54 protein-coding genes (2 of these 54 cut by a window edge) are annotated in these 57,671 nt (G+C 33.4%); 21 read left to right on the top strand and 33 right to left on the bottom strand.

Features of this window, described 5'->3' with window-relative positions; all coding sequences use genetic code 11:
* From trpB to HNP99_RS13620, 9 genes are all read right to left on the bottom strand, one after another.
* Positions 1-462: the 5' portion of a tryptophan synthase subunit beta gene (trpB, locus tag HNP99_RS13660; RefSeq protein WP_173838697.1), read on the bottom strand. Its footprint begins 720 nt before the window's first position; only the first 462 of its 1,182 coding nucleotides appear in the window; it begins with the start codon at positions 460-462; the stop codon falls past the left edge of the window.
* A gap of 11 nt (positions 463-473) precedes the next feature.
* Complete coding sequence (locus HNP99_RS13655) at positions 474-1,169, bottom strand: phosphoribosylanthranilate isomerase (RefSeq protein ID WP_463671061.1); 696 nt, start codon at positions 1,167-1,169, stop codon at positions 474-476.
* Between the two features lie 155 nt (positions 1,170-1,324).
* A complete protein-coding gene (trpC, locus tag HNP99_RS13650) occupies positions 1,325-2,110 on the bottom strand; it encodes an indole-3-glycerol phosphate synthase TrpC (protein ID WP_173853935.1) in 786 nt (261 codons plus the stop codon).
* A gap of 88 nt (positions 2,111-2,198) precedes the next feature.
* Positions 2,199-3,194, bottom strand: coding sequence for an anthranilate phosphoribosyltransferase (gene trpD / locus HNP99_RS13645; RefSeq protein ID WP_173853934.1), 996 nt, complete (start codon positions 3,192-3,194; stop codon positions 2,199-2,201).
* A gap of 184 nt (positions 3,195-3,378) precedes the next feature.
* Complete coding sequence (locus HNP99_RS13640) at positions 3,379-4,044, bottom strand: anthranilate synthase component II (RefSeq protein WP_173853933.1); 666 nt, start codon at positions 4,042-4,044, stop codon at positions 3,379-3,381.
* A gap of 48 nt (positions 4,045-4,092) precedes the next feature.
* A complete protein-coding gene (locus tag HNP99_RS13635) occupies positions 4,093-5,496 on the bottom strand; it encodes an anthranilate synthase component I family protein (RefSeq protein WP_173853932.1) in 1,404 nt (467 codons plus the stop codon).
* A 320-nt stretch (positions 5,497-5,816) separates the two neighbouring features.
* Entirely contained in the window at positions 5,817-6,383 is a 567-nt protein-coding gene (locus HNP99_RS13630) for a YceI family protein (protein ID WP_173853931.1), read from the bottom strand.
* Positions 6,384-6,410: 27 nt separating this feature from the next.
* Positions 6,411-7,043, bottom strand: coding sequence for an NAD(P)H-dependent oxidoreductase (locus tag HNP99_RS13625; RefSeq protein ID WP_173853930.1), 633 nt, complete (start codon positions 7,041-7,043; stop codon positions 6,411-6,413).
* A gap of 11 nt (positions 7,044-7,054) precedes the next feature.
* The gene (locus HNP99_RS13620) at positions 7,055-7,510 is read right to left on the bottom strand and encodes a MarR family winged helix-turn-helix transcriptional regulator (protein ID WP_173853929.1); all 456 of its coding nucleotides are present in this window, start codon (positions 7,508-7,510) and stop codon (positions 7,055-7,057) included.
* A 383-nt stretch (positions 7,511-7,893) separates the two neighbouring features.
* Between HNP99_RS13620 and HNP99_RS13615 the strand changes: the two genes are divergently transcribed.
* On the top strand, positions 7,894-8,652 hold the full coding sequence (locus HNP99_RS13615) for a hypothetical protein (RefSeq protein ID WP_173853928.1): 759 nt from the start codon (positions 7,894-7,896) through the stop codon (positions 8,650-8,652).
* 216 nt (positions 8,653-8,868) lie between these two features.
* On the opposite strand, the gene HNP99_RS13610 is transcribed toward HNP99_RS13615, so the two are convergent.
* The 6 genes from HNP99_RS13610 to HNP99_RS13585 all read right to left on the bottom strand — a co-directional run bounded on the left by HNP99_RS13610 (position 8,869) and on the right by HNP99_RS13585 (position 16,814).
* Positions 8,869-9,837, bottom strand: a complete 969-nt coding sequence (locus HNP99_RS13610) for an IS110 family RNA-guided transposase (protein ID WP_173853927.1) — start codon at positions 9,835-9,837, stop codon at positions 8,869-8,871.
* Positions 9,838-10,244: 407 nt separating this feature from the next.
* Positions 10,245-10,430 carry a YgaP family membrane protein gene (locus tag HNP99_RS13605; protein ID WP_091087227.1) on the bottom strand — a complete coding sequence of 62 codons (186 nt, stop codon included), beginning with the start codon at positions 10,428-10,430 and terminating at the stop codon, positions 10,245-10,247.
* A gap of 45 nt (positions 10,431-10,475) precedes the next feature.
* On the bottom strand, positions 10,476-10,781 hold the full coding sequence (locus HNP99_RS13600) for a hypothetical protein (protein WP_173853926.1): 306 nt from the start codon (positions 10,779-10,781) through the stop codon (positions 10,476-10,478).
* A gap of 57 nt (positions 10,782-10,838) precedes the next feature.
* On the bottom strand, positions 10,839-14,084 hold the full coding sequence (locus tag HNP99_RS13595) for an efflux RND transporter permease subunit (protein ID WP_173853925.1): 3,246 nt from the start codon (positions 14,082-14,084) through the stop codon (positions 10,839-10,841).
* 146 nt (positions 14,085-14,230) lie between these two features.
* On the bottom strand, positions 14,231-15,313 hold the full coding sequence (locus HNP99_RS13590) for an efflux RND transporter periplasmic adaptor subunit (protein ID WP_173853924.1): 1,083 nt from the start codon (positions 15,311-15,313) through the stop codon (positions 14,231-14,233).
* Positions 15,314-15,500: 187 nt separating this feature from the next.
* Complete coding sequence (locus HNP99_RS13585; protein ID WP_173853958.1) at positions 15,501-16,814, bottom strand: TolC family protein; 1,314 nt, start codon at positions 16,812-16,814, stop codon at positions 15,501-15,503.
* A gap of 383 nt (positions 16,815-17,197) precedes the next feature.
* Here HNP99_RS13585 and HNP99_RS13580 point away from each other — a divergent pair, with 383 nt between their 5' ends.
* Positions 17,198-22,813 carry a PAS domain S-box protein gene (locus tag HNP99_RS13580; RefSeq protein ID WP_173853923.1) on the top strand — a complete coding sequence of 1,872 codons (5,616 nt, stop codon included), beginning with the start codon at positions 17,198-17,200 and terminating at the stop codon, positions 22,811-22,813.
* Between the two features lie 136 nt (positions 22,814-22,949).
* Here HNP99_RS13580 and HNP99_RS13575 read toward each other — a convergent pair whose 3' ends face one another.
* From HNP99_RS13575 to HNP99_RS13525, 11 genes are all read right to left on the bottom strand, one after another.
* Entirely contained in the window at positions 22,950-24,074 is a 1,125-nt protein-coding gene (locus tag HNP99_RS13575) for an ABC transporter permease (RefSeq protein WP_173853922.1), read from the bottom strand.
* Positions 24,075-24,199: 125 nt separating this feature from the next.
* Positions 24,200-25,306, bottom strand: a complete 1,107-nt coding sequence (locus HNP99_RS13570; protein WP_173853921.1) for an ABC transporter permease — start codon at positions 25,304-25,306, stop codon at positions 24,200-24,202.
* A 73-nt stretch (positions 25,307-25,379) separates the two neighbouring features.
* Positions 25,380-26,114 carry an ABC transporter ATP-binding protein gene (locus HNP99_RS13565; RefSeq protein ID WP_173853920.1) on the bottom strand — a complete coding sequence of 245 codons (735 nt, stop codon included), beginning with the start codon at positions 26,112-26,114 and terminating at the stop codon, positions 25,380-25,382.
* Positions 26,111-27,028, bottom strand: a complete 918-nt coding sequence (locus HNP99_RS13560) for an ABC transporter ATP-binding protein (RefSeq protein ID WP_173853919.1) — start codon at positions 27,026-27,028, stop codon at positions 26,111-26,113. The genes HNP99_RS13565 and HNP99_RS13560 overlap by 4 nt, the downstream gene beginning before the upstream one ends.
* A gap of 21 nt (positions 27,029-27,049) precedes the next feature.
* The gene (locus HNP99_RS13555) at positions 27,050-27,937 is read right to left on the bottom strand and encodes an HlyD family secretion protein (RefSeq protein WP_173853918.1); all 888 of its coding nucleotides are present in this window, start codon (positions 27,935-27,937) and stop codon (positions 27,050-27,052) included.
* Between the two features lie 63 nt (positions 27,938-28,000).
* Entirely contained in the window at positions 28,001-29,257 is a 1,257-nt protein-coding gene (locus HNP99_RS13550) for a TolC family protein (RefSeq protein WP_173853917.1), read from the bottom strand.
* Positions 29,254-29,847, bottom strand: coding sequence for a TetR/AcrR family transcriptional regulator (locus HNP99_RS13545; RefSeq protein WP_173853916.1), 594 nt, complete (start codon positions 29,845-29,847; stop codon positions 29,254-29,256). The genes HNP99_RS13550 and HNP99_RS13545 overlap by 4 nt, the downstream gene beginning before the upstream one ends.
* A gap of 249 nt (positions 29,848-30,096) precedes the next feature.
* A complete protein-coding gene (gene trxA / locus HNP99_RS13540; protein WP_173853915.1) occupies positions 30,097-30,399 on the bottom strand; it encodes a thioredoxin in 303 nt (100 codons plus the stop codon).
* Positions 30,392-30,598, bottom strand: a complete 207-nt coding sequence (locus tag HNP99_RS13535; protein ID WP_173853914.1) for a hypothetical protein — start codon at positions 30,596-30,598, stop codon at positions 30,392-30,394. The genes trxA and HNP99_RS13535 overlap by 8 nt, the downstream gene beginning before the upstream one ends.
* Position 30,599: 1 nt before the next feature.
* Complete coding sequence (locus HNP99_RS13530; protein WP_173853913.1) at positions 30,600-31,430, bottom strand: methyltransferase domain-containing protein; 831 nt, start codon at positions 31,428-31,430, stop codon at positions 30,600-30,602.
* Between the two features lie 144 nt (positions 31,431-31,574).
* A complete protein-coding gene (locus tag HNP99_RS13525) occupies positions 31,575-32,990 on the bottom strand; it encodes an MBL fold metallo-hydrolase (protein WP_173853912.1) in 1,416 nt (471 codons plus the stop codon).
* A gap of 227 nt (positions 32,991-33,217) precedes the next feature.
* Between HNP99_RS13525 and HNP99_RS13520 the strand changes: the two genes are divergently transcribed.
* Together HNP99_RS13520 and cydB are read left to right on the top strand one after the other, a co-directional pair.
* On the top strand, positions 33,218-34,549 hold the full coding sequence (locus HNP99_RS13520) for a cytochrome ubiquinol oxidase subunit I (protein ID WP_173853911.1): 1,332 nt from the start codon (positions 33,218-33,220) through the stop codon (positions 34,547-34,549).
* A gap of 5 nt (positions 34,550-34,554) precedes the next feature.
* Positions 34,555-35,631: a cytochrome d ubiquinol oxidase subunit II gene (gene cydB / locus HNP99_RS13515; RefSeq protein WP_173853910.1), complete on the top strand. Its 1,077-nt coding sequence runs from the start codon at positions 34,555-34,557 to the stop codon at positions 35,629-35,631.
* A 552-nt stretch (positions 35,632-36,183) separates the two neighbouring features.
* Here the strand turns inward: cydB and HNP99_RS13510 are convergent.
* Complete coding sequence (locus HNP99_RS13510) at positions 36,184-36,972, bottom strand: sulfite exporter TauE/SafE family protein (protein WP_173853909.1); 789 nt, start codon at positions 36,970-36,972, stop codon at positions 36,184-36,186.
* Between the two features lie 74 nt (positions 36,973-37,046).
* The gene (locus HNP99_RS13505) at positions 37,047-37,673 is read right to left on the bottom strand and encodes a Crp/Fnr family transcriptional regulator (protein ID WP_173853908.1); all 627 of its coding nucleotides are present in this window, start codon (positions 37,671-37,673) and stop codon (positions 37,047-37,049) included.
* A gap of 294 nt (positions 37,674-37,967) precedes the next feature.
* On the opposite strand from HNP99_RS13505, the gene HNP99_RS13500 reads away from it, so the two are divergent.
* The 4 genes from HNP99_RS13500 (at position 37,968) to HNP99_RS13485 (ending at position 42,805) form a co-directional block, all read left to right on the top strand.
* Positions 37,968-38,279 (top strand): rhodanese-like domain-containing protein, encoded by a 312-nt coding sequence (locus HNP99_RS13500; RefSeq protein WP_173853907.1) that lies wholly within the window; start codon positions 37,968-37,970, stop codon positions 38,277-38,279.
* 57 nt (positions 38,280-38,336) lie between these two features.
* On the top strand, positions 38,337-39,917 hold the full coding sequence (locus HNP99_RS13495) for an NADP-dependent glyceraldehyde-3-phosphate dehydrogenase (protein ID WP_173853906.1): 1,581 nt from the start codon (positions 38,337-38,339) through the stop codon (positions 39,915-39,917).
* A gap of 153 nt (positions 39,918-40,070) precedes the next feature.
* The gene (locus tag HNP99_RS13490) at positions 40,071-41,645 is read left to right on the top strand and encodes an FAD-dependent oxidoreductase (protein ID WP_173853957.1); all 1,575 of its coding nucleotides are present in this window, start codon (positions 40,071-40,073) and stop codon (positions 41,643-41,645) included.
* 584 nt (positions 41,646-42,229) lie between these two features.
* A complete protein-coding gene (locus HNP99_RS13485; RefSeq protein ID WP_173853905.1) occupies positions 42,230-42,805 on the top strand; it encodes a DJ-1/PfpI family protein in 576 nt (191 codons plus the stop codon).
* 197 nt (positions 42,806-43,002) lie between these two features.
* Here HNP99_RS13485 and HNP99_RS13480 read toward each other — a convergent pair whose 3' ends face one another.
* A complete protein-coding gene (locus tag HNP99_RS13480) occupies positions 43,003-43,854 on the bottom strand; it encodes an EamA family transporter (RefSeq protein WP_173853904.1) in 852 nt (283 codons plus the stop codon).
* 156 nt (positions 43,855-44,010) lie between these two features.
* On the opposite strand from HNP99_RS13480, the gene HNP99_RS13475 reads away from it, so the two are divergent.
* The 13 genes from HNP99_RS13475 (at position 44,011) to HNP99_RS13415 (ending at position 55,310) form a co-directional block, all read left to right on the top strand.
* Complete coding sequence (locus HNP99_RS13475) at positions 44,011-44,481, top strand: OsmC family protein (RefSeq protein WP_173853903.1); 471 nt, start codon at positions 44,011-44,013, stop codon at positions 44,479-44,481.
* A 106-nt stretch (positions 44,482-44,587) separates the two neighbouring features.
* On the top strand, positions 44,588-44,974 hold the full coding sequence (locus HNP99_RS13470) for a hypothetical protein (protein ID WP_026977326.1): 387 nt from the start codon (positions 44,588-44,590) through the stop codon (positions 44,972-44,974).
* Between the two features lie 455 nt (positions 44,975-45,429).
* Positions 45,430-47,028, top strand: coding sequence for an oleate hydratase (locus HNP99_RS13465; protein WP_173853902.1), 1,599 nt, complete (start codon positions 45,430-45,432; stop codon positions 47,026-47,028).
* Positions 47,029-47,062: 34 nt separating this feature from the next.
* Positions 47,063-47,881 (top strand): DUF1269 domain-containing protein, encoded by an 819-nt coding sequence (locus tag HNP99_RS13460; protein ID WP_173853901.1) that lies wholly within the window; start codon positions 47,063-47,065, stop codon positions 47,879-47,881.
* Positions 47,882-47,903: 22 nt separating this feature from the next.
* Positions 47,904-48,614 carry a 2,3-bisphosphoglycerate-dependent phosphoglycerate mutase gene (locus HNP99_RS13455; protein ID WP_173853900.1) on the top strand — a complete coding sequence of 237 codons (711 nt, stop codon included), beginning with the start codon at positions 47,904-47,906 and terminating at the stop codon, positions 48,612-48,614.
* Positions 48,615-48,625: 11 nt separating this feature from the next.
* Complete coding sequence (locus HNP99_RS13450) at positions 48,626-49,126, top strand: hypothetical protein (protein ID WP_173853899.1); 501 nt, start codon at positions 48,626-48,628, stop codon at positions 49,124-49,126.
* A 17-nt stretch (positions 49,127-49,143) separates the two neighbouring features.
* Positions 49,144-49,719 carry an HdeD family acid-resistance protein gene (locus HNP99_RS13445; protein WP_173853898.1) on the top strand — a complete coding sequence of 192 codons (576 nt, stop codon included), beginning with the start codon at positions 49,144-49,146 and terminating at the stop codon, positions 49,717-49,719.
* Positions 49,720-49,750: 31 nt separating this feature from the next.
* On the top strand, positions 49,751-51,343 hold the full coding sequence (locus HNP99_RS13440; RefSeq protein WP_173853897.1) for an oleate hydratase: 1,593 nt from the start codon (positions 49,751-49,753) through the stop codon (positions 51,341-51,343).
* Positions 51,344-51,620: 277 nt separating this feature from the next.
* Positions 51,621-52,079 (top strand): redoxin domain-containing protein, encoded by a 459-nt coding sequence (locus HNP99_RS13435; protein WP_173853896.1) that lies wholly within the window; start codon positions 51,621-51,623, stop codon positions 52,077-52,079.
* A 10-nt stretch (positions 52,080-52,089) separates the two neighbouring features.
* Positions 52,090-52,605, top strand: a complete 516-nt coding sequence (locus HNP99_RS13430; protein WP_173853895.1) for a DsbA family protein — start codon at positions 52,090-52,092, stop codon at positions 52,603-52,605.
* 175 nt (positions 52,606-52,780) lie between these two features.
* Entirely contained in the window at positions 52,781-53,257 is a 477-nt protein-coding gene (locus HNP99_RS13425) for a Dps family protein (RefSeq protein ID WP_173853894.1), read from the top strand.
* A 239-nt stretch (positions 53,258-53,496) separates the two neighbouring features.
* Positions 53,497-54,150 carry a BON domain-containing protein gene (locus HNP99_RS13420; RefSeq protein ID WP_173853893.1) on the top strand — a complete coding sequence of 218 codons (654 nt, stop codon included), beginning with the start codon at positions 53,497-53,499 and terminating at the stop codon, positions 54,148-54,150.
* 263 nt (positions 54,151-54,413) lie between these two features.
* On the top strand, positions 54,414-55,310 hold the full coding sequence (locus HNP99_RS13415) for a 3-hydroxyacyl-CoA dehydrogenase (protein ID WP_173853892.1): 897 nt from the start codon (positions 54,414-54,416) through the stop codon (positions 55,308-55,310).
* 85 nt (positions 55,311-55,395) lie between these two features.
* On the opposite strand, the gene HNP99_RS13410 is transcribed toward HNP99_RS13415, so the two are convergent.
* The 4 genes from HNP99_RS13410 to HNP99_RS13395 form a co-directional block, all read right to left on the bottom strand.
* Positions 55,396-55,755, bottom strand: coding sequence for a hypothetical protein (locus HNP99_RS13410; protein WP_173853891.1), 360 nt, complete (start codon positions 55,753-55,755; stop codon positions 55,396-55,398).
* 54 nt (positions 55,756-55,809) lie between these two features.
* Positions 55,810-56,217, bottom strand: a complete 408-nt coding sequence (locus HNP99_RS13405) for a hypothetical protein (protein WP_173853890.1) — start codon at positions 56,215-56,217, stop codon at positions 55,810-55,812.
* Positions 56,218-56,281: 64 nt separating this feature from the next.
* Positions 56,282-57,052 carry a sigma-70 family RNA polymerase sigma factor gene (locus HNP99_RS13400; protein WP_173853889.1) on the bottom strand — a complete coding sequence of 257 codons (771 nt, stop codon included), beginning with the start codon at positions 57,050-57,052 and terminating at the stop codon, positions 56,282-56,284.
* A gap of 519 nt (positions 57,053-57,571) precedes the next feature.
* Positions 57,572-57,671 carry the end of a response regulator gene (locus HNP99_RS13395; protein ID WP_173853888.1) on the bottom strand. 971 nt of this gene lie beyond the right edge of the window, so 100 of the gene's 1,071 nt are visible here — the last part of the coding sequence; its start codon lies off the right edge, out of view; it ends in the stop codon at positions 57,572-57,574.

The raw sequence follows: 57,671 nt of genomic DNA, 5'->3' as shown, positions 1-57,671 counted from the left end.
TAGCATTTTCATACGAGCCACGTTTGGCGCCTGACGTTTAATATCAATTTCCCCCATGTACACAATACATTCCATTCCCATAAGTGCACAAACAGTAGCCGTAGCCACACCGTGTTGTCCAGCTCCAGTCTCGGCAATGATGCGTTTTTTACCCAATCTTTTAGCGAGTAATATTTGTCCAATAGTGTTGTTGACTTTGTGCGCACCAGTATGACATAAATCTTCTCTTTTTAAATACACCTTAGTATTGTACATCGCAGACAAACGTTCTGCAAAATACAATGGAGTAGGGCGACCCACATAATCTTTAAGCAAGGCATCAAATTCAGCTTGAAACTCAGGTTCAGCTGTGATTTTTAAATAATTCTGACGCAGTTCTTCTACATTTGGATATAACATTTCTGGAATGTAGGCTCCTCCAAATTCACCGTAATAGCCTTTTTCGTTTACGTTGTATGACATTGTTTTATTTTTTATTGTGGATGATTAAACGTGGAGATACATTGCACTGCATCCCTACTTAATGATATGTTCTTTAATCCAGGTTCTATTTCAAATTTGCTGTTGACGTCTATGGCATGAACGGGCAAATTAGTTTTCAAAATTTCATTTACAGCATCCATTTCGTCAAGACCTATTCCTCCGCTTAAAAAGAAGGGTTTTGATGATGGGTATTGCTGTAGTACTTTCCAATCAAATGTACTTCCGTTACCTCCTGGTAGCTTTCCTTTAGTATCGAATAAAAAGTAATCACAAACCATTTCAAAAGGTTTAAGTACCGCAAAGTCAAAGGTATCTAAAATTGAAAATACTTTTATGATTTCGATCTCCTTTAACAAGGATTTACGTAATTCACCACAAAATTCAACCGACTCCTTACCGTGTAACTGTACTGCTTGTAAATCGTATTGTGCTACTTTTTGAACAATATTTTCAAAAGATTCATTCACAAAAACCCCCGTTTTTTTAATAGACTGAGGTAATTTAGGAATGACACCATCAAAATAACGAGCCGATTTCTCCCAGAAAATAAAGCCCATATAATCGGGTAGGAGTGCTCCCAGCTCGAGGATATTTTCAGGGTATTTCATACCACAGATTTTTATCCCCACCCCGGCTCTCCCCGAAGGGGAGGGAGACTTTGTGCCGTCCATGTTTGGATTTTTCATATCTATTTATTTATCTTAAAAAACTTCGGTAGAAGTTTTTTACTCCTTACTCCTTACTCCTTACTCCTTACTCCTTACTCCTTACTCCTTACTCCTTACTCTTGCCTCTTTCTTCTTTTACATGTCCACAAAAAGAGGAGTTCCCCCTTCGGGGGCTAGGGGGCTAGTTGCTTTATGAATTCCGTTGCTGCTTTTCCAGCATCATCTGTTTTCATAAAGTTTTCCCCTATTAAAAATCCCTTGTAACCATAAGGTTTTAATTCAGTTATCGCTTCGATTGAGCTAATGCCGCTTTCGGATACTTTTACGAATTCATTCGGAATCATGTCTGCTAATTGCTTGCTGAAATCCAAACTCACTTCAAAGGTTTTCAAATTTCTATTATTCACGCCAATCATGTCTAGCGTGGGCATAATCGATTTTTCTAACTCTTCTTGATTGTGCACTTCTAGTAAAACCTCTAACCCTAAACTTTTAGCAAATTCAGATAATGATTTGATTTCGTCTCGCGTTAGTACCGCAGCGATTAGCAAAATCAAATCTGCTCCATGTGCCTTTGCTTCTAGTATTTGGTATTCGTCTACAATAAATTCTTTTCGCAATAGCGGAATATTTACCGAAGCTCTAGCCAATAGTAAATCGTCTAATGATCCACCAAAGTATTTTCCATCTGTTAAAACTGAAATTCCGCAAGCTCCAGCGCTCTCATATCCTTTGACAACTTCTTCCACTGTAAAGCTATGATTGATAACCGACTTAGAAGGAGAACGGCGCTTGTGCTCCGCAATGATTCCAGTGTTGCTGTTTCTTAAACTAGTGCTTAATGAAATAGTCTCTTTCGAAAAAAACACCGAAGCCTCTAATTGCGAAACCGGAATAATGCTTTTTTTGAGAATGACTTCTCTTTTTTTATCTACTATTATTTTATCGAGTATGTTCATGATCTTATTATTTGTTTAAAGTTTAAAGTTTAAAGTTTCAGGTTCCCAGTTTGTGTAACTTGAAACTTGAAACAAAAAAAACTTGAAACTAACTTTTGCTCAACTCCTGTAATTTTGTCAATGCTTTCATTCCTTTTCCTGATAGCAAACTTTCCTTTGCTTGAGCAAAACCATCTAATGGAGTACATCCTGTTACTGTGGCAATTGCCATAGCAGCATTTGCACATACAACATTGTTTTGTGCTTCGGTTCCTTTGCCTGAAAGGATGTCTGTAAACATTTTTGCTGATGCTGCTATTGTTTTTCCACCTTCGATTTCACTTTGCTTTAACTGATTTACATTAAAAGTCTCGTGAGAAAGCATTCCTTCCATACTGTTAGTGATAATCTTCGTTGGGCTTGTTAACGAAATTTCGTCGTATCCATCAAGAGAATGTAAAATGGTAAAATTCACATTGGTATTTTGATATAAGTACGCATACATTCTCGCTAACTCTAGGTTAAAAACCCCTACTAACTGATTCTGTGGGAATGAAGGATTCACCATAGGACCTAGCATGTTGAAGAACGTTTTTACGGCTAGTTCTTTTCGAATAGGACCCACATTTTTCATTGCAGGATGAAACAAAGGAGCGTGTAAAATACAAATTCCAGCTTGATCGATAGATTTTTCAAGGAAGTCAGCATCATTACTGAATTTGATTCCTAAACTTTCCATCACATTACTTGAACCTGAGATTGACGATAGTCCGTAGTTACCATGTTTGGCTACCTTGACACCTGCACCTGCAGTAATAAATGAAGCTAGCGTCGAGATATTGAAAGTATCTTTACCGTCACCACCTGTCCCGCACAAATCGATTGTATCGTAAGCAGATAAATCTACTCGAATGCAAAGCTCTAATAGCGCCTCACGAAAACCGGCCAGTTCCTCAATACTTATGCTACGCATCATGTAAACAGTCACAAAAGCGGCTATTTGACTTGGATTGTAATTTCCATTTGAAATATTAACCAACACGCTTTTTGCTTCTTCTTTTGAAAGCGTTTCGTGATTGATTAGTCTGTTTAATATGTTTTTCATTTTGTTTTTTTGTTATCCTCCCCCGGCCCCCTCTAAAGGAGGGGGTGACTGGATGATTAAACTTTGTCTTTAAGCATTGTTCTTAGACTTTGTCTTTATACTTTATGTTGAAACTTTAACTGCGAACATTTTTTGTAAACTTTGCTTGCAATGTTTTTTAGCAAACTATGACGGTAAATAAGTATCAATTATCTAGTTCCGTTTTGGCTCCCACTCCTTCGGAGGGGGTCGGGGGGAGGATATTTACCCAGTTCTCTAACATTCTTTTTCCGTTTGGTGTTAACACACTTTCTGGGTGAAATTGTACCCCACGTACATCATAGGTTTTATGGCGTAGTGACATTACTTGACCATTCTCATCAAATGAGGTTGCCTCTAGAACATCAGGTAGATTAGCATCTACTACCCATGAGTGGTAACGTCCCACTTCAAATTCGTTACCCAATCCTTCGAATAAAAGTTCGTCATCTACTACTGTTTTAACATTAGTAGCGATGCCGTGGTATACTTTATCTAAGTTAGATAGTGTTCCGCCATATACTTCTCCTATGGCTTGTTGTCCTAAACAAACCCCGAAGATACTTTTTGTAGGTCCGTATTTTTCAATCACAGCTTTCAACAAGCCAGCTTCATCTGGAATTCCTGGGCCTGGAGAAAGTAGTATTTTATCAAAATCAGCAATATCATCTATTGCAAACTCATTGTTTCTATAAACGGTCACTTGGCAGTCTAAATCTTCTAAGTAGTGCACTAGATTGTAAGTGAAACTATCGTAATTGTCTATAACTAGTATTTTCCCCCTAGCCCCCGAAGGGGAAACTGATGCAGAGGATGTATTTGCTTTTGTCATTTTTTGTCTTAATTAAAAATTTTAATTCCCCCTTCGGGGGTTAGGGGATTATATTGTTTCAGCCAAATCTAATGCTGTATTCAATGCTCTTAGCTTGTTGTAGACTTCTTGCATTTCGCTTTCTTCGTCAGAGCTTGCTACAATTCCTGCACCGGCTTGTGAATGGAGTTGGTGGTTTTTACTTAGGAAAGTTCGAATCATAATTGCATGGTTAAAGTTACCTTCAAAATCCATAAATCCGATAGCGCCACCGTAGAAATTGCGGTTTGTTTTTTCATAATCTTCGATCAGTTGCATCGCTCTTACTTTAGGTGCTCCACTTAACGTTCCTGCTGGAAAAGTATCCGCTACGACCTGCATTGTTGTTGCTTTATCGTGTAAATGTCCTGTAACTTTAGAAACTAAGTGAATCACGTGAGAGAAAAACTGCACCTCTCTATAACGCTCTACATTTACATGGTGTCCGTTGCGGCTTAGGTCATTTCGAGCTAAATCAACCAACATGACATGTTCGCTATTTTCTTTTTTGTCTTCAGATAATTGTTTGGCTAAAACAGCATCTTTCTCGTCATCTCCGGTGCGTTTAAAAGTTCCGGCAATAGGATGGATTTCGGCTTTACGATCTTTAACAATAATTTGCGCTTCGGGCGAAGACCCAAAAATTTTAAAATCACCATAATCAAAGAAGAATAGGTAAGGTGAAGGATTGATGCTTCTTAAAGCTCTGTATACGTTAAATTCGTCGCCTTTAAAACCTTGCGTGAAACGACGTGATAAAACCAATTGAAAAACGTCTCCACGGAAACAGTGTTTTTTGGCTAAAGCCACATTGTGCTTGAACTCATCATCTGTAAGGTTAGAGAAACCGTCACCATCCTTTGTAAACTTGTAAGAAGCAATGTTGCGTGATTGCAAGAGTTGTTCTATTTCAGCAAGATTATTAGTGTCTTCATCTAGACTGTGACAAAATAAATAAGCTTCATTTTTAAAGTGATTGATAGCGATGATGTTTTGATAAACGGCGTAATAAACATCAGGAATAGTGTTGCTATTTTCTTTTTTTGCGATTGTTACTTTTTCAAAATAACGAACAGCGTCATAAGATAGGTATCCAAACAAACCGTTGTTTATAAATTTAAAATCGTTCTTCTCTGATGTGAACTCATGAGAGAATTCTTGAATTATTTCAGGAATAGAAGTCTGCTCAGTAATAAAGATCTTTTCGGAAGTTCCGTCAGGATATGATTTTAAAATTGTCTCGTTTTCAATTTTTATAGAGGCTATGGGATTACAACAAATATAGGAGAAGCTGTTGTCTCCGCCGTGATAGTCGCTACTTTCTAGAAGCAAACTATTAGGGAATTTGTCGCGAATTTTAAGGTAAATACTAACAGGCGTAATGGTGTCTGCTAGAATTTGTTTGTATTTAGTATTTAATTTAAATGATTTCAATGCGAATAAATTTTGATGATTTATAATTTATTTAAAAGTATAAAAACGGAAAAAGGCTTGTCGTGATGACAAGCCTTTTATATTTGTATTCAAAAAATACCATAGGTGCTTAGTTCACGACGTTTGACGTAAATTGTTCCACCACCAAGTATTGTTTGTAATTGTTTTCATAAGTCAAAGATAGAAAATATATTTATATGACAATCATATTAAAACAATAAATATTAAAATTTATAAAACTTTAATATCTGTAGAAGCTGTGGAAATAAAAAACCCAACAATTACTTGCTGGGTTTTTTATTATATACTTGAAAAAAGTATTAGAATTTTAAAGCTACAGCCAATTCAAATTCGTCTGAAATAGCTTTGTCACCTATTGAACTAAAGATGCTTGCAGAGTTGTATTTGATATCATATTGAGTTCTGTCTACCATAAATTTAGTAGTTGCAGTGTTTCCGTTTACAGTCATGTCAAAAGAAACTGATTTTGTAATTCCTTTGATTGTTAAATCAGCAACCACAGCATAAACTCCTTTAGATTTAGTTCCAATTTTTTTGAAAACTAAAACTGAAGTTGGGAATTTTTCTGTTCCAAAGAAATCTTCTGATTTCAAGTGACCGTTTAATTTAGCTAGATATTCTCCGGTTAAATCAGTTGCAGTTAATGAAGTCATGTCAGTAGTAAAAGTTCCACCAACTAATTTATCTCCTTTAAATACAAGTGCACCATCTTTTAGGTTTACTGTTCCGCTGTGTTCACCTGTTACTTTTTTAGCTAACCAGTTAATGGTGCTTTTTGCGGCGTCTACTTTTTTTGTTTGTGCTGATACTGTTGCTGTAGCAAAAACTAATACTAATGCTAATGCAATTGATTTTAAATTTTTCATTTGTTTGATTTTAAAATTGATATATAATTATAGTGTAATAAATAAATCCTCGTTTGATTTTCTAACTTTTTTGTAGTGTTGTGTATCGTCCTCATTGTGACGGTATCCCACAGGAGCGATAACTGCTGCATTCAAGTTGAGTTTGTCTAGTCCTAATATCTCATTAAATTGAGCAGCATTAAAACCTTCCATTGGTGTTGCGTCAATATGCAATTCAGCCGCGGCATTTAATAAATTACCCAAAGCTAGGTAAGTTTGTTTTGTAGTCCAAATATTTTTAAACTCTTCAGTCATTCCGCTAACGGCACCTTTCATTAAGTCAGAAAAACCAACTAAAGCATCAGTAGGTATTCCTCTAGTTTCACTAATATTCTTAATGTAAGATTCAATCTCAACATCACCAACATTTGTTTGATTGGCAAAAACAAAAATATGAGAAGCATCCGTAATTTGTGTTTGTCCGTAAGCAGCAGCAATTAACTTGGCTTTTACATCATCGCTTTCGATAATTAAAACTTTGTATAATTGCAAACCATACGAAGAAGCGCTTAAACGAACTGCTTCTTTTAAAAAATTTAAATCAGCAGTACTTATTTTTTTAGTGCTATCGTATTTTTTAGTTGCATAGCGCCAATTTTGTTTGTCAAGTAATGTACTCATAATGTTGTTATTTATTGGTTTCGGTATTTTTCGATTAAAATATTTAATAATTCGAGTTCTTCAGTATTTAAATTCTTTGCAAAATGATTTTCGTGGGCAATTACTTTAGGCTCTAACTGTGTGAGTGCATCAAGTCCTTTTTGAGTAATGGCAACTTCAATTTTTCGTCTATTATCAGGACAAACTTTACGAGTTACAAATTCTTTCAATAACAATTTGTCTACTAACCGAGTTGTATTACTGGTTTTTGCAATCATCCTTTCCTGAATTACAAACATATTAATAGGATTACCATTTTGGCCTCTTAATATTCGCAGCACGTTATATTGCTCGCTAGATAAGTCATAAGGCTTTAATACTTCATTGAATTTTTCAGCGATTATATTTTGAGTATACAACACATTTAATATAATTCTTTTCGAATTAGTAAGTGTTACATTTGTTTTTATAATTTCTTCAATTTTCATATTCCGTATATGTTATTTGTTGGTACAAATGTAACAACTTATTTAGTTGTATATACAAATATTGAGTTATTAATTTGTTAATTTTTTTTTATCGAAAGAAATACAGCCATAAATAATTAAGAATGGCTTTTAAATAAGACTAAGATAAATTTTATACATATCAAAAATAAAAAGAATACTACCTATGTTATAAGGTTACATTTTTATAGCGATGTTTCAAAAATTACTTTTAAGTAAAAAAAGGTAAGGAGAATTAATTTGAAAGTATGTAACTCACTTTTTAAAATAGAGGCTTTAATTTATACTATTCTTAGTAATGGGAGTGATTTACACAATAAATCCTATTTTTATCGTTTTATAATTCAAAATATAAACACTTAACTATGATTTTTAAAGTTACTTTATCAAAAGCATCCCTTTTTACCCTAACCCTTTTAACCCTTTTATCTTGTTCTAAAGATGAAGATGAAGAAAAACAAGTAGACAACTGCTGTGATTTTCCAGTTGAAGGAACTTGCGACAATCCTGAAAATTTTGTTTTTGTAGAGAAAGACAATTTAATAAACGTTGAATTTGAAGATGCGGCATTCACGACGGATTGGGAATTAGTAAAGACAGATAAAAATAGCTCTGGAAAAGGCTATATGGTTTGGAACGGAGCACAGAGTCTAGGAACGCCTGGAAAAGGGTTGACAAAATTTAAAATTAAGGTCAATAATCCAGGGATTTACCGTTTTGTTTGGAGATCAGCGATAAAAACAGGAACATCAGGATCTGACCATAATGATTCTTGGTTGCGATTTAATGATGCTAATGATTTTTATGGAGAAAAAACTTCAGGTAGTATAGTTTATCCTGGTGGATCGGGAAAAACGCCTACTCCTAATGGAACTTCTACTGATGGTTGGTTTAAAATTTATAGAAGCGGAAACGATTTAGATTTTAAATGGCAAGCAAGCACATCTGACAATGATTCTCATAATATTTTTGTAAAATTTACAACTGCAGCTGAATACACAATGGAGGTTTCTGCACGTTCTACGGGACATGCCATAGATAAATTTGTATTGTACAAAGAAAGCGAATACACTCTAGAGCAAGCGACCACATCAACTGTTCTTAGCGAAATTGTTTGTAAATAATTCCCAAACAATAATTTAAATTACTCGTATAATATTACTAATTTTTGCAACGCACTTTGTATAAGTGTCATGTAAAAAAAATGTAATATAATACGAGTTTTTTTTTGCTATTTTTTTAAGGATCTCATTATTAGTTTCGAAGCAATCAAACATCGTTGCTCCGTTTGTGTGCTCTTGATTGTGAGTTTACTTTGCTTCGCTCGCAATGATCTGTGTTTAAAAACAAGCTTTATCTATAAACTTTTCAGAATAATATGTTTGGTTTTTTACTATTGAAAAAGCCTGTTTTAATAATTTATTAGCCAAAGCTATTTTTATAACCCGCTCTGGTTTTCCTTTTTCATTAAGTCGATTATACATTTTGACACAATCAGGATTACATCTTTTCGCAGACCAACTATACAGGTACATTAATTTTCTTATTTGAGACTTTCCCATTTTACAAATATGCCCTTTCCCTCTTACACTTGTACCTGACTGATAGAGCCTTGGGCTAAAACCTACATAAGCAATGAGCTGTTTGTGGTTTTCAAATTTTTCAAAATCATTTGTTATGACTGTTAACATGATCGCTGTCTTAGTTCCTATACCAGGAATACTCTTTAAACGTTCTAAAGTTGATTTGTAAAATTGCTCTGCTTTGACTTCTATTTGTTGTTCTAACTTGGTGCTTTTAGCTTTTAAAAATTTAATTATTGATTTTAAAGTAGTAGCCAAGTCTTTAGATAGTACCCCTGCCGAGGTAAATGCTTCTAATTGCCGTTTACTTTGATTTATCTCCTTTTGAATTAGTTCCAAAGCAGTATAAAGCTGTTTGATTTCAATGATACTTTTTGTTTCAGGTTTCCATTTTTTTAAATCATATTGAGCTCCATACTCTGCGATTGTTTGAGCATCTTTCTTATCTGTTTTAGCTCTATACAGTCTAGTTTGATTATATCTTCTTATTATTAATGGATTTAAAACAGATACATTTATTTGCTTCTTGTAAAAAAATAATGCTAACTGAAGATAATAAGGTCCCGATGCTTCCATAACAATCCAGTCGGTTAAATCTACTTCTTTTAATAACTTGCGAAAACCTTTTTCAGTGTTCTCAAATACAAAATGACACCATTTGGAATCATTTATAAATCCAACATCAAAAGTTTCTTTACTAATGTCGATTCCTATTATTTTACACATAATGAATATTTTATTCGAAAAGCATACTACTTGTTACTTATCAATCCTAAATACAGGCTCAATTGGCCTAATGATCTGTTCAAGTTTTAAATAGAAGGGTAAAGTGACTAACATTGCGAACGGTCTTAATGACAAATGACGAACAACAGTCTTGTTCTTTACCCATTTTACTTTTCTTGGTTAATTGTCTAATTTAATAATTATACAAACATAGGATGATGGTGTAGGTGGTGTTTTGCGTGAGGGATAGCAGTGAAAATCCTTTACGGAACGGAGTGGAGTAAAGATTGAAACGTATAGCCCGACCCCGACAGAACGTAGTGGAGGCGGGGGGGCGCCCAAAAAACAGACATGAAAAAACCCGATAAGCTTGACGCAAATCGGGTTGTTGTTGAGGTGTAACTACCTTAGTCTTTTAATCCTAATTTGGATAGAATAGTTTCTAATAAGCACCATTTTGTAAATCCGGATTGGATTAGGTTAACGCCTATAAATACTGTGAACCACAACCAATTTTGATTGACGTAAACAGATAATAATAGACTGATCAGTATAAACGATCCTACGAGGATTCTAAAAACTTTATTTTTCATAGTGTTGTTGCGAGTGATGAGGAAATTCTTTCTCTAAATAAATTATTAATTTGACTTTTCGATATTCAATACAGCTATTTGAATATGAGAAGCAGTTTTTTGTTCGTTGTTAAATGTATTAACGAGTTCAAAAAAGGAGTCAACTTTTTCCTTTTTTACAAAAGCATAGTAAAGGATGGATTCACTTTCGTTGCTTTCACTTCCAAACCAATTGCTTTCAATTGCCTCTTCGGATAGATCTTTAAATCCGGTTACTGTTTTATAAGTAAAGGTTTTTACATCTGATTGTTTTAGCATTCTTTTTACTTCGCTGTCAAATGATGATATAGCTGTTATAATGAGTAATTTCATAGTGTTTTAGAATTATCCCAATTCCCTCCCTTTTTTGGAGGGAATTGGAGTAGTTAATTATATATCATTTTCTTTTTTAGGTTCTTTCTCCCCTCCTTCGGAGGGGTTGGGGGAGGATTCCCATTTTTTACGCTCTGTGATGTAGTAAATAATAGGCACTACAATTAACGTAAGAATAGTTGAAACGATAGCTCCAAATACTAGCGAAATTGCTAATCCTTGAAACAAAGGGTCAAACAAGATGATAGAAGCTCCTATTACAACAGCTCCTGTTGTCAATAGAATAGGAGAGGTTCTTACTGCTCCAGCCTCGATAATGGCTTGTTTTAATGCTACGCCATCATTCAATCTTATTTCGATAAAATCGATCAGTAAAACAGAATTTCGAACCATAACTCCTGCCAAGGCAATCATACCAATAAAAGAAGTTGCTGTGAAATAAGCGCCTAGCAACCAGTGTCCAAATACAATTCCGATTAACGATAACGGAATAGCCAACATCATTACGATTGGAGTTTTGAAATTTTGGAACCATCCCACGATCAACATGTAGATAATCACAATGGCAACCATAAAAGCAACACCTAAATCACGGAATACTTCTAAAGTAATCTGCCATTCTCCATCCCATTTTACAGTGAAATCGCTTTCGTCTGTGGGTTGTTCCATGTACAATTCATTGACTTTGTACCCTTTTGGAATTTTCATTTTGTCTAGTTTCTCGGTCATTCCAAGAATGGCATAAACAGGACTTTCTAGTGCTCCAGCCATATCAGCCGTAACATAAACCACTCTTTTTTGATCTTTTCTATAAATGGTTTTTTGTAAAGTTCCTTTAACTACTTTTACTAAATCACTTACGGGAATCATATTGCCTTGACTTCCTTTTATTTTCAAGTTCTGAATGTCTTGCAAGCTTGTTTTATCCTTGTCGTCAAGCGAAAGCACAATCCCTACATTATCATTTGAAGTTTCAGCATATAAGTCAGAGACAGGATATTCTTTCAATAAATAAGTCAAATTCCCAACTACTTGTTGCGGTGCAATTCCGTTTAGCATTGCTTTTTCCTTATCCACTTCTAGTTTGTATTCGACTTGATTGTCCTCAACGGTCCAGTCAATATCTACAATGCCATCTGTTTTATGCAAAATGTCTTTTACTTGTTGCGCTACTTTTATTTGATCTTTATAATCAGGACCATAAACCTCAGCAACCAATGTTGACAATACAGGAGGCCCTGGCGGAACTTCAATAATTTTTACATTTGCACCATATTTCTGGGCAATTTTTTGAATATTCGGACGCACTGTTTTGGCAATATCATGACTTTGTAATTTTCGATCCTCTTTGTGCAACAAATTCACTTGGATATCTGCCATATTACTTCCTCCACGCAAATCATAATGGCGTACCAATCCGTTAAAGGTAATTGGCGCCGATGTTCCTATGTAGTTTTGGTAATCAACCACCTCTGGAATGGTAGTCAAATATTGTGCAATCTCTTTAGTTACTGCGGCAGTTCGCTCTAGCGTAGTACCTTCGGGCATATCAATTACTACTTGGAACTCGTTTTTATTATCAAAAGGTAACATTTTTACCAAAACGGCTTTACCAAAAAACATTCCAACAGAACCTATTAAAAGTAGTACGGTAATTCCAACAAGAATTCTTCTTCGGGCACTACTCTCTAGCAATGGGCGCTCAATTTTGTTGTATATTTTGTAAATAAAATTGGTTTCAAGACCTTCGGCATGTTTGTGCTCTTGATCGTCTTTTTCTTGCAATAAATGATATCCTAAATAAGGCGTCACCGTTAAGGCAACAAAAAGTGATAATATCATTGCAATCGATGCTCCAATTGGCATTGGGCTCATATAAGGGCCCATCATTCCAGATACAAATGCCATTGGTAAAATAGCGGCAATTACGGTAAATGTGGCTAAAATCGTTGGGTTTCCTACTTCGTTTATCGCATAAATAGCGGCTTGTTTAAACGGGAGTCGCTTCATCTTAAAATGCCTGTGCATATTCTCGGCAATAATAATACTATCATCCACGACAATACCTACCACAAATACCAAAGCAAAAAGCGTGATACGGTTCAGGGTGTAATCCAGCATATAATAACTGAACAATGTCAATGCAAATGTTAACGGAACCGAGAAGAACACGACCAATCCACCGCGCCATCCCATAGCAAACATTACCAAAATAGTTACCGCCAAAATAGCAATTCCTAAGTGCAGCAATAATTCGCCTACTTTGTCTGAGGCTGTTTCTCCATAATTACGAGTTACCTCAACATGCACATCATTCGGAATCAAATTGGATTTTAAATGGCCTACTTTTTCAATAATTTTCTCCGAGATTTTCATTGCATCGGCACCTTTTACTTTACCTACAGATATCGTAACGGCAGGATATTCAGATGGATCTGCTTTGTATTCATTGTTGGCTTTTCCGTATCCAAAAGAGACATAGTTGCTAGCTGTTGAAGGTCCGTCTTCAATTTTAGCTACTTGTTTTAGGTACACAGGTAAATTTTTGTTAACCCCAACCACTAGATTTTCAACATCATCTGCTGAGGTTAAAAATTTACCTGTTGTAATCAAATATTCTTGGTCTTGATTGACAAAACTACCTGATTGTGAGCTACCATTATTGGCTTGAATCATTTGCATAATACCTAGGGCATCCACACCGTTTTCGGCCATTTTATCTTTGTCTAGAACCACTTTTAAGGTTCTGCTACGTCCACCAATTTCTTTAGTGATGGCAACATCTTTTACTTTTTCAATTTCCGATGTTACTTCCTCGGCAATCTGGCGCAATTGAAAATCGTCCATTTTTTCGCTCCAAAGCGTAATACCCAACATCGGCACATCGTCAATAGAACGTGTTTTTACCATCGGTTTGTACACTCCTTTTGGGAACATATCTTCGTGCTTTGCTAGTTCGTCATATAACTTTACATACGAGCGCTCCACATCCTGACCAACATAAAACTGAACAATAAGCATCGCTTGACCGTTCATAGCCATTGTATGCACGTGCTCAACCCCTTTAATATTCGAAATAATTTTCTCTAGCGGTTTGGCCACACGACTTTCAACTTCCGTAGGGCTCGCTCCTGGATACCCCACCATGACGTCAGCCATTGGCACATTAATTTGTGGCTCTTCTTCTCTTGGAATCAGAAAAGAACTATAAACCCCAATGATCATCAAACCCACCATCATCAAAATAGTTAGTTTTGAATTGATGAAAAAATTGGCAATTTTACCTGAAATTCCTTCTTGCATAATATTTTATTTATTTGGGCGTGACCCTCTCAAAAGGTCGGGTCGGGCTATTCGTTGCAATCTTTATGTTTTTAAAGAAAAAACATAAAGGATTTCCACTGCTATCCCTCACGCAGTATTAAGAACTATTTTTTACTGAACACTAATTACTGAATACTAACTTTTGCACCATTAAACAATTTTCCTTCAGCCGAAACAATGTATTGTTCATTTGCAGCCAATCCAGAAAGTACTTCGACTTGATTCCCAAAAGTTTTACCAATACGCAACCATCTTAATATGGCAATGCTATCGTTACCTATCACATATAATCCAGTAAGTTGTCCTTGTTTTATCAAAGCCGTTTCTGGAATCAACATTACATCACTTTTAGAGGCGTTTTGTTGTTTTTCGATTGGAAATTGAACGTTTACAAACATGCCTGATAATACCGAGGCATCTGCTTTGTCCAAATTAATTTTAACTAAATACTGTCCACCAGTATTCTTGGCAGATATGCTTACTTCGCTTACTTTCCCGGTAAGTTGGTCGTTACTCGATTTGACCAAAACAGTAACAGGCATCCCTTTTTTGATTGCTGTAATATCACTTTCAGATACCATTGCCGTCACTTGTAGTTTTGATGCCCCTTCAATACTTACTAAAGGCATTCCTGGATTGGCCATATCACCTTCCTTAACAAAAGTACTGGTTACCACGCCCGAAAACGGAGCCGTAATGTTGGAGTATTTAAACTGTGCTACGACTTCATTTCGCATTTGTCTGGCGCCTTCCAATCCTGCTTTTGCCATTTCGTATCGAGCGGTCATATCATCCAATTCTTTTTGTGATGCACTTTGCTGCTTGAACAAATTCATAAAACGATCGTAATCTTTTTTAGCATTATTATATCCAGCCGTTGCTTGTAAAATACTTGCGTCAACTTGTGCTTTTTTGGCTAGCAAATCGGTATTATTGATACTTACCAGCGTTTGTCCAGCGGCTACTTTTTGTCCTACAATAACATTTACTTTGGTAACATATCCCATCATTCTAGTGCTTAAATTAGCACTGTTTTCTGCTTCGATTTTTCCGCTAGCACTTACAAACGGACTGTTATCATTTTCAGAAACACCACTTACTTTTACTGCAATGGCAGGCAATTCGGTTACTGGTTCTTTCTTTTCACCATTGCAAGAAGTTAAGGTCGAAATCGCTACGGCTATAATTGGTATAAATATTTTTTTCATTTGTATGATTTAAGAGGTTTGCTTTGATTTTTTTGTAAACACATAGAGACATAGTTTTTACACTTTTAATTTAGAAGCCATGCTTTCGGATAGTTCCACATAGCTATGTGAAAATAAAATGCCTATGAAAGTCTTTGCAATGTGTTTTTCTATGATTCTATGTGTTTCAATTTTTTGTTTATGCTGTTTATTTTGTTAAAAACTGTAAATATTGTTGGGTGAAATTGTATTCAAAAACCGCTTGCAAAAAGTCTAATTCCTTTTTGAACATTTGTGTTTCTGTTTGTAATAAGTCGGTTGTTTTTTCTAACCCTTGAGTAAAACGGTTACTTCTTATTCTGTACGCTTCTTGTGATTGTTCTAGATCCAATTGGGCAAGATTCACTTTATTCTCAGCATCTTTTATCTGACGATTGGTTTTGTTTAACTCCAATTGGCTTTTGGCCTTGTATTGTTGGGTTTCAATTTCGGCTTTCTGAAAATCAGCTTTTGCTTTTTCCATTTTTCCTATCGATTTAAAACCATCAAAAACATTCCATGACAATTGCGCACCTAATGTATATCCTTTGGCAGCGGTTCCAAATAAGGAGTCATCATACAATTCGTAACTACCAAAAGCATTTAATCTTGGTAAGAAATTCATTTTGCTAGACAACATCATTTTTTGATAAGCTGTAGTCGATAAATTCATGGCTTGAATATCTTTTCGATTTTCAGAAAGAGTTGTTGCATTGCTTTCAATCGTAATGCTATTTTCTAATTCTTCTGTTGGTTTGTATATTTTGTCTCCAATATTTTCGTTTAGTAAAAAAGCCAAATAATCAGAAGCGTTTTGAATGTTACTCTTAGCATATTGCAATTGATTTTTTACTTCATTTACACGCACTTGAACCGACAATAAATCTGTTTTTTGCAGCATTCCTTGTTTGTAATAGTTTTCTATTAATTTCAAGTTAGCATCGGCAGTAGTATTTGCTTTTTCTAAAACCGAAACTGCTTTGTAAGCCAGTTGCAATTCCATAAATGATTTATTTACTTCTAGCTCAAGGTATTCTTTGGTGCGCTCCGTTTGTAATGCAAAAGCATTCATTTTAGCCTTAGCTGCTTGACGACCATAAATTCCATCTACATTAATTAAAGGTTGTAGAATCTCAAATTTGGTAGCAAAATTTTGAATACGATTTGGATTGTTCAATAAATTCGGATCAAAATCGGAAGCGGTCAAAATTTCTTGATTCAGTTTAGATCCAAAAGCCATTAAAGGATTTGTAGTAGTAATCGCAGTATGTGAGGCGGTAATATTCGGTAAGAAAATAGCATTCGATTGTCTGTAATCGGCTTGTGCCGATTTAAACTCTTGGTTTGCAATTTTAATTTGTAAATTTTTTTCAGTCACTTTTTGCGAAAGCTCACTTTTAGAAATAGCCAACGTTTCTTGACCATAACTGTAAGTCGATATCGAAATTGTTCCTACTAGTACTATTAAATTTATTTTCTTCATCATTTTTATTTCTAATTATTACACAAAGATAATTTTGCAATAAGGGCTCCACAGTAACAATAGTCACACTTGGTAAATAAAATAGTAAAGCATTTCAGAATAGGCTCTAAAATGCTTTTGGGTAGTTCTGCTGTATAAGACATTGACAGTATAAATGTAATTAGTGGTAATAGAGGTAAGTACCAGAGAACTATTATTGATTTTAGTAACTAATATTGTTTTTATAAATAATGATATAAAACGATTTGTTTTACAGATCATAGTAATTTATAGCTATTGTTTGAGTAAAATAGGCAGCACACTATTTTTTTTTTTGAAAAGAGCTCATGCATTTATTATTATATTTTGCTATATTTAACCTAAGTATAACTAGTTTGTCATTTATGAGTTCAACCTTTTCTAAACTTAGTCACGAGGAGCTTCTTAAAATTGTAAAAAATCAAGAGGAAGAATTACTGCGTTTGCAAGAAAAAAATAAATTAAAAAATAATTTTGACCGTTATTTTGAAGAGTCAAATGATTTGATTTGTATGGCAGGAATTGACGGCTATTATAAGGAAGTTAATCCTACGTTTAAAAAAATATTAGGATACAGTAAACACGAGGTTGAAAACAAAAAGATAATTGATTTTATTCATCCTGATGATATCGATGAATCAATACAGGAGTTATCAGGAATGACATCAGGTAAAATTGCTAAAAACTTTGAAAACAGACTAATCACTAAAACGGGTGAAGTTGTAATTATTCAATGGTCTAGTTTTGAAAGTACTTCACGTGAAATATTTTATGCAATAGGTAGAGATGTTACAGATTTAAAAAAGGCAACTGAGCAATTAGAAAAAAGCGAAAATTTATTAAATAGTGCCCAGCAAATTGCTAAAATGGGTTCTTGGGAATTAAGTCTAGATTCAAATCAATTATTGTGGTCTGATGAAATGTATGCCATTTATGAAATAGAAAAAATTGCAAATCAGGATCTCTTTGGACTTTACCAAAAAAAATTAAAACCCGATCAAATTTTACTTTTTAAAGATAAGATAGAACAAATAAAAAAGGATCAACTGCCATTTGAACTTGATTATGAATTGTTTTTAAGGCATACCACAAAATGTATCAATGTTAAAGTAGTTGCTGTTTTTGATAAAAAAGGAAAATTTATTGCGATTAGAGGAAATACTCAAGATATAACTGAAAAGAGAAAAACTCAAGAAAAACTTAAAGAGAAAAAAAATAGAGAAGTTGCTTTAAAACTCAAACTTGCTGAAGAGGAAGGTAACTCAAAATTTAGAGAATATATTGAGAATGCTCCTGATTCAGTTTTTGTAGTTGATAATGATGGCTATTATTTAGAAGTTAATAAAGCGGCTTGTATAAGTACTGGTTTTACTAAAGAAGAACTATTAAAAAAACGATTTGGAGACTTGACAAACCCTGAAGAACAAAATGATTTAATTCATTCTTTTCTTGCAAATATTTCTGTGAACGGAGTAGCAAAGTCAGAAGTTAGAGGCAAAAATAAAAACGGAGAATACCGCTGGAGGGCTATTGAAGCCGTAAGAATTTCAGAAAATAGAATTTTAGGCTTCGCCAAAGATATTACCATTAATAAAGAAAATCAAGATCTTATTAATTCTATACTTGATAGAATTACAGATGCCTTTGTAGCGCTCGATAACAACTGGTGCTATACGTATATGAATAAAAAAGCAGGTGAAATGCTACAGCGTAATCCTGTTGATATGATTGGAAAGTGCATTTGGACAGAATTTCCTGAAATTGTTGATTCAGAGCTATATTCAGCGTTTCATAATACGTTAAAAAGTCAGCAATATTCCTGTTTTCAATATTTACATAATGATAAGTATTGGATAGAGAACCAAATTTATCCATCCAAAGATGGAATATCAAACTTCTTTAGAGATATAACGGCTAAGAAAGCAGCAGAAAATGAACTTCAGGTGAGCGAAAAACGTTTTCGAGCCTTAGTTGAACACAATGAAGGTATCATTACTGTTGTTGATGAAAAATTAAATGTTCTATTCCGTAGCCCATCTTCAGAAAGGATTACTGGCTATACCGATGAAGAGTTTAGCGTTATTCCTGATGAGGATTATTTTCACCCTGATTATTTAGATTATATACAGGGCAATATAAAAGAAGCTGTTGCAAATCCTGGAAAAATAATTCCAGCTTTGTTCCAAGTAAAACATAAAAAAGGGCATTATATCTGGCTGGAAGGAGTTATTAGTAATAGATTTCATGACAGCACTGTAGAGGGGATTATTGCCAATTTTAGAGATGTAACTGATAAAGTAATTTCGGATACAATTTTAAAAAAAGAACGTGATGTTTTTGCTAAAATAGCTGCTACCTCTCCTGGTTTAATCTACTCTATGCGTCAAAATTTAGATGGTTCTTTAAGCTATCCTTATGCTAGTGAGTCAATTAAAGCTATTTATGGTTTTAGTTTTGATGATATAAAAGAGGACTCTAGTAAAATGTTTGATTTAATACACCCTGATGATGTTGAAAATGTTATAGAGAAAATCAGAATTACAAAAAGTACTTTTGTACCACTAAAAGTGGTTTACCGTTACATTCATCCCACAAAAGGGCTTGTTTGGCATGAAGTAAATTCATTGCCCGTTCTTGAACCTGAAGGAACTGTAATTTGTCATGGTATTGTTACTGATATCACGGATAGAATTGTTGCTGAACAAAAAATCATTAAGAATAACCGACTCTACTTGTTTATTAGTCAAATTAACCAAATGATTGTTAGAACAACAGATGAGGAAACCTTGTTTAAAGAGGCTTGCAAAATTGCTATTGATTTTGGTAAATTTAAAATGGTTTGGATTGGAAAAATAATTAAAACTACTGGAAAAGTAAAACCAGTGATGATGGCTGGTGATGATTTAGGTTATATTGAGTTACTTGAAAAAATTCTAATCGATGATATTGGGGCTCGAGGACCAGTAGGTACTGTCATAAATGATGGTAATTATGTAGTTTGTAATGATATTCAAAATGATGAAGTCATGCAACCTTGGAAAGAAGATGCTTTAAAACGTGGATACAACTCCATGATGTCATTGCCTATAAAAAAGTTTGGAAAAATTGTAGGTGTATTTAATTTTTACTCGAATGAGAAACAATTTTTCGATTCAGAAGAAATTAAATTGCTGGAAGAAGCCACTGGAGATGTTGCTTTTGCATTAGAAGTAATTGAAAAAGACATAAAAAGTAAAAAAGTAGAAGAAGCTATTTTTCAAAGCGAAAAAAGATACCATACCCTTACAGAGGCCTCACCTGTTGGAATTTTTCGTACTGATGTTTCGGGACTAACTACTTATGTAAATCCTAGTTGGACACAAATTTCAGGATATCCTTATGAGCAAGCTTTAGGGTATGGTTGGCTTGATACCGTTCATGAGGACGATAGAAAAGCAATGATAAGTTCTTGGGAAATTGCTAATAATAAACAAGAAAAATCATTTTCGGAATATCGTTTTGTAAGGCCTGATGGAACAATTAGATGGGTAATGGGGCAAGCAATTCCTGAAAAAGATAAAAATGACGAGGTTGTAGGTTACATAGGTACTATCACTGATATTACAGAGCGTAAAATTGCCGAAGAAGGTACTAAAAAAGCCAATGAGCGATTTGAAATGATTTCATCAGCAACAAATGATGCGATATTCGAATTGGATTTTGTTACAGGTAAAAATTGGCACAATCAAGTGTCCTACGATAATTTGAACTCTTATAATAAAAATTTAACCACTGAGGAGAATAAAGCTTTGTGGAGATCTAAGTTGCATCCTGATGACAAGGATAGAATCATAAAGAGTATTGAAGAATGTTACTTAAGTAGTTCTAATTCTTGGTCAAATGAATTCCGTTTTAAAAAAGCAAATGGTAGTTATGGTTATTTTTATGAACGTGCTGTAATTGTACGAGATGAAAAAGGAAAGCCAACACGTTTTATAGGATCAATGCTGGACGTAACTGATCTTAAAAAAGCAGAATTGGAATTTAAAAATATTAATAAAAAACTTGAAGGTATTCTTAACGCTATTCCTGATTTACTTTTTGAAGTAGGAATTGACGGGTATTTTTACAATTTCCACTCGCACCATTCAAGTATGTTAATCATGCCAGCTGAGGATTTTATTGGAAAGAAATTTGAAGATATTTTACCACCTAATGTTACAGCAGTAAGTTTGTCTGCTCTAGAGGAAGCTTCTAAAAAAGGTTTTTCAACTGGAAAGCAATATACTCTTGAACTTCCTGATGGTACACACTGGTTTGAACTATCAGTTGCTCCCATGAAAGTAAATGAAAATGGGGATACGCATTTTATATGTTTGTCTCGAGATATTACTAATGCTAAAAAAGGAGACTTTGCTCTTGAAAAAAGTGAAGAACGTTATAGAGGTTTACTAAATAATTTAGATGCTGGAATTATTGTGCATGCTGCTGATGCTTCGGTAATTATGAGTAATAAAAAAGCTTCTGAAATATTAGGTTTGAATTTAAAAAATATTCTTGAAAAGAAAAAAAATAGTAGCTTATGGGAATTTCTAGATGATCAAGGATCAGTTATTAAAGAAGCAGATTATCCCATACGTATAATTTTGAATACCATTAAACCCATAAAAAACGTTGTAATAGGCATTTACAAGTCTGAACATAAAAACACAAAATGGGTTTTAGTTAATGGCTATCCTATGTTGAATAGCAAAGGTGAAATTGTTGAGGTTGTAATAAGTTTTATTGATATTACAGAGCGCAAGAAAATGGAAATTCAGATTCAGAAATCCAAAGAGCAAGCGGAGTCAGCTAATAAAGCCAAAACAGATTTCTTAGCGAATATGAGTCATGAAATACGTACACCATTGAATGGAATTATTGGGTTTACACATTTATTGATGCAGTCTAATTTAAAAATGAACCAGTTTGAATACATGTCAACGGTAAATGAGTCGGCTAAATCATTAATGCAAATTGTAAATGATGTACTCGATTTTTCTAAAATTGAATCTGGAAAATTAGAATTAGACATAGAAAAAGTCAATTTAATTGCACTCAATAATCAAGTAATTGATTTGTTTAAACACCAAGCAACTTCAAAAAATATAAAACTTAAATTAAACATAGCTAAAAATGTCCCCGAATATATTTTGGCTGATGCAGTGCGATTAAAACAAATATTAGTCAATTTATTGAGTAATGCTTTAAAATTTACTAGTGAAGGAACTATAAAGCTTAAAGTAGCTGCTATAACTGAAATTAATAATAATTTTTGTAAAATTAAATTTTCAGTAAAAGACACAGGAATAGGAATCAAGAAAGACAATAAAAAAAGAATATTTAAATCCTTTGTTCAAGAGGATACCTCTACGAGCAGAAAATTTGGAGGTACTGGACTTGGTTTAACCATTTCTAATCAATTGCTAGCATTAATGAACAGTACACTAAAATTAGATAGTAATTATGGAGAAGGAAGTGAGTTTTTCTTCACGATAAAATTTCAAAAAGCAGTTGTAAAAGAATACGAAAAACTACCTGAGATAGCACATGAAGTTATTCCTAATAAGGAACCTCTCAAGATCTTGAGTTTTAAAAATGTACTGATCGTTGAGGATAATAAAATAAACATGCTCTTAGCAAAAACGCTAATGAAGCGAATTTTACCTAATGCAACCATATATGAAGCCTATGATGGTAATGAAGCCGTGGAACAGTTTAAAAATTTGCCTCTAGATATTATTTTTATGGATGTACAAATGCCTAATAAAAATGGTTACGAAGCAACAATTGAGATTAGAGCAATGGACAAACACCAAGACATTCCTATAATAGCCATTACAGCAGGAATATTAATAGGTGAAAAAGAGAAATGCTTTGAATCAGGAATGAACGATTATTTACCTAAACCTATTAATATTCCAGATCTAGAAAATATTACTAGAAAATGGATTAATGATTAGTAATATTTAAAACAAGTAATAAGCACTAGCCTAGTAATTTTATAAATTAAAAAAGCCGCTCCTGTTAGCATGTTAATCGCTTCTATGGAGTAGCTTTTTTGTTTTATATTTAGGCTTTCGTCAAAGTCAAACTGTTCTAGTTCGTTTTTTTATAACTCCAAACTGCAAAAGCATTTAGCACAAATGCGTAGCCCAGTATTATAAAAAATTGTCTTGATATATCTGAGAAATTGGCTCCTTTGAGTAAAACCATTCTAATAATTTCTACAAAATAGCGAATAGGGTTAAACAACGTGATCTTTTGTGCCCAGTTAGGCATGCTTTCTATAGGAGTGAACAATCCGCTCATTAAGATGAAAATAACCGTAAAAAACCAAGCAATGAACATCGCTTGTTGTTGGGTTTCGGTGTGGTTAGAAATAAATAAACCTATTCCCAATATAACCAACAAATATACAGAAGTAAACAAATAAATTAGTCCTAAATTCCCTAGCATAGGAATGTTGAAAACGGCTTTAGAAATAATAAGACCCACCGTTAAAATAAACAATCCCAATACCCAAAACGGAAATAACTTACCAATAATAAACTGGTATTTCTTGATGGGAGTGACATTAATTTGCTCGAGTGTTCCCATCTCTTTCTCGCGTACAATATTCATAGCCGATAGAAAAAGCGTTAGCATAGTTACCAGTAATACTAAAATTCCCGGCACCATATACGTTTTGTAATTTAAAGTGTTGTTGTACCAGAAAGACGGAATACTAATAATGCTTTGTGGTTGTACTACTGTTCCATCAATAAATTGCATTCCTTGCGTTTGTATGTTTTTATTGAAATTGCTAATTAATTGTGTGATGTAAACATTAGCTACTCCTGCTGCTGCGCCGTCAATGGCATTAATACTAACGGAGAGATTTGTTTTTTTATTGATTAATAAGTCGCGTTCAAAATGGTTTGGAATTTCAAGAAGTACATCTATATTCCCTTTTTGCATGGCAGCTGTAGCTTCTTTATGTGAAGAAAAATTTTCAACTACATTGAAGTAATTGGAAGCTTCAAAACTACCTACTAATTCTCTAGAAACAGCGGAATGATCGCTGTCAATGTAACAGAACTTGATATTTTTTACTTCAAAACTAGCAGCATTAGATAGGATTAATAGTTGTATTAATGGCAATACAAACAGTATAGGTAACATGCCTTTATTTCTAAATATTTGTTTGAATTCCTTCTGGATGATGAATGCTATTGTTTTCATAGATAGTTCTTGTTTGTATAGCCCTGATGGAAGTGGAAATCCTTTTGTCTCGTTTCTTAACGAGGCAAAAGATTGTAACGTACAGCAGGATAAAGCTCCTAAAACCAAAATTAATTGGGTTTAAATTACTCTAATCTTATTTTGTAATTTTTAATACTCAAGCCTATAAAAAGTACGGACATTGCTATGAGAATAAGGATTTCTTTCCAAATTATAGAGAACGTTGCTCCTTTAAGCATAATGGCTTTTATGATTATGATAAACCATTTAGCAGGGATGATATTGCTGATGATTTGTAAGGGTAGGGGCATACTCGAAATAGGAAATATAAATCCTGAGAGGATGATTACAGGCAGCATAAGCCCCATTAATGAAATCATCATGGCCATTTGTTGCGAACTGGATATTGTTGAAATTAAAATCCCTAATGATAAGGCAGTAATGATGAATAATACAGTAACGAATGCCAGTAAAAACAGGTTGCCTTGAAACGGCATTTTGAAAACAAAAAAGCCTAACAGTAAGATTACAACAGCGTTAATGATGGATAAAAAGATATATGGAAATACTTTACCAATAATAACTTGATAGGGTTTCATAGGTGATACTAAAAGTACTTCCATGGTTCCTAATTCTTTTTCTCTAGTGATGGATATGGAGGTCATCATTGCAGAAACCAACATTAAAATCACTGTCATTACTCCTGGTACAAAGGTAAATACACTTTTAAGTTCAGGGTTGTAATACAACTGTGTTTGGGTTTGTATCTGGTAAGTAGGTTTGTTTAAGGTATTGACTTGCTGGATGTGATTTTGTAAAATAGCATTTGTATAATTAGTGATTGTATTGGCTATATTAGGGTCAGTTGCATCAGTGATTATTTGGACTTTAGCCTGTTTTTGTGTTTGTAAATTTTTTATAAAGTCGTTCTCGAAAACCAAAACAGCTTTTACTTTTCCTTTTTTGAAAATTGCCTCTATTTGGTTCTCATTAGTAATTTCTTGCTCTAAATTAAAATATTTAGAAGCATTGATTTTACTGATGATTTTTTGAGTTTCCGAATCTTTTGAATGGTCTAAAATAGCAATATTTACATTATTGATTTCGTTAGTAATCGCAAACCCAAAAAGCATTATTTGCGCAATAGGCATCCCAAATAAGATAAACATAGTACGTTTATCACGAAAAATGTGATAGAATTCCTTAGTAACAAAACCGATAAATCTTTTCATTATGCTTTATTTAAATGTAAAGTTAGCAAAGGAGTTTTTAAACTGATTCCCTTTTACACCTCTCTAATTCCTACTATTCTATATTTCGAGCCAGTTTTAAAAAAACGTCATTCATAGAAGCTACTTTGTATTTTTCTTTTAAATTTTTTGGGGTATCGAGTGCTTCAATTTGTCCTTCGACCATGATGGAAACTCGATCACAATATTCGGCTTCGTCCATGTAGTGCGTGGTAACAAATAGGGTTGTTCCTTTGTTTGCCTGTTCATAAATCAGTTCCCAAAACTGTCTTCGAGTAATAGGATCGACGCCGCCGGTGGGCTCGTCTAGAAATACGATTTTTGGTTCGTGCAGTAAAGCAACTGAAAAGGATAGTTTTTGTCTCCAACCTAGTGGCAAGTCCCTAACTAGTTTGTCTACCATTTCTTCGAGTTGTAACTCTTGTACCAGTTGTTTCGTTTTTTCTTTAATCTTTGCTTTGGATAAACCGTAAATTCCACCAAAAAAAGTAATGTTTTCTCTAATTGTTAAATCGTCATACATAGAAAATTTCTGACTCATATAACCAATGCTTTTCTTGACCATTTCAGTATTGGTTTTTACATTAAAGCCAGCAACAATTGCCTCACCTGAACTAGGTTTAGAAATCCCAATGAGCATTTTCATAGCCGTAGTTTTTCCAGCACCATTTGCGCCAAGAAAACCAAAAATCTCCCCCTTATACACCTCAAATGTGATGTTGTTTACGGCCTTAAAATCACCAAATACCTTGCTGAGATTTTTTACTTCTATTATTTTTTCCTGCTTCATGATTGTAAATTTACAGCGGTTAAATCCATAAAAACATCTTCAATTGTATTTTTTGCAACTTTGATTTCTATTTCCAGATGATTTTGTGATTCTAGATAAATTTGTAATTCGTCAGGATTAAAATCAGTGCTTTTATCAATATAATGAAGATATTCTCCAAAGGCATAAACACTATACTGACTTGGATATTTCTTTAAATCGACAATTAATTGATGGGTATTTTTAGCCCGAATATCATAGATCGTTTTATCATAATTCTTAATGATGTTTTCAGGAGCATCGATTTTTAAAATTTTCCCTTTTTGGATCAAGGCAATTCGGTCACATAAAGTAGCTTCATCCATGTATGGCGTAGAAACTAAGATAGTTATTCCTTTTTGCTGCAAGCGCTTGAGCATTTGCCAAAATTCTTTTCTTGAAACAGGGTCAACACCTGTAGTGGGTTCGTCTAAGAATAATACAGATGGTTTATGAATCAATGCACAACACAATGCTAATTTTTGTTTCATTCCGCCTGAAAGTGCCCCAGCTCTGCGGTTTTTAAAAGGTTCGATCTGGATGTAAATATCCTCTATCAATTCATAATTCTCTGCAATTGTAGTCCCAAAAATTGTGGCAAAAAACTTTAAATTTTCTTCGACCGTTAAATCTTGATAAAGTGAGAATTTACCAGGCATGTATCCTACAGAATTTCTAATAGATTTGTAGTCTTTAACCACGTCAAATCCAGCTACGGTCGCCGTACCTTCATTAGCTAAAAGTAAAGTGGTAAGAATCCTAAAAAGCGTTGTTTTACCAGCACCATCAGGACCTATTAATCCAAATAATTCTCCCTGATTTACATCAAAAGTGATCTCGTCAATAGCGAGAATTTTGTTGTAAGATTTTGATATGTTTTGGACTTTAATACTCATAATTAAATTTAAGGATCAGCTTTATTTGTTCAAACTCTGAATCCACATTTCAGCGGGCATTCCTATTTTTAAACTACCATCATTTTTTACTTTTACTTTCACAGCATATACTAGATTCACGCGCTCCTCTTTTGTTTGAATCGTTTTTGGTGTAAACTCAGCCGATGAAGAAATCCATGAAATTATTCCTGTATATGATTTCATATCTTGATCAGCATCTATTTTGACAGTTACTTTTTGATTTGTTTGTATGTGTGCTAATTGGGTTTCGCTAATATACACTCGCAATGTCATTTCTGAAATATCTGCAATTTTGTACAGTGGTTTTCCAAAAGAAGTGATCTCATTAGCTTCAGCATATTTGGCTAAAACGGTACCTTTTATAGGGTTTGTAATTTTACTTTTCTCAATTTGATCGTCTATTTTATCTATTTGAATAGCGATAGATTTGGCCTCATTTACAATAGGAGCGTCTTGTGTTTTTACGCTTTTTATTTGTTCATTGAGGACATTTACTTTACCGTTAATTTCATCTAATTGACGTTTAGTAGCCGCATTTTCTGCAAACATATTCTGAATGCGGTTTCTCTCAATCAATGTTGTTTTTAATTGCTCTTGTAAAACAGTAATTTGTGATATTACATTTGTAGATTTTGAGTAAACAGTATTTTTAGAAGCAATCAGTTGTTGTTTATTAAAATACAATTGTGTGGTATCAATTAAACCTACTTGTTTCTCGGCTTCAAGAATATCGCCTTCTTCAAGGTTTAAAAAGATTATTTTTCCATTTGCTTCTGCTGAAATTGTAGTTTCCGTAGCTTCAAAATTTCCGTAGCCATCTGCCTTTTTATCATTTTTATTGCAAGAAATAAAACTTATAGTAAGTAAAATTAGTATGTATTTTTTCATGTTTGTTTAATTTATTATTCGTCACTTAATTTCTAAGAATTACGAATTTATCTGAGGCTATAATTAATTTCCGTTTATAATTAAATAATTAGCATTAGCTAAATCTAATTGTATTTCATGTATTTTTTGATTCAATTTCGCTTCATACAAATTTGTCAACTCGATTAAATAATCAGATGCCGTAATCACCCCATTTTTTAATTGTGAATCAGCTGATTTTACTACGTATTGGCGTAAAGCAATAATTTCAGAATCAGTACTCGTAATTTCATCAAGTTTGTTTATTTCGTTTTCCATTTCTTGTAATTGTAAGTTAGTGTTGACAAGAAAGGTTTCTTTTTCGGTAACAATAATTGCCTCCGAAATAGTCAAAGCTTCTTTTTCTTTTTTGGATTTATTCCAATCAAATACATTCCAATTAGCTTTTACACCCAACATATAAAATGTTTGAAAAGAATTGTCCAACATATTCAAACCTGGATTTCCATATCCTGCTTGTCCAAATGCATTTATTTTAGGCACTTTATTCTTTGTGATGATAGTTTTAGAATGTTCAATTTGTTGGTTTTGTAAATCAAATAGTTGTAATTCTGGGCGGCCGTTAATGGTAGTAAAATTTTTTTCAAAAATTGGTTTAATTAAAATCACATTGTCCGGTATTGTTGAAAAGGTTAATGAAGCTAAATTTGCTATAAACCTCTTTTTATCATAATTAATTTCTGTAAGCTGCTGTTTTATTTTTAGACTTTCAGCTTCTAAAATTTTTTCAGAAGCAGCTAAAATGGCACCAAATTTCACTGCTGTTTTTACTTCATTTACTTTAGAAACTAACTGTTGTTGTTTGGCTTTGAGAATTTCCATTTTTTCTTGCGATAGTAAAATAGAAAAATAGAGCTGGTTAATCTTTGATTTCAATTGATACAAATTCACTTGAACTTGTTGCTGTTGTGTTTTTGTTTGTATCTCTTTCAGTTGGGCGTTTGCATTGATTAACCCACCGTTATAAAGTATTTGATTGACATCAAAAGTTGCTTTATATTGGTCTTTATTAGCAGGGTCAACCGTTAAGTTTGGAATTTTTATAGGTAATTGTGTCACATCAGATTGATAGGTGACTTGCGCATTTAGGTCAAGTCTAGGAAGTTTTCCAAGGTTGATAGTTGCAATGTCTAAAGCTGATTTTTCTTGTAATAACTTACTTTGCTTTGCGATAGGATAGTTCTTATTTACCAAAGCATAACAATCTTCTAAAGACAGATTTTCTTGTGCTGTAGTAAAAAAAGGAACTATAATAAGTACTAGAATAATTATTTTTTTCATTTTTTTATAGCGTTAATAATTTGTTCTGAAACAGTAATTTTACGTTCTTCCATCAAGGTATTGAATTCATTGTCAGAAAGTTTTATAATGCTTTTAACAAGCATTTGAGCTGCAAAAGGAAAAATAGTCATTGATAGGATATCCAATAAAAGCTGATTTGGATTGCCTCTTTTTATAATTCCTGCCGTCATTTCGTTTTCTATTTGCAAAATAAAATTTGAAGCATCAGGAGCATTTTTATTTTTAAGAAAATTAGCTACAAACTCGGGATTATTATTCATTTCTTGAATTATAAATGCAGGTAAAAATGGATTCTTAATCACAAACGAAATGTAGTTTTGAGTGAATTTCTTTATTTTTTCAAATACTGTTGCCTCTGAATTGAATATTTCGTTTATCTGTGGTGCTAGTTGGCTAAATGCGTTTTTAAAAACGGCTTCAAATAGTAGCTGTTTATTTTTAAAACAATAATGTAGCATGGCTTTGTTTATTCCAGCTTGGTCTGCAATTTCTTGCATCCTAGCACCCGAAAAACCTTTTTTTTGAAACACGATTTGCGCGGCATTAAATATTTTTTCTTCAGTAGTCATTTTGCTAACTATTTAGTTTAACCATTTGGTTAATTCAATTGTAAAAAAAAGTAATTTGATTTACTTTTTTTTATTTTGGAACAAACATTTTAATAATCAATCAGCTCATTAGACTTCCATATTAAATGACCGTTAATGATTTATATATTATCGCACAAGTTAAAAAGCACAACCTACTTAATAATAGTAAGCAAAACCACTAAGGCAACAATAAGAATTTTAAATACGGAATTTAATAGTGCTTGATTGTTATTGATTACTCTTTTCTAAAATAACATTGATGATATCTTTTTTTTGTAAAACACCAGATTGTCTCCACAATTGTTTTCCGTTTTGGAATAAAATCATTGTAGGTACGCCACGAACTTGATATTGCGACGCAAGTTGCTGGTTTTTATCCACATCAATTTTTATTATCGAAATGCGTTCTTCTAAGTTGTCTTTTACTTCTTTTAAAACAGGAGCAAGCATTTTACAAGGTCCACACCAAGTAGCAAAAAAATCAACTAATACAGGTTTGTCTGAATTTATAATATCGTGAAAACTACTCATTTTTATTTTTTTTATATGTTGGTACATTGCAACCATTTAATCCACAACCCGAGTTAAATACTGCTTGAAATAAGAAGAAAGCTGCCATAAAACCAAATAATGGTTGGCGGTATTGAAAAGCTTGCTGGATTAAAAATAAGCCAATCGCTAAACGAATCCAGCGCATGGCATGCCAATTTGTAAAGAGAATTTGCTTCATTTTATAGTGTGTTTATTTTTAAGTTATTATTGTAAGAAAGCACTTCTTGTAACTCTGATAACGGAAACACATTTGTACTTACTAATAAAAGTGTTGTAAAATCAGTATTTATACTCACGTTCAAAACGTTATTTAGAACTTCAAATTTTGAAATAACGGTGTTTTTACTATTACTACAGCTAATGCCCTCTAATTTATAAAGAATAACTGTAACATCGTTGTTTTTCTTTAATTCTATAAAAAGCTCTGTATTTGCTCGTGGAGTAATTGAATTTTTGGTTACATCCATAGTCAAAACCTCAAAGGCATCTTTGAAAAGCAATTTATATTCTTCTAAGCTTCCGCCAAAAGGAGGTCCCGCAGTAAAAGTTCTATTGAATAATACTCCTGCTAACTTTCCGTTTTTAGCGAGTAGATCGTGCATTTTAGCAACATACTCTTGACGCATGGTAGGAGGTAATGCGCAAAAAAATGTTTGCTCAATGATTAGATCGTAACTACCCTGATGTTTAAAAAAATCACCTAAAACAATTTGAATATTATTGTTTGCAGCAAATTTTTGTTGCAGGATTCTTATTAATGTGGGCGCTATATCAATTACCGTGATATTTGTAAAGCCCATCTCAAGTAAATAAGCTGCCTCATAAGTATTGCCGCATCCAGGAATTAAAATAGCTCTATTTTTATCCTCGATGGCATCAATATAAGCCTTCAAAGGAGGCGAAATAACTCCTAGATCCCAACCGGTGGTATTTGCTTTGTATTGACCGTCCCAATAGTTTTGATCTAATACTTTGTCACTTGATTCTGTACAACATTGTTTGTTATTCATATGGTGCTTTATTTTCTACTTCTAATATCAAACAATACTACTGCTAGGAAAAAGATAAAAATGTAGTCCTACAGATCATTAAGATAAAGATAGGGACTTTTTTTTAGCGTACTAAAACAGTAGTATTAAATTGACGTTAATTTATTATTTTAAAACTTTGCTTTGACAAACAAAGTTAGTTTTAGGTACTGTCGTTTTTGAGATGGCATTAAAGCCACCTTCGACTTCTTTAAAGTTTCTAAATCCTCTAGCTTGTAAAATAGAAGCAGCAATCATACTACGGTAACCACCTGCACAATGTAAAAAGAACGGTTTTTTAGGATCAATATCTTTTACCCAATCATTAATGTTTGATAAAGGTTTGCTAAATGCTTCATCCACGTGCTCAGCAGCATATTCTGTTTCTTTTCGAACATCTATTACTTTGCTTTCGCCAATTTTAACCTCTTTAGAAAATGCTTCGGCTGTGATTCTATTTACGGTATCGATTTCTTTTCCTGCTTTGGCCCAAGCCTCAAATCCGCCTTCTAAATGTCCGATTAAATTATCAAAACCTACACGGCTTAAACGAGTAACCGATTCTTCTTCTTGACCATTCTCGGTAACTAGAATAATAGGTTGTTTTACATCGGCAATCAAAGCACCTACCCACGGGGCAAAATCACCATCGATACCTATATTTATAGATTGCGGAATAAATCCATTGGCAAAAACGCCATTTTTACGTGTGTCTAAAATAAGAGCACCAGTGTCCTCTGCAACTGCTTCAAAATCAGCAACAGTAATAGCTCTCATTCCGTTATTTAAAACTGTTTCAAAGCTTTCGTAGCCTTTTTTATTCATGGCAACATTCATCCCAAAATAAGCAGGAGGAGGCAATAAACCATCTGTCACTTCTTTAATAAATTCAGCTTCCGTCATATTTGCTCTTAAAGCATAATTGGTTTCTTTTTGGTTGCCTATAGTTCCTACAGTTTCCTTACTCATGTTTTTACCGCAAGCACTTCCAGCACCATGCGCAGGATATACAATTACGTCATCAGGAAGTGTCATTATCTTGTCTCTAAGAGAATGATACAATGTAGCAGCCAGTTGTTCTTGCGTCATATCAGCCGCTTTTTGAGCTAGATCAGGCCTTCCTACATCGCCTATAAATAAAGTGTCTCCAGAAAAAATAGCATACTCTTTACCATTTTCATCAATTAATAAATAGGTAGTACTCTCCATAGTATGCCCTGGAGTGTGTAAAGCTTTTATCTTGATATTTCCTATGGTAAATTCTTGTCCGTCTGTAGCAATAATAGCTTCAAACTCTGGTTTTGCGGTAGGTCCATAAACTATAGGAGCACCAGTTTCTTTACTCAAATCAACATGTCCAGAAACAAAGTCAGCATGAAAATGAGTTTCAAAAATATATTTTAATTTAACATTGTCTCTTTCAAGTCGATCTAAATAAGGTTGCACTTCACGAAGCGGATCAATGATTGCAGCCTCCCCATTAGAAGTGATATAATAAGCTCCTTGCGCTAAACATCCTGTATATATTTGTTCAATTTTCATCGTAGTATTTTTTTAATTTCTCATACAAAGGTAATTCTTGTATTTATATTTCACAGTGACTAAAGTTACATAAATAACACTTAAGTACCGAAATATCTAAAAACAAAGCTATTACCTATTTGTATAACAAGTTATGACATTTATCAGGATTTTAAAATGATTTTATGTGACATAGGTTACTTTAATTGGTTAAATTTACGGGTAGCTTTACAAAAAATTACAACAGTATGGAAGAAATGCTTTTTTACGACAGAATGCAGTTCGCATTTACGATTACTTTTCACTATCTCTTTCCGCAATTGACAATGGGTTTGTCTTTAATAATTGTCTATTTTAAATGGAAGTTTCTTAGAACAGACGATATAACTTACAATAAGGCCACCCATTTTTGGATGAAAATATTTGCATTGAATTTTGCAATGGGTGTGGTTACTGGTATTCCAATGGAGTTTCAGTTTGGAACTAATTGGGCTAAATTCTCGGAGTTAACAGGAGGTATTATTGGACAAACATTAGCCATGGAAGGCATGTTCTCCTTTTTTCTGGAATCTTCCTTTTTAGGAATGTTTCTCTTTGGAGAAAAAATCATAGGGCATAAATGGCATTTTGTCACCGGATTGCTCATATTTATAGGGTCTTGGGCAAGTGGTTTTTTAATTATTGCCACGCATTCCTGGATGCAAAATCCTGTGGGTTACGAAATTCTAGCAAACGGAAAGTTTGTATTAAATAACTTTGGTGCTTTATTTGCAAATCCGTGGTTGTGGCCTTCTTATTTACACAATCAAGCGGCTTCATTAGTAACGAGTTCGTTTGTAGTTGCAGGGATTGGCGCTTTGTATATCTTGAGCAAACGAAATGTATCCTACGGAAAGTTATTCCTAAAAACGGGAGTGGTATTTGGATTGATTTCGAGCTTAATTGTAGCGGTGCCTACAGGAGATTTATTGGCAAAAAATGTGGTGAAATACCAGCCAGTCACTTTTGCCGCTATGGAAGGAATTTTTCATACAGAGGAAAAAGGAGCCGAAATTGTACTTATAGGGCAACCTGACGTGAAGGATAAAAAACTAGACAATAAAATTGCGGTGCCTAATGTTTTAAGCTTTTTGACTTATGGCAGTTGGGACACTACAGTGAAAGGACTAGATCAGTTTGACGAAAGTATCCATCCTACCAATATTTCGGGACTTTATTATGCTTATCACATTATGGTAGGTTTAGGAACGCTTTTTATAGGGTTAATGTCCTTGGCGGTACTTCAATTATTTAGAAAAAAACTTTTTGAAACCAAGTGGATTTTGTGGGCATTGTTCTTTATGATGCCGTTTCCTTATATTGCAAATACCACAGGCTGGTATACTTCGGAGTTAGGGAGACAACCTTGGTTGGTTTACAATTTACTACGCACATCGGCAGGAGCATCGCCTACAGTTTCTTCTGGTAATACATTATTTACCTTATTAGGCTTCGTGGGACTGTATATGTTGTTAGGTTTGTTGTTTTTACTCTTAGTGGGTAAGATTATTAAAAATGGTCCAGAAACTGTAAAAAAATAAAGATTATGGAATTCTTTTGGTATGTTGTTTTAATGGGGATTTTAGCGGTCTATGTAATTCTGGACGGCTACGATTTTGGTGCGGGTATAATTCATCTGTTTTTTGCTAAGACTGAAAAAGATAAAAAAGCAATTACAAATGCTATAGGTCCGTTTTGGGATGCTAATGAAGTTTGGTTAATTGCTGCAGGAGGTGTTTTGTTTTTTGCTTTTCCTACGCTTTATGCCTCTTCGTTTAGCGGATTTTACTTGCCTTTGATGATGATATTGTGGCTGCTTATTTTTAGGGCAGTTGGTTTAGAATTACGCGGGCAAATTCACCATCCTATGTGGGAAGCGGTATGGGATAAAGCTTTTGGTATCGCGAGTTTATTACTAGCCTTATTCTTTGGAGTTGCCTTAGGAAACGTGGTTCGTGGGGTTAATTTAGGTATGGTCACTAATGGGGTTTCGACGCAAGAAGCACACTTTTTCTTTTTGCCTTTGTGGAATCCTAGCTTCAGTCCGCAGGCTGATCAACTAGGGATTATAGATTGGTTTACGTTGTTTTTAGGTGTGGTTAGTGTTGTAGCGCTAATGATTCACGGCGCAAATTGGATTATTTATAAAACCAATTCAGACTTGAATCCAAAGTTAAGACAAGTCGTTTTTAAACTTAACTTTGTGCTACTAGCGTTAGTAATTATTTCATTGATGATTTGGCATAACATAGAGCCTCAGCCTTTTCACAACTTTCTAGATAATCCTTTATTGTGGGTATTTCCTGTCATGTGTTTTGTGGGTATTTTTGGATTGTTTAAAGTAAGATCGTTTCAACATGATGGAGCAGGATTTTTATTCTCAAGTTTGTTTTTACTTGGCGGTTTTACCTCTACTGCAGCTTCTATTTTTCCTAATGTTTTGCCGTCTACAAATTCGGTGAATCCTTCTTTGACTATCTACAATACTGCGGCAGGAGAATATGGACTTTCGGTAGGAGTCTATTGGTTTGTAATTGCACTTGCATTAGTAATTACCTATTTCATTATTCAGTACAAAGTATTTAGCGGAAAAATGGATGATGTAGGTTATGGCGAGCATTAGTCACTTTCGATTATAAATAAATAAAAAACTCCCTTGTAATAAAATGTATTTACAAGGGAGTTTTTGTATAACAGTATGTTCAAGTAAGATGAGGAGGCTATTTAATTAATGATAAGCTTTGATATAGAAAAGGATTTTAATATTATTTTGCTCGAAAACAACTCTTTTTTATGTCAATATTTTGACATAATTAAATAAAAAAGTAGAATAATATTTAGAATAGAATTCATGAAAAAAGGCGATATTAAAGTTTATTGGTCTCAAATAGCCTTGAAAACTTTATTGTAAAAGAATAATATGATTCAAAATGATTTAATCAGTGGATACTATTTTAATAAGGGAAAAGGTTTTTGTTTATTTTGTTATTGAATATAGAACACTTTAAGGCTGCTTAACTGAATTTATAAGCTATTATTTAATAGGTTTTACTCATAACAAATTCATTAAAATCACTAAGGATAAATAGGGTTTAAACTTGTAATCATGTTGATAAGTGGTTATTCAACTTATTTTATAATTCAATTTTGAAAATTTATAGGGGATGACTTTAGTTTATTTAAAGAAAATCTCTTTAGTGATGATATAGATTCCCATGACCAAAACGAACCAACCAAATGCAGGTTTTAATTTTGCACCATCAATTTTTTTAGATAATTGTGTTCCAATAAATAAACCAATAACAGCCATTAATGATATGATAAGAAGTAATTTATAATCTAATACAACACCTCCTAAAACATCCCCTCCAAAACCAATAAGAGAATTAATGAATATAATAAATAATGAGGTCCCTACGGCTTGTTTCATAGGTAAGTCAGCAAAAAACAACAAAGCAGGAATAATTAAAAAACCGCCACCAGCGCCTAAAAAACCAATTATTAAACCTACTAGAAAACCCACTGTAGCCAACATTTTATAATTAGTAACGACGCCTTCTTTTAGATTTTTATTGTTTTTAATCATAGAGATTGATGTGGCAATCATCAAAAAAGCAAAAACAACCATGATTAATAAATTCTTAGTCACCTCAAAAGATTGAATGTAAAATAATGAGTCAGGGATTAAATGAAACACCATTTTTCGAACAAATAAAAGCGATACAATAGAAGGAATAGCAAATACTAATGCCGACTTGATTTTTAAATTCCCTAATCTATAATGATTGTAAGAGCCTATCATAGAGGTGAATCCTACAATAAATAAAGAATAACTTGTTGCCTTTTCAGGATGTACATGAAAAAGATATACTAAAATAGGTACAGCAAGAATAGAACCGCCACCACCTATTAGTCCTAAGGAAAGACCAATAATTATTGAAGCAAAGTAACCAAGAATTTCCATCTATTAAATTTTATTGCAAAGGTTGATTGATAAAAGTGCTTGTACAGTAACATTTATCACATAGAGGCTTTTTTTTATTTTAATAGTGCGATATGATTTCTATGTAACTGTACTAAACCACGCTGCTCCATCTTTTTTAATAATCGAGAAATGACTTCTCTTGACGTATTCAATTCGGTGGCTATATCCTGGTGCGAAAGTTTTAAATCTTTGCATCCACAAGCATCGCTATTGCGTTTTAAATAAAATTCTAATCGTTCATCCATTGCTCTAAAAGCTACATTATCGAGAACTTCTAATACTTCTTCAAAACGAGTTCGATAAGTAAGAATAACAAATTCATACCAGCTACGGTGTTCCATCATCCATTTTTCCATTAACGATAGGGGCAACATAATAATTTCGACATCATCAATTGCCTTTGCCATAATCTGGCTAGTTTGACTTTTGGTTGCGCATATCATTGACACTGCACAAGCTTGTCCTGGATGTAGGTAATACATAAAAAATTCACCTCCATTTTCTCCCTCGCGGTAAATTTTTAATTGTCCTTTTGTAACTAATAAGGTGTAGTTGATGTATTGGCCGGTTCGCATAATAACATCTCCAGCTTCAAAGGATTGTATGATGGCATGATTTTCAATTTCCAACAGTAAATCAGTTGAAAAATTGGGAAATATTTTTTTAAGTGTCTCTTGCATTTTTATTTTTTTGGATTAAAATTTCCATGTAGTAATGTAAAAGTACGGTAAAAATAAGAGATCACTAGCAAAGAATTTAGTAAGTTAATTGCTTTACGTTCTTTTAATTAGCATTACGGTTTTTATAATTTACCTATAGATTTAGTAGACTTTTATTTAAAGATTATTAGTATAATCTATAATTAGCTGGTTATTAATTAGTCACGAAATCGTTTTCTCGATATTATTATTTAATTCACAATTTGTTAGTTTTTAGTTAGCAAAAAACATTGTATTTTTACAAAAAAGATCATTATGAATTTAACACAGGAAGATTGGGTAGCACAGCTTGAAGCTGATAAAAATGCAGTAATATTAGATGTACGTACTGAAGATGAATTCAACGACGGAATTATTGAAAATGCTATAAATATAGACATTCATCAAGGACAGGCTTTTGTTGACCAAATAGAAGCTTTAGATAAAGATAAAAACTACTATGTATACTGTCGCTCTGGAGCTAGAAGCGGAAAAGCTTGTGAGGTTATGAATGAGTTAGGAATTGAAAACGCTTATAACTTATCAGGAGGGATCTTAGCTTGGAACGGAGACGTTGTTGCACCCTAAAACGTAAAGAGAGGCTCCTGCCTCTTTTTTTTATTACTATAACTAAAAAACCACATTATGAATTCGATACCAGAAGAATATCAAATTAAAGATTTACTAAATCAAGATACTTATTTATTAAATGGAACATTAGTAAACTGGGAAGGCCAAACCTCCCCCGTTTTTTCTACCATTTCATCTACCGAAGAGTATTTACCTACCATATTAGGTTCTATTCCTTATATGGGAGAAAAAGAAGGTTTAGAAGCCGTTGATGCTGCCGATAAAGCCTACAATAACGGACAAGGTTTATGGCCTACCATGCGCGTAAAAGATCGTATTAAATGCATGACTCGTTTTGTAGTTCAAATGGAAGCTACCCGTGATGAAGTAGTAAAATACTTGATGTGGGAAATAGGAAAGTCATTACCAGATTCTCAAAAAGAATTTGATAGAACCGTAGAATATATTTACGATACTATTGAAGATTATAAAAAATTAGACCGTGATAACGCTAAATTTACTAAAAGTCAAGGTGTAAACGCTATGGTACGTCGTGGTCCGTTAGGTGTTGTGCTATGCCTAGGGCCTTACAATTACCCATTAAATGAAACATTTGCTTTGCTTATTCCAGCTTTAATTATGGGGAATACAGTGGTTTTTAAACCTGCAAAACATGGTGTTCTTGTAATATCCCCACTGTTAGAAGCATTTAGAAATAGTTTTCCAGCTGGAGTTATTAATATAGTTTACGGTAGAGGTCGTGAAGTTGCGTCGCCTATTATGGCGTCAGGAAAAGTTACTGTTCTAGCTTTAATTGGTAATAGTAAGTCGGCTATTGCTTTGCAAGACCAACATCCTAATAAAAATAGATTGCGTTTAATTTTAGGGCTTGAAGCCAAAAACCCAGCGATTATTCTTCCAGACGCCGATTTAGACTTGGCAATACAAGAGTGTATTTCAGGAACTTTGTCTTTTAATGGACAACGTTGTACTGCTTTAAAAGTATTGTATGTCCATGAAAATATTGCAGTAGAATTCAACAAAAGATTTGCTGCTAAAGTGGATGAATTAAAATTTGGAAACCCATGGGAAAAAGGCGTTTCATTAACACCACTTCCTGAAAAAGAAAAACCAGCTTATATTCAAGAATTAATTGATGATGCTACTAGCAAAGGCGCTAAAGTGATTAATGAAAAAGGAGGACATCACCACCCTAATTATATTTTCCCAGCGGTATTGTATCCAGTAAACAAGGAGATGCGTATTTATCACGAGGAGCAATTTGGACCTGTTGTGCCTATTTTAACTTTTGATGATATACAAGAACCTTTAAATGATATGGCCGAATCTAATTATGGCCAACAAGTAAGTTTGTTTGGGAAAGACATTAAAACATTGGCACCGCTAATTGATACATTGGTGAACTTAGTTTGTCGTGTGAATTTAAATAGTTCTTGTCAAAGAGGTCCAGATATTTATCCGTTCACAGGTCGTAAAGACTCGGCTGTAGGAACATTAAGTATTCATGATGCCTTACGTTCATTCTCGATTAGAACTTTTGTTGCTTCAAAAGACAATGATTATAATAACGAAATTTTACAAGCATTATTAAATAGTGAAGAATCTAACTTTATCACAACAGATTATATTTTGTAAAACATTTTTTATTAAATCAAACCGCCTTCTTTTAAAGATAGGCGGTTTTTTTATGTTTATAAAAAAAAATGGATTTAGAGACCATTCCTTTTTATTATGCATGCATCATAATTAGATAAAAATGCTTATTTTTCGATAAATAAATTATAAATGATGCAGCACGATTTTGATTATATCATAATAGGAAGTGGTTTTGGAGGTTCAGTAAGTGCTTTGCGTCTTTCTGAAAAAGGCTATAAAGTACTGGTTGTCGAAAAAGGAAAATGGTACAAAGCAACCGACTTTGCCAAGACCAACTGGAAACTACGCAAATGGTTGTGGATGCCTCATTTACGCTTTTTTGGAATTATGAAAATGAGTATTTTCAAGCATATTGTAGTGATTTCTGGAACGGGCGTAGGTGGCGGATCACTAGTCTACGCCAATACATTACCAATACCCAAAACCAATTTTTATAAATCAGGAAGTTGGAGCCAACTCGCAGATTGGGAAACCGAATTAAAGCCTTTTTACCAGTTAGCGCTTAAAATGCTTGGAGCAGCTCGCAATCCTAAATTATTTGACGGGGACATTGCCTTGCAAACCTTGGCAAAAGAGTTGGGTAGAGAAGATCAGTTTGAGCACCCTGATGTTGCTGTTTTCTTTGGTAAAGAAGGGCAGGAGGTAAAAGATCCTTATTTTGAAGGTAAAGGTCCTGATCGATCTGGCTGTACTTTTTGTGGTGGTTGCATGACGGGATGCAGGCATAACGCTAAAAATACTTTGGATAAAAATTACCTTTATTTAGCTCAAAATAACGGTGCCGAGATCTTAGCTGAAAACGAGGTTGTAGATGTCGTACCTATAGATAATAATGATGGCGCTTCTGGATACAAAATTAGTGTGAAATCAAGCACAAAAGTCTTTGGTAAAAAAAAGCATTTTACTGCTAAAGGAGTTGTTTTCTCGGGTGGAGTATTGGGTACAATAAAGTTGTTGTTGCAGCTTAAGCAAAAATCGTTGCCGTTATTGTCTGATACTTTGGGCGATAATATCCGTACAAACAATGAAACTTTAATAAGTGTTTCTACTTTAGATAAAAGTAAAAATTTGTCTAAGGGAGTTGCTATAGGTAGCATGTTGCATACAGATGAAAACAGCCATTTAGAAATTGTTAGGTATGCCGAAGGTTCTGGTTTTTGGAAATTATTGCATTTGCCTTTATCGAATGGAAAAAATAGTTTGACAAGATTGCTTAATATGTTCAAGCAATTTTTCCGTTTTCCGTTGTCGTATTTTAAAATCTACTTTAGAAATAGTTGGTCAAAAAGCACAACAGTTTTACTATTTATGCAATCAATAGACAGTACTTTAAAATTCAAGGGAAACTGGTTTGGCGGCATGTCATCTACGGTAAGTTCAGGTGTAAAACCATCTGCAGATATTCCAGCGTCTATCGCTTTAACAAAAAAATATAGCGAAATAATAGGAGGGAAGCCTACTTCGTTTGTTTTAGAATCGATTGCTGGAATTCCCTCCACAGCACACGTTTTAGGCGGTGCTGTAATGGCGGAGGATTCTAGCAAAGGGGTGATCAATAAGAATAATGAAGTTTTTGGGTATAAAAATATGTTGGTTGTTGATGGTGCAATGATATCAGCAAATCCTGGGGTGAATCCGTCGCTATCGATTACTGCAATTGCCGAAAGAGCAATGGCGCAAATTAAAAATAAACAAAAGGATAATTAATGATCTTAAAATTAGAGGCATATAAAAGCCTTATTGTAAATTAATTGTGTAATTTTAGAATGTCAATTATCAAGGTAAAAACATAAATTTTTAGTTATAAAAAAGAAAATCAAAATAATAAAAAATTCTATCCACGAAAGGTTGCATCGTGAACCTTATTATACCCATCCCAGACTTCATTTTGTTCCCAATTTTGTACTAAATATCATCACTTTTATGTTCACACTTGCTATAATTGCAACACTTGTGTATTTATTAATTTTATTTTTAGGCAATCGGTTTTATCATTTAAATGGAAAGTAATCCATCATTTAAGTTTGACCTTTTTTTTTAATCTAAAATAAAAGCAACTTCATTTTTGTAAATTCCAAAAGATTAGGTTGCTGGTTGCTAGGGTTTTTAAATGTGTGTAATACTGTTGTAAATGAGTTTAATAGTGATTTCTTTCTAAAACAAATTAGGAGTGATAGTATAGGACATTTAATTATAAGTAGGTGTTTACCTGAAACAATTTCGTTATATTTGAGTCTATAGAAACAGCATTTATTATTTTAAAATAATCACATCAAAAAACTAAACAAACGATGAAAAAAGTACTATTCTTAACAGGAGATTACACAGAAGATTACGAAACAATGGTTCCTTTTCAAATGCTTGAAATGGTAGGTTATGAAGTGCATACCGTTTGTCCAGATAAAAAAAAGGGAGATTCGATTAAAACTGCCATTCATGATTTCGAAGGAGATCAAACTTACTCTGAAAAACCAGGACATAATTTTGTTTTAAATTATAGTTTTGATAAGGTAAACGTAGAGGATTATGATGGTTTAGTTATTGCTGGAGGTAGAGCACCAGAATATTTAAGATTAAATAAGAAAGTACTTGAATTTGTTCAGTATTTTTTTAAAGTGAACAAACCGGTAGCAGCCATTTGTCATGGTATTCAAATTTTGACAGCTGCCGATGTAGTAAAAGGAAGAAAATTAACAGCCTATCCAGCAGTTGGTCCTGAGGTAACTTTAGCAGGAGGAGAATTCCAATCAATCCCTGCAGATGGCGTATATGTAGATGGGAATTTAGTAACATCACCAGCTTGGCCAGCTCACCCTAGTTTTATTAGAGAATTTTTAAAAATAATGGGAGCAACAATCAAGATATAATACCAATGCTATTTATAAAACAGCATAATTGTCAGTTCGAGCGAAGTGGAGTACCACTATTGCTTCTTACCTCTGCTCGATGTGACAAAAATTAATGGGACTATACTCTACTTGTGTTTGGTATAAAGCTGTTTCTAAATTATTCATTTCATAAAAAGGAAATTGATACGCTACTGCTAAAATATATCCACACTAAATTAACGATTTTTTTTAGCAGTTAGTGTAGATCCTGCTGATGCAATAACAACAAAAAGAACTGCTATAACTTCATTAAATGTAAGTACTTCGTTTAAAAAAAGTAAACCACATATAGAAGCTACTGCAGGTTCTAAACTCATTAAAATACTAAAGGTACGTGAAGGTAATTGCCCTAGTGCTTTCATTTCTAAAGTAAACGGAATAGCACTGGATAAAAGTGCTAAGGCAACTCCCAAATAAAAGAAATGGGGTGTGATAGTAGCAAATCCGTTCCCCATAATTCCGAAAGGAATAATCAACATCGAGGCAAATAACATTCCGGTCGCAACAGCTTCGCCACCTTTCATTATTTTAGAAACTTTTCCTCCTAATATGATATATGCAGCCCACATAGCACCTGCAGTCAATGCAAATACTACGCCAAGCAAATCTACACCTTCCTCTTTCCATGGAGCTATCAAAACGATTCCTGAAGCAGCGAGAAGCACCCATAAATAATCTAATATCCGTTTTGAACCTAGAACGGCAACGACTAACGGTCCTATGAATTCAAGTGTTACGGCAAGCCCTATTGGAATTCTCTCAATTGCGAGATAAAAAATTAAATTCATCGCTCCTAAAGACAAACCATATGGAATGACAATTTTCCATTGGTTGCTCGTAATTTTAAATAAGTTTGGTTTGTAAACGGCTACTAAAATAATCGCAGAAATCCCTATTCTTAAGGATGCTGTTGCAGCCGCTCCAAGTACTGGAAACAATGTTTTGGCTATGGCTGCACCAGACTGTACGCTGATTATAGCAAACAAAACAGCAGGAATAGGAGGGATATTAAGTAGCTTTTGTTTCACTTTATAAAGTTGCGGTTAATTGGTAAAACTACAAAAATATAATTCAAAAAATCAGGTTTTTAAGGATTGCTAGTTGCACAATAAGTAAAATTTTGAATGAATACTCTTTTTAATACCCATAGCATTTTTAAGTACTTTTGTAATAAAATAAGCAACATGAGTTTTACCCATTTATTTAAGGCAAGATTGAATTGGTTTTCTAATAAAGAAATTGTCAAAACACAGCAGAAAAATTACACTAAAAGCCACACCATTTCCATCGAAGGAAAAGAAATACTGAACGTATCTGCTGCCAAAGCTTTTAAGGGAGATCCTACATTATATAATCCCGAAGATTTGTTACTAAGTAGTTTAGTTTCTTGTCACATGATGTCGTATTTGTATCTGTGTGCGCAAAACGGAATCGAAATACTCTCGTACACTGATAATGCCGAAGCAACGCTTGAAGTTTTAGATAATGGATCCGGTAGGTTTATAGAAGTTCGATTATTTCCTCAAGTTATTATTCAAAATAAAGAACAAATCACACTAGCTTTAACGCTACATAAAAAGGCAAACGAACTATGCTTTATTGCTAATTCTTGTAATTTCTCAATAGTTCATAACGGGAACTGTAAAGGAATTTAAAGTAGTTAAATAATGACAACTGACCTAAGTCATTTTAAACAGTGCCTGATTGAGATACTTTTGATGAATATTTACTACACTAGTACTAACATTAAAAGCCTAAATCATGAAAAATGAAGTTTTATACAACAGCAATATGCATTTTGAACACGAACAATGGAAAGGGGAATTGGCCTTTTGGAAAGACGAATTAGTATTCTTCAATAACAAATTGAGCGAACTCGTGACTCGCTGGACAGACAAAGATGTATTGGCTCAATTAGAACATTATCAAAACGAATTTGTGTTGCACGGTGGTGTAATCGAAGATCTACAAGAAATTATCGAAAAACACGAGGAGCGTATCGCTGGACAAAGCATGACGGGTGAGAATGCTTTAGATATTCAATCTACTAAAGAACATTTAGCCTTTAGAGACAAAATAGAAACGCAAAGACATATTTACGCCGAGCTTAAAAAAGACTTTTTTAGATTCCTTGAAAAGTACATGTAATACTAAAAGTACTATTTCGTTTTTCAAAAAAGAAGAATAAAAACAAAGGTTGACTACTAATTTTAATTTGGTAGCCAACCTTTTTTTGTAGCACTACTTTTAGAAATAGAGTTGCATTTAAATTATAAAAATTGTTTGGGCGTGTCCCAAGGGCCGGGCTTTCCGCTACAATTCCTCGCTGCACTCCCGAAAAAAATCGGGAGTTTGCTGTGGGATTTCCACTTCAATCCCTCACGCAGCACCTTTGTCGAGATACTGCATTAAATTAATTTTTTATTTTTTGTGAGGCTGATCTAGATCAGTGCAACCGTTTTTATAACGCCTTAATTTTGTTCTTTGAAAACTTGTCAAGAGTTGTATTCGATTATTGTAAAAGGCATTTTAAATAATTGAATTTCAGTAACCAAGATGAGTTTGATTAGCAATAAGAAAAAAATAATTAATGTATTTTAATCATGAATAACAATCAAGATAAAAAAGCCTACTTCATAGGCGGCGGAATAGGATCATTAGCAGCAGCAGTATTTTTAATTAGAGATGGCGGATTAGATGGTAAAAACATTACGATTTATGAAAGTTTAGCTGTTTTAGGCGGAAGTTTAGATGCAGGCGGAAATCCACAACAAGGATATACTTTACGCGGATCGCGCATGTTAACATTAAATATTTACGAATGTACTTGGGAGTTATTCAAATCAATTCCATCACTTACAGATCCTAATACTTCTGTTTATGAAGAGACTGTTGCGTTCAATGAACGTGTAAAATCAAATGCAAAAGCACGATTAATTGACAAAAACCGAGCGATTGTAGATGCGTCTAAACTAGGTTTTTCTATGGAAAATCGTGCTGAATTATTGAAGCTAAGTGAAGCAAGTGAAGATAAATTAGGAAATAGCTGTATTTCTGACTGGTTTTCTCCTTCCTTTTTTGAAACTAATTTTTGGTTCATGTGGCGTACTAGTTTTGCCTTTTCACCTTGGCATAGCGCCGTAGAGTTTAAACGTTATTTACACCGATTCATGCAAGAATTTCCAAACGTAGAAACTATGACAGGAGTAAAACGTACCGTTTATAACCAGTATGACTCGATGATTCTGCCATTAATTGTTTGGCTTAAGTCGCACGGAGTGAATTTTATGAAAGAGTGTACGGTAACTGATCTTGATACTGCATATGAACTTGATCCCAAAACAGGAACCGAAAAGGTAGTTGTTAAAAACCTTATTTATGAAAATGCTGGAACTAGTAAAACAATTGGAGTTACAGCCAATGATTTGGTGTTTTTTCAAAATGGTTCTATGACAGATGCCTCAAGTTATGGTTCCATGACAACTGCGCCTAAATTTTACACAAAAGAAGACAGCCAAGGCTGGGCGATTTGGGAGAAACTAGCAAAAAAATATCCTGAATTTGGAAAACCAGAAGTATTTAATACCAATATAGCCGAGTCTTTCTGGGAATCATTTACGGTCACATTAAAAGACACCGCTTTTTTTGATCAAATGGAAAAATTCTCGGGTAATAAAGCAGGAACAGGAAGTCAAGTTACGCTTAAAGATTCGAATTGGTTTATGAGTTTTTCATTAAACAATCAACCACATTATAAAGACCAACCCGCTAATGTACAAGTGTTTTTTACTTATGGACTACATCCAGATCGCGTAGGGAATTTTGTAGGGAAACCCATGACAGCTTGTTCGGGAGAAGAGATTCTACGAGAATTATGCGGCCATTTAAAATTTGATTATGATGTCGTGTTTGGCAATGCCATTTGCATTCCGTGTAGAATGCCTTACATCACTAGTATGTTCCTACCTCGTTTAAAAACGGACCGACCACTTCCAGTACCCAAAAACTCAAAAAACCTCGCATTTGTAAGTCAGTTTGTAGAAATTCCGGATGATGTAGTATTTACTGTTGAATACTCCATTAGAGCAGCTCAAATGGCCGTTTATGAATTACTCGACCTCGACCTTAAAATTCCACCAATCACAAAATTCGATAAGAGTCTAAAAGTGGAATTGGAAAGCGTAGTTAAAGCATTTCACTAAATAAAATAACAACTAACATTTTAAGACAATAATTATGGCAAATATAATAGTGATTCCGTTTACAGAAGAAGAAAACGCAATAGCAGCTTTACATAAAATCAAAGAACTAGATGGATATGGAGATATTACGCTCTATGAACACATGATGATTCGTAAAATAGAAAATAATCATTATGAAATTTTATTTTATAAAGAACAAGGAGAAGGTTGGAGAACGTTAACGGGAATGGCTCTTGGTGGGCTTTTAGGTTCTGTTGCTGGTCCTGTAGGATTAGTTGTAGGATTGTATACAGGTGTTGTTGCAGGAGCAGCTTGGGATGTAAGTCGTCATGATTTTGGAGAAGAACTTATCCAGAAAGTCAGTAATAAAATGAACATTGGAACCATTGCAATTATTGCCGAGGTTGGCGAAGACAGTTCCATATTTATTGACGATGCAGTAAAACCTTTTGCGTCAGAAATTATTAGAAGTGAAGCCGGAATCGAATTTGACGATTATATCGATGAACATATTGAAGACATCGAAGATAAAATTGAAGAGGAACGTGAGAAACTAAGAAAAGCAACTAACGAAGAAAAAGACAAAATAAAAGCTAAGATTACCGATTTAAAATCAAAAAGAAAATCAAAAATTGCCGATTTTGAACATAAAAAAAAATCGGCTTTAAAAGAAGTCGAAGCTAAAACAAAAGATAGAATCAAGAAATTAGAATCCCGTCTTAAAGGATATGAACTTGCTGTTGAAGATGCATTTGCTAAAGCAAAAATAAACAGACTGAAAAAGAGATTACAAAAACAAGAAGAAAAATTAACGCACTTGCTTAGTGTTCTAGAAGAGGAAATTAGGGATTAGTCTAATTTTAAATCAATATCAAATGGGAAAACTCATACTGGTAAGACACGGAAAAAGTGTGTGGAATGTAGCCAACATATTTACAGGTTGGACAGATGTAGACCTTGCTCCAGAAGGAATAGAGGAAGCAAATACAGCGGGTGAAATTATTAAAAGGCATCAAATTGCTATTGATATCTGTTATTCTTCCTATCTAAAAAGAGCCATCCGTACAGGACTAATTATTTTAGAGCATGCTGATAGGATGCATGTAGATTTTATTAAAAGTTGGAAACTAAATGAGCGAAATTATGGTGCTTGGCAAGGAAGAAATAAAGACGAGGTAAAAAGAGAAGTTGGAGAAGAACTTTTTTTAAAAGTACGAAGAGGCTTTGATACTCCACCGCCCAGTTTGCAACTTACTGATAAAAGACATCCCAAATTTGATCACTTATATGATACTGTCAATAGTAGCTATTTACCAGCCTCAGAATCCTTAGAACAAACCGAAGTGCGAGTAGTGCAATACTTTTTTGAGGTTATTGTACCAGAATTGGTAAAAGGAAAAACCGTTTTGGTAGCTGCACATGGGAATTCAATTAGAGGATTAATGGCGCATATTGAGAATATTAACTCCTCAGAAATTCCTAAAGTAACTGTGCCAACAGGAGTGCTGCAAGTTTACGAGTTTGACACTAATATGATTTTAAAAAAGAAATACAAACTAGAAGAAAAAAATAAAATTAAACTTTAATACAACCAATTATGAAAACAAATTTTTTATCCTTAACCATGATAACATTGATGGCAGGAACTATTTTAACAAGCTGTGGAAAAACAACAAAAGATGACGCATCTGCCGTAAAAGAGGATGTTACAGAACTGAACAGAGATTTAGAACAAGGAGCAAAAGATACGGGTGTTGAGACTAAAGAAGCCGTAAATGCAGACTGGAAAAAGTTTGAAGCTTCGTCTAAAATAGCTATTGAAAACACAGACACTCAAATTAAAGCGCTTAGGGATAAAATTGCTAAAGCGGATAAAGCAGAAAAAGTGAAACTAACAGCAAAATTGGATGAACTCGAAAAAAAGAATACAGAGTTAAAAGAGAAATTAGAAAAAAGAGGCGTAGCATTCAAAGAGGATGTTAAGGAAATGAACCAATCAGCTAAAGAAGAGGAACAAGAATTTGAGAGAGAGTTTACTCATGATATGGATGAATTAGGGACTGCTTTAAAAGATCTCTTTAAAGACAATGTGAAATAATTTTTAAAAATGCAATTATGCCAACTACAATTTTAAGTTCGATGGAGTCTGCAGTAAAAAATTGGTGGATATCTCTTTTACTAGGTATTCTATACATTATTGTTGGAATATGGGTGTTTCAAACGCCATTAGTCAGTTATGTCTCTTTAAGTTTTATTTTTAGTGCCTTTATATTTGTTTCGGGACTATCCCAAATAGTTTTCGCTATTTCAAATAGAAAAAAGTTACACAGTTGGGGTTGGTATCTAGCAGGTGGTATGGTAGATTTAGTAGTAGGAATGCTATTGATTTTGAATCCCTTAATGACAATGGCTATTTTACCATTCTATGTTGGATTCTGGTTATTGTTTCAAAGTATGATGGCAATTGGGTTTTCTTTTCAGTTTAGAACAGCCAATGTACCTTCATGGGGATGGTTATTATTCCTTGGAATCATGACACTATTGTTTTCATTTTTGTTACTGTCTAATCCTGTATTTGCAGGTTTAAGTATTGTTTACATGACAGCAATGGCAATGATAACCGCTGGAGTTTTTAGAATTGTACTCGCTTTCGAACTTAAAATACTACATAAGAGAATAACTGGTATTTAATACCAAAATGGACCATTTAGAAAATAAACTCATGAAAATTAAAAAAAATAAAACACCTCAAAACTCAAAAGTATATTTAATTGGAAGCGGTATTGCGTCACTAGCAAGTGCTGTTTACCTGATCAAAGATGCTAAAGTTAAAGGAGCAAACATCCATATTCTTGAAAAAAGTACAATCGCAGGTGGTGCACTTGATGGTGCAGGAAACAAAGACGACGGATTTGTTGTACGAGGGGGACGCATGCATGAACCTCATTATACTTGTTATTGGGATTTATTATCGAATATTCCATCGCTAGAAGATCCGCTTTTAACGGTAACTGAAGAGTCTAATGAATTCAATAAACGATTTGTTTCTAACGGACAAGCGAGACTAATTAAAGACGGAAAGATACTAGATGTTTCTTCTTATGGACTTTCATTATTGGAACAAACAGAGTTACTACGACTACTATTTGCTTCCGAGAAATCGCTTGGAAAGAAAAGAATAGAAGATTGGTTTGACCAAGAGTTTTTTGTTACTAATTTTTGGTACATCTGGTCTTCAATGTTTGCTTTTCAAAAATGGAGTAGCCTGGCCGAAATGCGACGTTATATGCGACGTTTTATTCATATGATTGATGGATTGAATAAATTGGGAGGCGTAATGCGTACCAAGTACAATCAATACGATTCGGTTGTAGTGCCGTTAAAGCGTTATTTAGAAAAAGAAGGGGTGCAATTCACTATGGATTCTGAAGTGGTAGATATTGATTTTGATCTATCTGCTGATAAAAAAACAGCTACGGTATTGCATTTAAAAAATAAAAATGAAATTGTACTAACAGAGAATGATTATGTTTTTATCACCAACGGTTCCATTACTGATAGTACAGATAATGGTGCTTGGAATAGAGCAGCCAAACTAAAAGGACTTGAAGAATCTGGATCTTGGAAACTTTGGAAAAAAATTGCCGAAAAAGACACCGCTTTTGGAAATCCAAGTCCGTTTTGTGATGCTATCGATTTACAAAAATGGTATTCTTTTACCGCAACATTTAAAGACAGTACTTTTCATGACCACATGGAAAATTTTTCGGGAAATGTAGATGGAACTGGTGGTTTGGTTACACTAACCGATTCAAATTGGCTAATGTCAATTGTTATTGCGCGCCAACCTCATTTTCCAAATCAACCAGACGATGTCAAGATTTTTTGGGGATACGGTTTATACCCTGATCGAAAAGGAAACTACATTAATAAAACCATGGCCGAATGTACCGGAGCCGAAATCCTAGAGGAATTATGGTTTCATTTAAAGGTTCAAGAGATGATGAAGCCCATTACAGATGCTGGAAAAGTGAATTGTATCCCTACTGCAATGCCTTTTATAGATAGTTTGTTTATGCCTAGAAAAATGGGTGATCGACCAAAAGTATTACCAAAAGGAGCCACAAATTTTGCTTTTTTAGGACAATTTGCTGAGGTTCCAAAAGATGTAGTATTTACCGTTGAATATTCGGTTAGAACGGCACAAACTGCGGTTTATGGTTTATTTAAAACCGATAAAAAAGTGTTACCAGTATATGAGTCTATTCATAGTCCAGAAGCACTTATAAAAGCAGCTAAAGCGATTAGTAGATAAACTAAATATTAGTTGGAAAACTGTTTTTAAATTATTGCAGGATATAAAAATAAATTAATTGAATAGCATAAACTTTGATATAAAACAGCTGCGTCACGATTTTGGTCAGCTGTTTTTTGACATTTATAATAGTTGTGAAATTATGTAAATGAAGTAATATAAGCTTACAATTCCATAATTATCATTGGGATTACAATGGTTATATTTGAATATGATTTTAAAGAGACAAATGAAAAGTTGATTTGTTTCTAATGTTTAATTAAAATAATAAAATAGTATGTTACAGAAAAACGATATCGCACCTAATTTTACTTTAGACGCTTCACCTGATAAAAAAATATCTTTAGCAGACATGAAAGGAAAAAATGTAATTCTTGCATTTTACCCCGCAGATTGGAGTCCGGTTTGTAGCGATCAAATGGCTTTATACAACGAAACACTTAAATTTTTTAAAAAGCATGACGCCGAAATATTTGGCATATCAGTAGATAGTGTATGGTGCCATAATGCTTTTACAGCATCACGAAATTTACATTTCCCTTTATTAGCCGACTTTGAACCAAAAGGAGCCGTTTCAAAAGCTTACGGTGCTTATGATGAAAAATCAGGACAATCCAAACGAGCTTTATTTGTAATTAATAGAGAAGGAGTTATCGAATGGAGTTTTGTATCTCCAAATGAAGAAAACCCTGGCGCCGATGGTATTTTAGAAGCTTTAGAAAATATGAACAAATAAAAAAAAGAAAATGAGTTTACATCCAGACGTTAATAAAAAAGATCACATTAAAGGAGATTCAAACGCTAAATTAGAAATCGTAGAATTTGGAGATTTCCAATGCGGCCATTGTGGTGCAGCACATCCAGTTGTAGAAAAAATAATAAAGGAATTTGGAAACCAAGTTAAATTTGTATTTCGTAATTTTCCTTTATCAGAAATGCATCAAAATGCTCGTGAAGCCGCTAAAGCTGCAGAAGCCGCTGCATTACAAGGGAAATACTGGGAAATGCACAACAGTATTTTTGAAAACCAAGAGTATTTACAACCCAATGATTTTATAAGCCATGCTGAAAAATTAGGATTAGATATCCAAAAATTCAAAAAGGACATGCAACTAAGTAGTATTGCCGAAAAAATTGATGATGATTTTGAAAGCGGTATTCGTAGTGGTGTAAATGGTACGCCTTCTTTTTTTGTTAACGGAAATAAATTTGATGGTGATGCTTCTAATTTATTAGCAGTAATTGAGATGAGTGTAGAATAGGAGCTACTTATTCTACCGAAAAACTACACTACTTGTAGTATTTAAGCTAAATTCCTTTTTTTGAAAAAGAAAAGAGAACACTATTTTAAAAAAATATCCAAGACTGATCTAGGTCATTTTAATTGTTTTAGAACAGTAATACCTTTGAGTAATTATAAATTTAAAACGAAAAATAATGAAAACTCCAAACATCGGAATTTCAACTGAAAACAGACAAGCAATCGCTGACCAATTGTCAAAGATATTGGCAGATGAATTTATATTGTATTCAAAAACACTTAATTTCCATTGGAATATTGAAGGAGCTGATTTTCACTCTGTACACTTATATTTAGAAACTTTATACCAAGAACAACAAGAAACTGTTGATACCGTAGCCGAAAAAATACGTGCGTTAGGTCATTATGTACCTGCCACTTTGAAGAAATATTTAGAATTGACGCATCTTACGGAAGAAACAAAGGGTAAAAATGATAGCCAAAGTATCTTTGCTGAGCTATTACAAGATCACGAAAGCATTATTGTATTTATCAGAGAAGAGATAAAACCCATTGCTGATAAAATGAAGGCTGATGGAATTAGCGATTATATCACAGGATTAATGGAACAACATGAAAAAACCGCTTGGATGTTGCGTTCTCATTTAAAATAAAATTGTTGCAATAATTGTAACTAAAAAACAATTTATTAGCCCAAATAGAAGTTATTCTATTTGGGTTTTTTCTTTTTGATTGCGCTAGTTTTATTTTTCACAAAAATAAAATGTGCAATGATTTTTATCCTTTTTTAAAGTTTTATAAAATAACGGTGTGCTGATGTGGGTCAGTGTCAATGCTTTATAATCGTTATATATTTGGTCTATAATTATTCATAATTTAAATAATAGAAAATATGAGAACAGATCTTAGTATTAAAGAAAATGTTTTGGAAGAATTACAATGGCAACCAAGTATTGACGAAACTCAAATTGGAGTAATTGTAAAAGATGGAATTGTGACACTATCTGGAACCGTAGACAGCTATGTAAAAAAACAAGAAGCAGAAAAGGCGGCTAGGAGTGTAGTTGGGGTAAAAGGAGTAGCTGAAGAGATAGCGGTTAAATATGGTACGAATTCTAATAAATCAGATACTGAAATAGCTACTGCAGCAGTTAATGCCTTAAAATGGAATATATCTGTACCTGAAAATAAAATTGAGGTTAAAGTCGAAAATGGATGGGTTTATTTGACCGGTGAGGTACTATGGGATTTTGAAAAAAATGCTGCTAAAAGAGCTGTAGAAACGCTAACTGGGGTTCATTATGTAGTGAATAATATTACTCTTAAAAATACAGTAGATGCTGTTGATATTAAAGAAAAAATTAAAAAGGCATTTGAACGTTCGGCTGATATTGATGCTAAAGATATTATTGTAAAAGCTGATGGCCATACTATCAAACTCACAGGTAAAGTGCATTCATTAAAAGAAAAAGATAAAGCTAAAACAACAGCTTATTATGCACCTGGAGTATGGAGAGTAGAAAATGAGTTGGAAGTTGAATATTAGTTTTAATCAAAAGATAACGAAGAATTATTTACAATTGTTTTCTTATTAAAAGCCCTAATTCTATTGACAGATTAGGGCTTTTTTTTCACTGACTTAGATCATTTTATAATTATCTTTAAATTGCTAATTTTGAAGTAATCTTATTTTATTTGAGAAAAAATAGTAAGATGTATGACAAAATTATACTGCATCAAACTTGAATTTCAATAAATAGATAAGGCAATATTTTGGCTAAAACAGAATAACAATTTAAATATTATAAAATGAACTATAAAAATATTACCGTAGCAGGAAGTGGTGTTTTAGGATACCAAATTGCTTTTCAAACCGCATTTCATGGGTTTAATGTGACCGTTTATGACATAAATGATGCTGTATTAGAAAAAGCTAAAGCAAAATTCAAAGACTTGAGTGAATCCTATAAAAAAGATTTGAAGGCAACGCAAGAACAGTTGGATGCCACCTTTAAAAACCTGAGTTATAATGCTGATTTAGGAGCAGCAGTTGCAAATGCCGACTTGCTGATTGAAGCGGTTCCAGAAAATCCAGCGATTAAAATTGATTTTTACCATAAATTAGCCAAAGTTGCTCCCGAAAAAACAATTTTTGCGACCAACTCATCAACGCTTTTACCAAGTGATTTTGCAGATGCTACAGGAAGACCAGCAAAGTTTTTGGCGTTACATTTTGCAAACACAATTTGGATTCACAACACAGCCGAAATCATGGGCCATGCAGGAACTGATCCTACTGTTTTTAAAGATGTAGTGCTTTTTGCTAAGGCTATTGGTATGCTCGCTTTGCCAGTACTTAAAGAACAACCTGGATACATTCTTAACTCTTTATTAGTACCTTTATTAAGTGCTGCGACTAACTTGTTAGTGAACGAAGTTGCTGATGTGGAGACGATAGATAAAACATGGATAAAAGCAACTGGTGCGCCAGTAGGGCCTTTTGGAATTTTAGATGTTATAGGCATTACAACGGCGTATAATGTTAATGTAATTGCAGCAGAGAAAACGGAAGATGCGTTAAAAATAAAAACGGTAAAATACTTAAAAGAGCATTTTATTGATAAAAATAAATTAGGTGTTGCTACAGGTGAGGGGTTTTATAAATACCCTAATCCAGCATATGAAAATCCTGATTTTTTGAAGTAGGTTTATTTAATTTAAGCTTACTAATTCAAGTAAAAAAAGAGGATAAACAGATTTAATGCTGTTTATCCTCTTTTGATTTAAAGAGTTAGGAACGTTTTTTAAGGTATCCTTTTAAAATATCTATTTGAAAAGCACCAACAGTAGATAAATTGGAATCGGCGTTCATTAGTACCAAACCATAACCTAAATCAGACAGTTTGCAATCTTGAATTATTTCGTTATTGATGCCGCTATAAATGGGCATAAAATGTTTTTCAACTTCAATTCCTGAAACATTTGCGACTTTGATAGCTGTTGTAAATGCATTAGCAATTTGATCTGGCGATAATCCCTTATCTAATAAATCACTAGCCAAATGTTTCATGTTTTTAGCATTGTAAAAATGCATGAAATTTTGAATATTGTCATTTACTTTGTATTTTTTCTTGTATAGTAATAGTTGCATGGCTTGTAGTTTCTAAATTAATAAAGAAATATGCTTGTTATTTACTTTTTAAAATTATAGTCCTTTTTCATAATCAAATAACATTTTTTTGAATTTGACAAAATCTTTAGTAAAAGTGTTCATTCTTAGAAGAATTTGTTGATGTTTTTCTCTGTAATCATTATCGGATAATCCCTTGTCACCTTTTTCAATTTTGGATAATAATTTTTCGTGTTCAATAATACTTTGTTCTAAGTCTTGAAATAAATCATTGTAAATAGTATCAATATTGTTTAATATCTTTTGATAGTTAGAATTACTTTTTTCAGCAGTTGATTTTTTCTTTAATACTACATTAAAAAATGTGATTTCGTCTTTCCATAAATTAATGTGGTCTAACCATTCTTTACTTTCAAAGTGTAAAACGTCTAATCCTGCACCAAGTAAGAACTGTGCTTTTGGATTTAAAATAGCTGTGCTCATAATTGTTTGTTTTAATTTATTTTAATAGTGCTAATGCTAAGAATTTTTAATTAATAAAGTTATATTAATCAATAGCAAATCTTTTAAGGAAACTTGCTTGTAATGCTTGTTTAGCGTCATTTAAAAGTTGGGAAACTTCTTCTAGGGTATTGTTTCTAATTTTGGCAATTTCTTCTAATTCTAGTTGTTCAATAGTGAACAATTCAAATACATTGCGCATGGAATAAGGCAAATTGTAGAGTACCATTTGAATGTGATTTTGAATTTCTTCGGCACTTAATTCTTTGTCTATTTTTTCGATCAACGCTTTTTGATTGTCTTCTATAAAAACATGATTTAAAGTATAGTCGTTATGGTTGTATGAAATGTCATCAAGTTCTTCTATCATCAAGAGATGTCCATCTCCATCAGTGCTAAAATTTTCTTGCATAGCATCCCATTCTGGTTTAGAATAATCATCAATGTTTTTAAAGAAAAATTCATCAAACTCTTCTTCTACAGTAATATCGTCTAGAAGTTCATTCGTTTTCTTAAACAACCAGAGATAAAAATCCTTCTCTTGTTTTACCTCATCAATGTGATCATAGATTTCGATAAAAAGTTGGTCAATAATATCGTCAGCTTTGATTTTATTTTTGGGAAAATGCCCTTTTTTAATTGCAATATTGAGTTGCCCGTTTACATACTTTTTTATTTCAGGCATAATTTTTAACACCAATACATTAAAAGAAGGTTTATCGTCATCTTTTTTTAGTTTAATAAGATCCTGATACGTATTACTAACGAATAAACGGAACTCTTTTTTATTTTGGTAATATGAAATTTTTGTTTGCATGAGTGATTACTTTAATAAGTTTATTGTAAAGATAGGTACTTGATTTTTTTTCTAAAATGACGCAGGTCAGTCTGTTAAAATTGATTAGGTTGTTCACTTAAATTTTAACTGTAAAATAGGAGCATTATCTTAAGATAAGATGATTTCAAGAAAAAGTTCTTTAGAAACAAGAGCTTAAAAATAATATAAAACTGATGTAGGTCATTTAGAAGATGGCAAACAGTTACTATTTTTGTGGTATAAAAAAAGAAAATTGTTGTTTAAAATATAGATTTTCACTGTGGTAATGAAAGTCTTGAAAGTATTAGAAGTTGTTTGTGCAGGGTGTTTTTTAAAATTAGCAATTGGTTGTTAATAATTAAAAATACAATTATAAAGTAGGACTAATACTTTCAAAGGAACTAAGACAATTTAGTCTTAGTTCCTTTTTAAATACAATTAGGTTGCCCAAAGTAGGACTATAATATGAAAATGTTGATTTGTAATTCTGGATTAATGTTATAAGTAGTAAAGAAAATATTAATGATTTTTAGCAACTTGTTTTAGTTTATTTTTATTTAATAAAACTAGCCTTCTATTAGTTTCAACACCTATTAATCCTTCGTTTTTAAATTCAGTT

The sequence above is a fragment of the Flavobacterium gelidicaeli genome, from assembly GCF_013294005.1.
Classification (GTDB): Bacteria; Bacteroidota; Bacteroidia; order Flavobacteriales; family Flavobacteriaceae; genus Flavobacterium.
Note: the sequence above shows the minus strand (reverse complement) of the source record. Positions and strands in the feature narration are given on the sequence as shown.

Coding starts and splice junctions, on each gene's coding strand:
- HNP99_RS13580 (WP_173853923.1), top strand. CDS start 17,198: ATGAGTTCAACCTTTTCTAAACTTAGTCACGAGGAGCTTCTTAAAATT.
- HNP99_RS13555 (WP_173853918.1), bottom strand. CDS start 27,937: ATGAAAAAATACATACTAATTTTACTTACTATAAGTTTTATTTCTTGC.
- HNP99_RS13470 (WP_026977326.1), top strand. CDS start 44,588: ATGAAAAATGAAGTTTTATACAACAGCAATATGCATTTTGAACACGAA.
- HNP99_RS13490 (WP_173853957.1), top strand. CDS start 40,071: ATGCAGCACGATTTTGATTATATCATAATAGGAAGTGGTTTTGGAGGT.
- HNP99_RS13570 (WP_173853921.1), bottom strand. CDS start 25,306: ATGAAAAGATTTATCGGTTTTGTTACTAAGGAATTCTATCACATTTTT.
- HNP99_RS13425 (WP_173853894.1), top strand. CDS start 52,781: ATGAAAACTCCAAACATCGGAATTTCAACTGAAAACAGACAAGCAATC.
- HNP99_RS13585 (WP_173853958.1), bottom strand. CDS start 16,814: ATGAAGAAAATAAATTTAATAGTACTAGTAGGAACAATTTCGATATCG.
- HNP99_RS13445 (WP_173853898.1), top strand. CDS start 49,144: ATGCCAACTACAATTTTAAGTTCGATGGAGTCTGCAGTAAAAAATTGG.
- trpD (WP_173853934.1), bottom strand. CDS start 3,194: ATGAAAAACATATTAAACAGACTAATCAATCACGAAACGCTTTCAAAA.
- HNP99_RS13500 (WP_173853907.1), top strand. CDS start 37,968: ATGAATTTAACACAGGAAGATTGGGTAGCACAGCTTGAAGCTGATAAA.
- HNP99_RS13450 (WP_173853899.1), top strand. CDS start 48,626: ATGAAAACAAATTTTTTATCCTTAACCATGATAACATTGATGGCAGGA.
- HNP99_RS13465 (WP_173853902.1), top strand. CDS start 45,430: ATGAATAACAATCAAGATAAAAAAGCCTACTTCATAGGCGGCGGAATA.
- HNP99_RS13510 (WP_173853909.1), bottom strand. CDS start 36,972: ATGGAAATTCTTGGTTACTTTGCTTCAATAATTATTGGTCTTTCCTTA.
- HNP99_RS13560 (WP_173853919.1), bottom strand. CDS start 27,028: ATGAGTATTAAAGTCCAAAACATATCAAAATCTTACAACAAAATTCTC.
- HNP99_RS13405 (WP_173853890.1), bottom strand. CDS start 56,217: ATGAGCACAGCTATTTTAAATCCAAAAGCACAGTTCTTACTTGGTGCA.
- HNP99_RS13595 (WP_173853925.1), bottom strand. CDS start 14,084: ATGCAAGAAGGAATTTCAGGTAAAATTGCCAATTTTTTCATCAATTCA.
- HNP99_RS13440 (WP_173853897.1), top strand. CDS start 49,751: ATGAAAATTAAAAAAAATAAAACACCTCAAAACTCAAAAGTATATTTA.
- HNP99_RS13455 (WP_173853900.1), top strand. CDS start 47,904: ATGGGAAAACTCATACTGGTAAGACACGGAAAAAGTGTGTGGAATGTA.
- HNP99_RS13435 (WP_173853896.1), top strand. CDS start 51,621: ATGTTACAGAAAAACGATATCGCACCTAATTTTACTTTAGACGCTTCA.
- HNP99_RS13590 (WP_173853924.1), bottom strand. CDS start 15,313: ATGAAAAAAATATTTATACCAATTATAGCCGTAGCGATTTCGACCTTA.
- HNP99_RS13410 (WP_173853891.1), bottom strand. CDS start 55,755: ATGCAACTATTACTATACAAGAAAAAATACAAAGTAAATGACAATATT.
- HNP99_RS13535 (WP_173853914.1), bottom strand. CDS start 30,598: ATGAAGCAAATTCTCTTTACAAATTGGCATGCCATGCGCTGGATTCGT.
- HNP99_RS13460 (WP_173853901.1), top strand. CDS start 47,063: ATGGCAAATATAATAGTGATTCCGTTTACAGAAGAAGAAAACGCAATA.
- HNP99_RS13655 (WP_463671061.1), bottom strand. CDS start 1,169: ATGAAAAATCCAAACATGGACGGCACAAAGTCTCCCTCCCCTTCGGGG.
- HNP99_RS13640 (WP_173853933.1), bottom strand. CDS start 4,044: ATGACAAAAGCAAATACATCCTCTGCATCAGTTTCCCCTTCGGGGGCT.
- HNP99_RS13575 (WP_173853922.1), bottom strand. CDS start 24,074: ATGAAAACAATAGCATTCATCATCCAGAAGGAATTCAAACAAATATTT.
- HNP99_RS13400 (WP_173853889.1), bottom strand. CDS start 57,052: ATGCAAACAAAAATTTCATATTACCAAAATAAAAAAGAGTTCCGTTTA.
- HNP99_RS13620 (WP_173853929.1), bottom strand. CDS start 7,510: ATGAAAATTGAAGAAATTATAAAAACAAATGTAACACTTACTAATTCG.
- HNP99_RS13495 (WP_173853906.1), top strand. CDS start 38,337: ATGAATTCGATACCAGAAGAATATCAAATTAAAGATTTACTAAATCAA.
- trpC (WP_173853935.1), bottom strand. CDS start 2,110: ATGAACATACTCGATAAAATAATAGTAGATAAAAAAAGAGAAGTCATT.
- HNP99_RS13550 (WP_173853917.1), bottom strand. CDS start 29,257: ATGAAAAAAATAATTATTCTAGTACTTATTATAGTTCCTTTTTTTACT.
- HNP99_RS13415 (WP_173853892.1), top strand. CDS start 54,414: ATGAACTATAAAAATATTACCGTAGCAGGAAGTGGTGTTTTAGGATAC.
- HNP99_RS13600 (WP_173853926.1), bottom strand. CDS start 10,781: ATGAAATTACTCATTATAACAGCTATATCATCATTTGACAGCGAAGTA.
- cydB (WP_173853910.1), top strand. CDS start 34,555: ATGGAATTCTTTTGGTATGTTGTTTTAATGGGGATTTTAGCGGTCTAT.
- HNP99_RS13485 (WP_173853905.1), top strand. CDS start 42,230: ATGAAAAAAGTACTATTCTTAACAGGAGATTACACAGAAGATTACGAA.
- HNP99_RS13615 (WP_173853928.1), top strand. CDS start 7,894: ATGATTTTTAAAGTTACTTTATCAAAAGCATCCCTTTTTACCCTAACC.
- HNP99_RS13625 (WP_173853930.1), bottom strand. CDS start 7,043: ATGAGTACATTACTTGACAAACAAAATTGGCGCTATGCAACTAAAAAA.
- HNP99_RS13545 (WP_173853916.1), bottom strand. CDS start 29,847: ATGACTACTGAAGAAAAAATATTTAATGCCGCGCAAATCGTGTTTCAA.
- HNP99_RS13630 (WP_173853931.1), bottom strand. CDS start 6,383: ATGAAAAATTTAAAATCAATTGCATTAGCATTAGTATTAGTTTTTGCT.
- trxA (WP_173853915.1), bottom strand. CDS start 30,399: ATGAGTAGTTTTCACGATATTATAAATTCAGACAAACCTGTATTAGTT.
- HNP99_RS13525 (WP_173853912.1), bottom strand. CDS start 32,990: ATGAAAATTGAACAAATATATACAGGATGTTTAGCGCAAGGAGCTTAT.
- HNP99_RS13430 (WP_173853895.1), top strand. CDS start 52,090: ATGAGTTTACATCCAGACGTTAATAAAAAAGATCACATTAAAGGAGAT.
- HNP99_RS13505 (WP_173853908.1), bottom strand. CDS start 37,673: ATGCAAGAGACACTTAAAAAAATATTTCCCAATTTTTCAACTGATTTA.
- HNP99_RS13475 (WP_173853903.1), top strand. CDS start 44,011: ATGAGTTTTACCCATTTATTTAAGGCAAGATTGAATTGGTTTTCTAAT.
- HNP99_RS13610 (WP_173853927.1), bottom strand. CDS start 9,837: ATGTGTAAAATAATAGGAATCGACATTAGTAAAGAAACTTTTGATGTT.
- HNP99_RS13565 (WP_173853920.1), bottom strand. CDS start 26,114: ATGAAGCAGGAAAAAATAATAGAAGTAAAAAATCTCAGCAAGGTATTT.
- HNP99_RS13420 (WP_173853893.1), top strand. CDS start 53,497: ATGAGAACAGATCTTAGTATTAAAGAAAATGTTTTGGAAGAATTACAA.
- HNP99_RS13605 (WP_091087227.1), bottom strand. CDS start 10,430: ATGAAAAATAAAGTTTTTAGAATCCTCGTAGGATCGTTTATACTGATC.
- HNP99_RS13530 (WP_173853913.1), bottom strand. CDS start 31,430: ATGAATAACAAACAATGTTGTACAGAATCAAGTGACAAAGTATTAGAT.
- HNP99_RS13520 (WP_173853911.1), top strand. CDS start 33,218: ATGGAAGAAATGCTTTTTTACGACAGAATGCAGTTCGCATTTACGATT.